This is a genomic window from Rhodococcus sp. PvR099 (genome assembly GCF_017833315.1).
GTDB lineage: Bacteria > Actinomycetota > Actinomycetes > Mycobacteriales > Mycobacteriaceae > Rhodococcus_G > Rhodococcus_G oryzae.
Genome location: NZ_JAFIBV010000001.1, coordinates 1,759,014 through 1,814,377, shown reverse-complemented (window position 1 = coordinate 1,814,377; position 55,364 = coordinate 1,759,014). Strand labels below are relative to the sequence as shown.

At 68.8% G+C, this 55,364-nt stretch carries 57 protein-coding genes, 2 tRNA genes and 1 pseudogene (2 of these 60 cut by a window edge); 35 read left to right on the top strand and 25 right to left on the bottom strand.

Annotated features, from left to right (window positions below):
* Positions 1-95 carry the start of an LLM class flavin-dependent oxidoreductase gene (locus JOE46_RS08320; RefSeq protein ID WP_245220982.1) on the bottom strand. The gene continues 1,108 nt to the left of window position 1, outside the view, so 95 of the gene's 1,203 nt are visible here — the first part of the coding sequence; it begins with the start codon at positions 93-95; its stop codon lies off the left edge, out of view.
* Positions 96-276: 181 nt separating this feature from the next.
* Positions 277-915 carry a TetR/AcrR family transcriptional regulator gene (locus tag JOE46_RS08315; RefSeq protein ID WP_209926837.1) on the bottom strand — a complete coding sequence of 213 codons (639 nt, stop codon included), beginning with the start codon at positions 913-915 and terminating at the stop codon, positions 277-279.
* 113 nt (positions 916-1,028) lie between these two features.
* Here JOE46_RS08315 and JOE46_RS08310 point away from each other — a divergent pair, with 113 nt between their 5' ends.
* On the top strand, positions 1,029-1,352 hold the full coding sequence (locus JOE46_RS08310; protein ID WP_097211542.1) for a hypothetical protein: 324 nt from the start codon (positions 1,029-1,031) through the stop codon (positions 1,350-1,352).
* Here the strand turns inward: JOE46_RS08310 and JOE46_RS08305 are convergent.
* Entirely contained in the window at positions 1,349-2,221 is an 873-nt protein-coding gene (locus JOE46_RS08305) for a M48 family metallopeptidase (RefSeq protein WP_373560245.1), read from the bottom strand. The two genes, JOE46_RS08310 and JOE46_RS08305, sit on opposite strands and share 4 nt — an antisense overlap.
* 62 nt (positions 2,222-2,283) lie before the next feature.
* Here JOE46_RS08305 and JOE46_RS08300 point away from each other — a divergent pair, with 62 nt between their 5' ends.
* On the top strand, positions 2,284-2,757 hold the full coding sequence (locus tag JOE46_RS08300) for a ribose-5-phosphate isomerase (RefSeq protein WP_077042121.1): 474 nt from the start codon (positions 2,284-2,286) through the stop codon (positions 2,755-2,757).
* Positions 2,758-3,555, top strand: coding sequence for an Fpg/Nei family DNA glycosylase (locus tag JOE46_RS08295; protein ID WP_209926835.1), 798 nt, complete (start codon positions 2,758-2,760; stop codon positions 3,553-3,555).
* Here JOE46_RS08295 and JOE46_RS08290 read toward each other — a convergent pair.
* Entirely contained in the window at positions 3,552-4,406 is an 855-nt protein-coding gene (locus JOE46_RS08290) for a DUF1542 domain-containing protein (protein ID WP_209929011.1), read from the bottom strand. The two genes, JOE46_RS08295 and JOE46_RS08290, sit on opposite strands and share 4 nt — an antisense overlap.
* 98 nt (positions 4,407-4,504) lie before the next feature.
* Positions 4,505-4,915, bottom strand: coding sequence for an SRPBCC family protein (locus JOE46_RS08285; protein WP_209926832.1), 411 nt, complete (start codon positions 4,913-4,915; stop codon positions 4,505-4,507).
* An 83-nt stretch (positions 4,916-4,998) separates the two neighbouring features.
* On the opposite strand from JOE46_RS08285, the gene JOE46_RS08280 reads away from it, so the two are divergent.
* From JOE46_RS08280 to dinB, 3 genes are all read left to right on the top strand, one after another.
* Positions 4,999-5,814, top strand: a complete 816-nt coding sequence (locus JOE46_RS08280) for an AraC family transcriptional regulator (RefSeq protein ID WP_209926830.1) — start codon at positions 4,999-5,001, stop codon at positions 5,812-5,814.
* Positions 5,815-5,900: 86 nt separating this feature from the next.
* Positions 5,901-6,482 (top strand): GNAT family N-acetyltransferase, encoded by a 582-nt coding sequence (locus tag JOE46_RS08275; protein WP_097211539.1) that lies wholly within the window; start codon positions 5,901-5,903, stop codon positions 6,480-6,482.
* A 27-nt stretch (positions 6,483-6,509) separates the two neighbouring features.
* Positions 6,510-7,760, top strand: a complete 1,251-nt coding sequence (gene dinB / locus JOE46_RS08270) for a DNA polymerase IV (RefSeq protein ID WP_209926828.1) — start codon at positions 6,510-6,512, stop codon at positions 7,758-7,760.
* 63 nt (positions 7,761-7,823) lie between these two features.
* Here the strand turns inward: dinB and JOE46_RS08265 are convergent.
* Positions 7,824-7,897: transfer RNA gene (locus JOE46_RS08265), tRNA-Gly, on the bottom strand.
* 200 nt (positions 7,898-8,097) lie between these two features.
* Between JOE46_RS08265 and JOE46_RS08260 the strand changes: the two genes are divergently transcribed.
* The 6 genes from JOE46_RS08260 to aroQ all read left to right on the top strand — a co-directional run bounded on the left by JOE46_RS08260 (position 8,098) and on the right by aroQ (position 13,204).
* Positions 8,098-8,174, top strand: a tRNA-Pro gene (locus JOE46_RS08260).
* Between the two features lie 78 nt (positions 8,175-8,252).
* The gene (tig, locus tag JOE46_RS08255; RefSeq protein WP_097211538.1) at positions 8,253-9,608 is read left to right on the top strand and encodes a trigger factor; all 1,356 of its coding nucleotides are present in this window, start codon (positions 8,253-8,255) and stop codon (positions 9,606-9,608) included.
* A gap of 91 nt (positions 9,609-9,699) precedes the next feature.
* The gene (locus JOE46_RS08250; protein WP_257017433.1) at positions 9,700-10,344 is read left to right on the top strand and encodes an ATP-dependent Clp protease proteolytic subunit; all 645 of its coding nucleotides are present in this window, start codon (positions 9,700-9,702) and stop codon (positions 10,342-10,344) included.
* Positions 10,345-10,390: 46 nt separating this feature from the next.
* Entirely contained in the window at positions 10,391-11,053 is a 663-nt protein-coding gene (locus tag JOE46_RS08245; protein WP_027499880.1) for an ATP-dependent Clp protease proteolytic subunit, read from the top strand.
* A 310-nt stretch (positions 11,054-11,363) separates the two neighbouring features.
* On the top strand, positions 11,364-12,644 hold the full coding sequence (gene clpX / locus JOE46_RS08240) for an ATP-dependent Clp protease ATP-binding subunit ClpX (RefSeq protein ID WP_077042099.1): 1,281 nt from the start codon (positions 11,364-11,366) through the stop codon (positions 12,642-12,644).
* A gap of 95 nt (positions 12,645-12,739) precedes the next feature.
* Positions 12,740-13,204 (top strand): type II 3-dehydroquinate dehydratase, encoded by a 465-nt coding sequence (gene aroQ, locus JOE46_RS08235; protein ID WP_097211431.1) that lies wholly within the window; start codon positions 12,740-12,742, stop codon positions 13,202-13,204.
* Here aroQ and JOE46_RS08230 read toward each other — a convergent pair.
* The 5 genes from JOE46_RS08230 to JOE46_RS08210 form a co-directional block, all read right to left on the bottom strand.
* Complete coding sequence (locus JOE46_RS08230) at positions 13,184-13,588, bottom strand: DUF302 domain-containing protein (RefSeq protein ID WP_097211430.1); 405 nt, start codon at positions 13,586-13,588, stop codon at positions 13,184-13,186. The two genes, aroQ and JOE46_RS08230, sit on opposite strands and share 21 nt — an antisense overlap.
* A 28-nt stretch (positions 13,589-13,616) precedes the next feature.
* The gene (locus tag JOE46_RS08225) at positions 13,617-13,847 is read right to left on the bottom strand and encodes a DUF2892 domain-containing protein (RefSeq protein ID WP_209926823.1); all 231 of its coding nucleotides are present in this window, start codon (positions 13,845-13,847) and stop codon (positions 13,617-13,619) included.
* Between the two features lie 21 nt (positions 13,848-13,868).
* Complete coding sequence (locus JOE46_RS08220; protein WP_374102885.1) at positions 13,869-16,052, bottom strand: MMPL family transporter; 2,184 nt, start codon at positions 16,050-16,052, stop codon at positions 13,869-13,871.
* 120 nt (positions 16,053-16,172) lie between these two features.
* On the bottom strand, positions 16,173-16,997 hold the full coding sequence (gene fdhD / locus JOE46_RS08215) for a formate dehydrogenase accessory sulfurtransferase FdhD (RefSeq protein WP_209926820.1): 825 nt from the start codon (positions 16,995-16,997) through the stop codon (positions 16,173-16,175).
* Complete coding sequence (locus tag JOE46_RS08210) at positions 16,997-19,309, bottom strand: FdhF/YdeP family oxidoreductase (protein WP_209926818.1); 2,313 nt, start codon at positions 19,307-19,309, stop codon at positions 16,997-16,999. Before JOE46_RS08210 ends, fdhD begins: the two co-directional genes overlap by 1 nt.
* 105 nt (positions 19,310-19,414) lie before the next feature.
* Here JOE46_RS08210 and JOE46_RS08205 point away from each other — a divergent pair, with 105 nt between their 5' ends.
* Positions 19,415-20,419 (top strand): iron-siderophore ABC transporter substrate-binding protein, encoded by a 1,005-nt coding sequence (locus JOE46_RS08205; protein ID WP_097211426.1) that lies wholly within the window; start codon positions 19,415-19,417, stop codon positions 20,417-20,419.
* 25 nt (positions 20,420-20,444) lie between these two features.
* Here the strand turns inward: JOE46_RS08205 and JOE46_RS08200 are convergent, their stop codons facing one another.
* From JOE46_RS08200 to JOE46_RS27095, 3 genes and pseudogenes are all read right to left on the bottom strand, one after another.
* Positions 20,445-21,446, bottom strand: a complete 1,002-nt coding sequence (locus JOE46_RS08200; RefSeq protein WP_209926816.1) for a zinc-binding dehydrogenase — start codon at positions 21,444-21,446, stop codon at positions 20,445-20,447.
* A gap of 9 nt (positions 21,447-21,455) precedes the next feature.
* Positions 21,456-22,076, bottom strand: a complete 621-nt coding sequence (locus JOE46_RS26335) for a nucleotidyltransferase family protein (protein ID WP_097211424.1) — start codon at positions 22,074-22,076, stop codon at positions 21,456-21,458.
* A gap of 279 nt (positions 22,077-22,355) precedes the next feature.
* A pseudogene (locus JOE46_RS27095) lies at positions 22,356-22,589 on the bottom strand (VOC family protein); the annotation flags it as partial.
* A gap of 147 nt (positions 22,590-22,736) precedes the next feature.
* Between JOE46_RS27095 and JOE46_RS08190 the strand changes: the two are divergent.
* Positions 22,737-24,428, top strand: coding sequence for an HNH endonuclease signature motif containing protein (locus tag JOE46_RS08190; protein ID WP_209926812.1), 1,692 nt, complete (start codon positions 22,737-22,739; stop codon positions 24,426-24,428).
* Here JOE46_RS08190 and JOE46_RS08185 read toward each other — a convergent pair.
* Both JOE46_RS08185 and JOE46_RS08180 read right to left on the bottom strand, forming a co-directional pair.
* Positions 24,337-24,720, bottom strand: a complete 384-nt coding sequence (locus tag JOE46_RS08185; RefSeq protein WP_097211421.1) for a multidrug efflux SMR transporter — start codon at positions 24,718-24,720, stop codon at positions 24,337-24,339. The genes JOE46_RS08190 and JOE46_RS08185 overlap by 92 nt on opposite strands.
* On the bottom strand, positions 24,717-25,043 hold the full coding sequence (locus JOE46_RS08180) for a multidrug efflux SMR transporter (RefSeq protein WP_245220978.1): 327 nt from the start codon (positions 25,041-25,043) through the stop codon (positions 24,717-24,719). The genes JOE46_RS08185 and JOE46_RS08180 overlap by 4 nt, the downstream gene beginning before the upstream one ends.
* Before the next feature lie 34 nt (positions 25,044-25,077).
* On the opposite strand from JOE46_RS08180, the gene JOE46_RS08175 reads away from it, so the two are divergent.
* From JOE46_RS08175 to JOE46_RS08125, 11 genes are all read left to right on the top strand, one after another.
* The gene (locus JOE46_RS08175; protein WP_097211420.1) at positions 25,078-25,689 is read left to right on the top strand and encodes a GNAT family N-acetyltransferase; all 612 of its coding nucleotides are present in this window, start codon (positions 25,078-25,080) and stop codon (positions 25,687-25,689) included.
* Positions 25,690-25,763: 74 nt separating this feature from the next.
* Entirely contained in the window at positions 25,764-28,415 is a 2,652-nt protein-coding gene (locus JOE46_RS08170) for a valine--tRNA ligase (RefSeq protein WP_245221520.1), read from the top strand.
* On the top strand, positions 28,412-29,848 hold the full coding sequence (locus JOE46_RS08165; protein WP_097211418.1) for a folylpolyglutamate synthase/dihydrofolate synthase family protein: 1,437 nt from the start codon (positions 28,412-28,414) through the stop codon (positions 29,846-29,848). Before JOE46_RS08170 ends, JOE46_RS08165 begins: the two co-directional genes overlap by 4 nt.
* Complete coding sequence (locus tag JOE46_RS08160) at positions 29,845-30,279, top strand: DUF4233 domain-containing protein (RefSeq protein WP_097211417.1); 435 nt, start codon at positions 29,845-29,847, stop codon at positions 30,277-30,279. The genes JOE46_RS08165 and JOE46_RS08160 overlap by 4 nt, the downstream gene beginning before the upstream one ends.
* 18 nt (positions 30,280-30,297) lie before the next feature.
* Complete coding sequence (gene ndk / locus JOE46_RS08155) at positions 30,298-30,717, top strand: nucleoside-diphosphate kinase (protein ID WP_209926807.1); 420 nt, start codon at positions 30,298-30,300, stop codon at positions 30,715-30,717.
* A 426-nt stretch (positions 30,718-31,143) separates the two neighbouring features.
* A complete protein-coding gene (locus JOE46_RS08150) occupies positions 31,144-34,206 on the top strand; it encodes a translation initiation factor IF-2 N-terminal domain-containing protein (RefSeq protein ID WP_097211415.1) in 3,063 nt (1,020 codons plus the stop codon).
* 241 nt (positions 34,207-34,447) lie between these two features.
* On the top strand, positions 34,448-34,759 hold the full coding sequence (rplU, locus tag JOE46_RS08145) for a 50S ribosomal protein L21 (RefSeq protein WP_077042085.1): 312 nt from the start codon (positions 34,448-34,450) through the stop codon (positions 34,757-34,759).
* A gap of 28 nt (positions 34,760-34,787) precedes the next feature.
* A complete protein-coding gene (gene rpmA, locus JOE46_RS08140) occupies positions 34,788-35,051 on the top strand; it encodes a 50S ribosomal protein L27 (protein WP_031938324.1) in 264 nt (87 codons plus the stop codon).
* 131 nt (positions 35,052-35,182) lie between these two features.
* Complete coding sequence (gene obgE, locus JOE46_RS08135; RefSeq protein WP_097211414.1) at positions 35,183-36,643, top strand: GTPase ObgE; 1,461 nt, start codon at positions 35,183-35,185, stop codon at positions 36,641-36,643.
* Positions 36,643-37,764 carry a glutamate 5-kinase gene (proB, locus tag JOE46_RS08130; RefSeq protein WP_097211413.1) on the top strand — a complete coding sequence of 374 codons (1,122 nt, stop codon included), beginning with the start codon at positions 36,643-36,645 and terminating at the stop codon, positions 37,762-37,764. The genes obgE and proB overlap by 1 nt, the downstream gene beginning before the upstream one ends.
* A 61-nt stretch (positions 37,765-37,825) precedes the next feature.
* Positions 37,826-38,158: a hypothetical protein gene (locus tag JOE46_RS08125; RefSeq protein WP_143548432.1), complete on the top strand. Its 333-nt coding sequence runs from the start codon at positions 37,826-37,828 to the stop codon at positions 38,156-38,158.
* 4 nt (positions 38,159-38,162) lie between these two features.
* Here the strand turns inward: JOE46_RS08125 and JOE46_RS08120 are convergent, their stop codons facing one another.
* Together JOE46_RS08120 and JOE46_RS08115 are read right to left on the bottom strand one after the other, a co-directional pair.
* Complete coding sequence (locus tag JOE46_RS08120) at positions 38,163-38,330, bottom strand: hypothetical protein (RefSeq protein WP_179800518.1); 168 nt, start codon at positions 38,328-38,330, stop codon at positions 38,163-38,165.
* A 9-nt stretch (positions 38,331-38,339) separates the two neighbouring features.
* The gene (locus tag JOE46_RS08115; protein WP_097211411.1) at positions 38,340-39,191 is read right to left on the bottom strand and encodes a Sir2 family NAD-dependent protein deacetylase; all 852 of its coding nucleotides are present in this window, start codon (positions 39,189-39,191) and stop codon (positions 38,340-38,342) included.
* Between the two features lie 103 nt (positions 39,192-39,294).
* On the opposite strand from JOE46_RS08115, the gene JOE46_RS08110 reads away from it, so the two are divergent.
* From JOE46_RS08110 to JOE46_RS08100, 3 genes are all read left to right on the top strand, one after another.
* Positions 39,295-40,839, top strand: a complete 1,545-nt coding sequence (locus tag JOE46_RS08110; RefSeq protein WP_097211410.1) for an alkaline phosphatase family protein — start codon at positions 39,295-39,297, stop codon at positions 40,837-40,839.
* Positions 40,840-40,898: 59 nt separating this feature from the next.
* Complete coding sequence (locus JOE46_RS08105) at positions 40,899-41,390, top strand: VOC family protein (RefSeq protein ID WP_209926804.1); 492 nt, start codon at positions 40,899-40,901, stop codon at positions 41,388-41,390.
* A gap of 103 nt (positions 41,391-41,493) precedes the next feature.
* Positions 41,494-41,667, top strand: coding sequence for a hypothetical protein (locus JOE46_RS08100; RefSeq protein WP_179800517.1), 174 nt, complete (start codon positions 41,494-41,496; stop codon positions 41,665-41,667).
* Here JOE46_RS08100 and JOE46_RS08095 read toward each other — a convergent pair.
* Complete coding sequence (locus JOE46_RS08095; protein ID WP_209926802.1) at positions 41,661-42,584, bottom strand: D-isomer specific 2-hydroxyacid dehydrogenase family protein; 924 nt, start codon at positions 42,582-42,584, stop codon at positions 41,661-41,663. The genes JOE46_RS08100 and JOE46_RS08095 overlap by 7 nt on opposite strands.
* Before the next feature lie 159 nt (positions 42,585-42,743).
* On the opposite strand from JOE46_RS08095, the gene JOE46_RS08090 reads away from it, so the two are divergent.
* Positions 42,744-43,376, top strand: a complete 633-nt coding sequence (locus JOE46_RS08090) for a hypothetical protein (protein ID WP_143548431.1) — start codon at positions 42,744-42,746, stop codon at positions 43,374-43,376.
* A 128-nt stretch (positions 43,377-43,504) separates the two neighbouring features.
* The gene (locus JOE46_RS08085) at positions 43,505-43,933 is read left to right on the top strand and encodes a nuclear transport factor 2 family protein (RefSeq protein WP_097211408.1); all 429 of its coding nucleotides are present in this window, start codon (positions 43,505-43,507) and stop codon (positions 43,931-43,933) included.
* A 73-nt stretch (positions 43,934-44,006) separates the two neighbouring features.
* Here the strand turns inward: JOE46_RS08085 and JOE46_RS08080 are convergent, their stop codons facing one another.
* The 6 genes from JOE46_RS08080 to JOE46_RS08055 all read right to left on the bottom strand — a co-directional run bounded on the left by JOE46_RS08080 (position 44,007) and on the right by JOE46_RS08055 (position 50,769).
* The gene (locus JOE46_RS08080) at positions 44,007-44,405 is read right to left on the bottom strand and encodes an ectoine synthase (protein WP_097211533.1); all 399 of its coding nucleotides are present in this window, start codon (positions 44,403-44,405) and stop codon (positions 44,007-44,009) included.
* 13 nt (positions 44,406-44,418) lie between these two features.
* On the bottom strand, positions 44,419-45,681 hold the full coding sequence (gene ectB / locus JOE46_RS08075; RefSeq protein ID WP_097211407.1) for a diaminobutyrate--2-oxoglutarate transaminase: 1,263 nt from the start codon (positions 45,679-45,681) through the stop codon (positions 44,419-44,421).
* Complete coding sequence (gene ectA, locus JOE46_RS08070; protein ID WP_209926799.1) at positions 45,678-46,214, bottom strand: diaminobutyrate acetyltransferase; 537 nt, start codon at positions 46,212-46,214, stop codon at positions 45,678-45,680. Before ectA ends, ectB begins: the two co-directional genes overlap by 4 nt.
* A 120-nt stretch (positions 46,215-46,334) precedes the next feature.
* Positions 46,335-48,443, bottom strand: a complete 2,109-nt coding sequence (locus JOE46_RS08065) for a DEAD/DEAH box helicase (RefSeq protein WP_097211532.1) — start codon at positions 48,441-48,443, stop codon at positions 46,335-46,337.
* A gap of 34 nt (positions 48,444-48,477) precedes the next feature.
* Positions 48,478-49,344 (bottom strand): ribokinase, encoded by an 867-nt coding sequence (locus JOE46_RS08060; protein WP_097211405.1) that lies wholly within the window; start codon positions 49,342-49,344, stop codon positions 48,478-48,480.
* 30 nt (positions 49,345-49,374) lie between these two features.
* Entirely contained in the window at positions 49,375-50,769 is a 1,395-nt protein-coding gene (locus tag JOE46_RS08055; protein WP_097211404.1) for an amino acid permease, read from the bottom strand.
* A gap of 72 nt (positions 50,770-50,841) precedes the next feature.
* Here JOE46_RS08055 and JOE46_RS08050 point away from each other — a divergent pair, with 72 nt between their 5' ends.
* The 5 genes from JOE46_RS08050 to rsfS form a co-directional block, all read left to right on the top strand.
* Positions 50,842-52,149, top strand: a complete 1,308-nt coding sequence (locus tag JOE46_RS08050) for a glutamate-5-semialdehyde dehydrogenase (RefSeq protein WP_097211403.1) — start codon at positions 50,842-50,844, stop codon at positions 52,147-52,149.
* 49 nt (positions 52,150-52,198) lie between these two features.
* A complete protein-coding gene (locus tag JOE46_RS08045; protein WP_209926797.1) occupies positions 52,199-53,077 on the top strand; it encodes a MoxR family ATPase in 879 nt (292 codons plus the stop codon).
* A gap of 29 nt (positions 53,078-53,106) precedes the next feature.
* Complete coding sequence (locus tag JOE46_RS08040; protein WP_097211402.1) at positions 53,107-54,549, top strand: VWA domain-containing protein; 1,443 nt, start codon at positions 53,107-53,109, stop codon at positions 54,547-54,549.
* Positions 54,550-54,650: 101 nt separating this feature from the next.
* Entirely contained in the window at positions 54,651-55,325 is a 675-nt protein-coding gene (gene nadD / locus JOE46_RS08035) for a nicotinate-nucleotide adenylyltransferase (protein ID WP_027499922.1), read from the top strand.
* A protein-coding gene (rsfS, locus tag JOE46_RS08030; RefSeq protein WP_097211400.1) for a ribosome silencing factor crosses the window boundary here: on the top strand, positions 55,325-55,364 show its beginning. 395 nt of this gene lie beyond the right edge of the window; the window shows 40 of its 435 coding nt (coding positions 1-40); the start codon lies at positions 55,325-55,327; the stop codon falls past the right edge of the window. Before nadD ends, rsfS begins: the two co-directional genes overlap by 1 nt.

Below are 55,364 nucleotides of genomic sequence, written 5' to 3'. Positions count from 1 at the left end.
CGGCGCAGCTGCAGCGCGGGATCGGCGTTCAGCGGGTGGTACGGCGCGAGGAAGGCGCCGAAGTTGATCGAATCGGTGGTCCACACGAGCGTCATCTCCTTGCAGGTGGGTGCCGGCCTCCGGGGGAGGAGTCGAGGGCGGCCGGCCGTTCAGAGTGAGCGGCATCACATCCGCCTGACCGCAGTTCTATCACCGAACTGGATCAACTGATCCAAAAATCTCCCGCTGAGTGGACACTCGTGCGGAGGTGCGGATTTCCGGTTCCCTGTCGGTGGGTCAGGAGCCGAGCAGTCGGTCGGCGCCGCCGACGACGAAGACGACGAGGTCCTCGTAGAAGCTCGTCAGGTCCTCGGGGGAGAGACGGCCGGCGCCGTGGCTCCACTCGTCGGCCCGGCCCAGAGCCTGGAGGAAACCCATCACGGAGATCGCCCAGCGGAGCGGGAGGCGGTCCGGGTCGGAGTGTGGATATGCGCGGCGGACCTGATCGAGCAGGCTCTCGTCGACCTGTTGGCCCGCGGCCTCGAGGGCCGGGTGGCCCTCCTGGGAGATCTGCGCGATGATCTTGACCCACCGCATGCCCCGGACGCGTTGTCGCAGTACGAGTTCGAGGTAGGGCTCGGTGACGGCCCGAACCAGGTCGTCCGCGGTCGGGGGGACGGGCGATGCGGCGAGTCGGTCTACGTTGATCCGGATCTGGTCGCGGACCGCGCCGCCGAGATCGAGGAGGACCGCCGCCAGCAGGTCGTCCTTCGAGCCGAAGTGGTAGTGCACCGAGGCAGGCCCGAGCCCGGCGGCCGAGTTGACGGCCCGGATCGACACGGCGTCCACACCCTGGGCGGCGAAGAGCTTTTCGGCCGTCTTCACCAGGCGCATTCGGGTGGCGTTGCCCTGACGGTTCTGGTTCGGGGTGGACATGTCGAGAGTTTCGCACACCCTTGACATGGGTGGGGGCATGGCATCAAATGGGCTCAACGATTCAATCAACTGATCCAATTGTGTGGTCGGTCCTGGGTAGAGGCGGGTACGAGATGCAGCTCGAGGTGGACCTTCGCGAGGCCGAGGCGACGGTGGAACTGACGGGGGTCGACGAGTTCACCAGTCTGGCGGTCACCGTGCTGGGCGATCGCGACCGGGAACGGGCCGCCGCCGCGCTGGGCGCATGGGGCACCGTGGACGGCGACCACGTCTGGCTCGACATCGGCGTCCTCGAGGGGGCGGTGCGCAGTCACCCCCTGCGCGGCGAGGGCTGGCTGCCCCGGTTCGTGGCGATGATCGACTATGCGGAGTCCAAGGGCTGGGTGGATCCGGACCACCGCGCGGTCCGCGCACACTGCGAGCAGGTCGCCGGCTAGAACACCCGGCCGTGCCGCGAGCGGTCCCGCAGGGCGGCGGCGCGCCAGGTCAGCACCGGGTGTCCGGACAGGATGTTCACCAGCCAGGGGAAGAACCCGCGCTCGGTGCGGGCCCGGTCGGCCATCTCGTCGAACCCGACCAGGCTCATCAGGTACTTGCCCGCGGCGAGCACGCCGATCGCCCCCGGTGCGCCGTGTGGACGGTTACAGATCCCGTGGTTGTCGGCGGTGTACTCCTGCGCGCGGGAGAGCGAGGACCCGATCACCGGGATGTAGTTGGAGGCGAACATGCCCAGCTGGCGCCAGTAGGAGGTGTGGCCCGCGGCGATGTGCCCGACCTCGTGTCCGATGATGAACGCCAGCGCGTCGGGATTGCGTGCCTGGCCGCCGATCTCGAACAGGTCGCTGTAGACCACCACGTACCGCCGGAAGCCGTGACCGGACGCGAACGCGTTGATCTGACCGTTGCCGAGGACGACATAGCCGTCGGGAACCTGTGGCATGCCGAACCGCGCGGCCGCCTCGACCAGCATCCGGTACCCGTCGGGGAACTGGGTCGGCGTCATCTTCACGCCGTTGACGCGCTGCGCGGCGTACATCTGCCCGCGGGCGAAGAAGAGCAGGATCGGTGCGAGCAGCACGATGATGACCCACGGCTCCAGCGCGCCCGAGGCGATCAGCGCGATCGACACCAGGTAGGCCGCCACGGTGGTCGCGATCGCCAGGATCAGCAGCGGGATCTCGAGGTGGTGCCGGATCGGCATACCCCACGGGGAGAGCCCTCGCGGCGGGAGCATCTGCGGCGGCGCGTACCCGGGCGCGGGGTGGACGGGCGAGTGATGCGTGATCGTGGGTGGGAACTGCTCCATGTGGACAAACCCTATTCGTGGTCGGGTCGGGGGTCGCCGCGCCGACCTGTCAGAATCGACACATGCGCGTATACCTAGGTGCCGACCACGCAGGCTTCGAGCTCAAGAACCAGATCAAGGACCATCTCACCGCGAACGGCCACGAGGCCGTGGACTGCGGCGCCCACGTGTACGACGCCGTGGACGACTACCCGGCGTTCTGCGTCGAGGCCGCGCGCCGCGTGGTCGAGGACGAGGGCAGCCTGGGCATCGTGCTCGGCGGCAGCGGCAACGGCGAGCAGATCGCCGCGAACAAGGTGCCCGGCGCCCGCTGCGCCCTGGCCTGGAGCGTGGAGACCGCCCAGCTCGCGCGCCAGCACAACAAGGCGCAGCTGATCGGCATCGGCGGCCGGATGCACTCGCTCGAGGAGGCCCTTGCCATCGTCGACGCGTTCCTCGAGACCCCGTGGTCGGGCGAGGAGCGGCACCAGCGGCGCATCGACATCCTGTCGGAGTACGAGCGCACCGGCGTGCCGCCGGCCCTGCCCGAGGCCTGAGTGCCCGAGGGTCACACTCTCCACCGCCTCGCACGGGAGCACCAGCGACACTTCGCCGGTGCTCCCGTTCGTGTGTCCAGCCCGCAGGGCAGGTTCGAGTCCGGCGCGGCGAGCGTCGACGGCCGGGTCCTGGTCCGGGCCGAGGCGTGGGGCAAGCACCTGCTGCACCACTACGAGTCGGGCCAGATCGTGCACGTGCACCTCGGGCTGTACGGCAAGTTCACCGATCTCCCGCTGCCCATGGGCACGCCGGTGGGCCAGGTCCGCATGCGGATGGTCGGGGCCGAGATCGGCACCGACCTGCGCGGGCCGACCGCCTGCGAGATCTATGACGAGCCCCAGCTACGCGCGCTGGAGGACCGGCTGGGCCCCGACCCGTTGCGTCCCGACGCCGACCCCGCGCGGGCGTGGCGCCGTATCTCCAAGTCGCAGACCGCGATCGGCGCACTGCTGATGGATCAGCAGGTGATCGCCGGGGTGGGCAATGTCTATCGGGCCGAGTTGCTGTTCCGGCATGGGATCAACCCGAACCGCCCCGGCGCGCGGCTGGGCGCGACCGAATGGGATGCCATGTGGACCGACCTCGTCGCACTGATGAAGGTCGGTGTCCGGCGGGGGAAGATGCACGTGGTGCGCCCCGAGCACGACAACGGCGAGCCGGCGTACGCCAAGGACCGCCCGCGTACCTACGTGTACCGCCGAACGGAATCGGCGTGCCGCGTGTGTGGCACACCGATCGCTCACTCGGTCATGAAGGCGCGCAACCTGTTCTGGTGCCCGACCTGCCAGTCGGTCTAGAAGCCACCGAAGTCGCCGCCGCCGAAATCGCCACCGCCCCAGTCGCCGCCACCGCCCCAGTCGCCGCCACCGGCGTCGCCACCCCAGTCGCCGCCGCCCGTGTCACCGCCGGCGTCGGCGCCGGCGTCTCCACCGGCGTCGCCGCCCGCGTCTCCGCCCGCGTCGCCGCCCGCGTCTCCACCGGCGTCTCCGCCCGCGTCGCTCCCGTCGCCGGCGCCGCTCTCGAAGGCCTGCGCGTCATAGGGCACACCGGCCATGCCGCCGAACATCGCGGAGAACAGGAACATCGAGCCGACGCCCCACGCGCCTGCGACGAGCGCCGGCTTCCACCACGGCTCGGAGTACCAGCCGGCAGGGACGGGCCGACCCGCGACGCGACCGCCCGGGTAGTAGTTGGGGGTGCGCGGGGACGGGTTCGGGGAAGCCGAGACCTGACGGCCCTCGAACTCGATGTCGCGGTTCTCGGTCACCTCGCCCGCGGCGCGCTGGCCGTCGATGCTCGGGACCTCGGGTCCCGGGTCCAAACCCATCGCGGTTCGCGCGGCCCGGATGTAGTACAAGCCTTCCAGCGCAGTCTGCTTCGCGAGGCGGGCCTGCGCCGGGCTGTTGGCCTGGTCGATCTGCGAGCCGGCCGCGATGTGGCGCTCGGACGCGTCGGCGAGGGCCTGCTTCGAGGCCATGTCGGTGCCGGTCAGGTTGTAGACCTGGCCGCCGAGCCGCTCGATTGCCTGGCGCGCGTCCGCTTTGGCGTCCTCGAGTTGGGTGGCGGTGTGGCCGACGGAGCGCTTCTGGCTTTTCATGACCAGGAACACGACGACACCGATGACGGCGAGGATCAGGAGGAGTTCCACTGGGGGCCTTCCCATGGGGACAAATCGGACGAGTCCCAGCCTACCGGCGATCCAGCGGGGCCCGCCGTCCGCGGAACTGCCGCCCTCGAGTCCGTCGGCTATCCGCCGCGCACCCGGTCTCCCTCGAGGGTTCGGCGAATTGCGCTGGTGCCGAGCTCCATCATGGCCGTGGTGCGGTCCGCCAGTGCATCCGGCAACACGTCCGCGATCCAGACGAATCGGGTGCGGCCATCGCTCTCGGCGAACACCTGGGCCGACCCGTTGTGATGCTCGTAGGGCCCGTCGACGATCGACCACGACAGGCGGCGGGCCGACTCGTCCAGCGCGACCAGGCGTTCGCGGACAACCGAGCCGTCGCCGAACGTGATCATCCGGTCGCCCCCGTCGATGGTGGTGTCGGTGACGAACCCGGCGGCCAGGCGCTCGTGCAGCGCGCCCCAGTCGCGAAGCGCATCCCATGCGCGCTCGGGGGAGGTGTCGACGAGTGTTTCGGTGCGTATGTATGCCATGACCTGAGGGTGCCCTCCGCCGGTCCGATCGTCTTGAACATTTTTGCGGTTCCGTGTCGGTGGCCGCGCGTAGCGTTTTCCTCATGCAATCGGCGGCGCGGATCGCGGAGTCGCCCCAGTTCAGTGCCTGGGCGGTCACCTGTGCCGGCGAGCACGCCGGGTGGTCGGGCCCGGAGTGCCACGACGATCACCGGCTGGTGCTCGTGCGAGCGGGACGGTTCCTGCGACGGGCCGACGGAGCCGAATCGGTGCTGGACCGGACCACCGCCTACCTCGGCCGACCGGGCCAGGAAGAGCGGTTCGCGCATCCCGTCGGCGGCGACCTCTGCACCTCGATCGACATCGGCGCCGAGCTGTGGCACTCGATCGCGGGCGACCAAGGGGCGGCGCCCGCCGCGGACCTCTACGTCGACGCCAGGGTGGAGCTGTGGCATCGGCGGCTGCTCAGGGCGGCGGCGAGCGGCGACGTCGGGTTCGCGGTCGCCGAGGAACTGGTGGGGCTCGTCGGGGAGGTGGTTCAGCGCGTGGCGGACGACGACGCTGGACCGGCGCGGATCCGGTCCGGCCCGCGCGGCCGGGCGCTGGTCGCGACGGCCAGGGAGGCGATCCTCGACGAAGCCCCCGGATCCGACGGGCTGATCCCGCTGGCGGGCGCGCTGGGGGTGTCGCCGTTCCTGCTGAGTCGACACTTCACCGCAGTCACCGGCGTCTCCGTCACCCGGTATCGCAACCGGGTCAGTGTGGGCCGGGCGCTGGCTCGGCTCGAGGCAGGGGAGCGGGACCTCGCCGGGCTCGCCGCGGACCTCGGGTTCGCCGATCAGGCCCACCTGACCAGGACGATGCGCGCCCACCTGGGCCGAACCCCGGGCGCGGTGCGAGCGCTGCTGTCGCCTGTCTAAGCGCTCGCCGAGCGTCGCCCCGTCACATCGGGTCCATGTCCGAATAATCACTTTCGTCGGGACTGTGAATCGTGATGAAGTGCGGTATGGAAATCTCGATTCGGCCGTTGGTGGCAGAAGATCTGGACCGCGCAGCGTCTGTTCTCGGGGAGGCTTTCGCCGACTATCCCTGGACGACGTGGTGCGTCCAAGCCGATTCGCACGAGGAGCGGGTGACCGAGCTTCAACGGTTGTATCTCGAACACATGGCCCTGCCGCACGGCCTCGGGTATATCGACGCCGACCGGAACGGCGTGGTCGCTTTCATTCCTCCCGACGTGTCGCCTCCTGACGAATCGGTTCTCGCGTCCATTGCCGAGCTGCACGGGGACCGGTTCGTCCGAATGATGGACGCGGAGGAGCGGATGTCGACAATGGGCTCCTGGGATGACGCTTGGCTTCTGGCGACGATCGGGGTGGCCCGTGGCGCGCAGGGGCGTGGGCTGGGCGGCGATCTGCTCGCCGCCGGGCTCGCGGAGATGGACCGCGAGGGCCACGCAGTGTGGCTGGATACGGCGACCCGCCGAAACCTGCCTCTGTACCAGCGTCACGGGTTCTCGATCGCGGGGCACATCACGATCGACCATGGACCCGAGGTGTGGCGAATGCATCGGGGGCCGCGGGGGTAGCGGACTGTCGGTGCCCGATGCGAACATATGTTCGTGTCCGATCGTGCAGCGTTTCCGCCCTCGCCCGCCGGCCCGGGCTCCGAGCCTGCCCGGACCGAGGCCACGATCCTGCATGCCGATCTCGATGCCTTTTACGCCTCGGTCGAGCAGCGAGACGACCCGTCGCTGCGGGGCAGGCCGGTCATCGTCGGCGGGGGAGTCGTCCTCGCCGCCAGCTACGAAGCCAAGGCCTACGGGGTCCGCACGGCGGGCAGTGGGGCGCAGGCGCTGCGACTGTGTCCGCAGGCGGTGGTCGTCCGGCCGCGGATGTCCGCGTACGCGCAAGCGAGCCGTGCCGTGTTCGAGGTCTTCCGGCAGACCACTCCGCTGGTCGAGGGTGTGTCGATCGACGAGGCGTTCCTCGACGTCGGGGGATTGCGGCGGGTCTCAGGGACCCCCGTCGAGATCGCGGCCCGGCTCCGGGCGGAGGTGCGCGAGCGGGTCGGGCTGCCGATCACGGTGGGCGTCGCGAGGACCAAGTTCCTTGCCAAGGTGGCCAGTGCGGTGGGCAAGCCGGACGGGCTGCTGCTCGTGCCGCCCGATCGCGAGCTGGCGTTCCTGCATCCGCTGCCGGTCGAGCGACTGTGGGGAGTCGGCGCCGTCACCTCACGCAAGCTGCGTGACTACGGGATCGGCACCGTCGGGCAGATCGCGGAGATCTCCGAACGCGAACTGATGTCGGTGGTCGGGCAGGCGGCGGGCAGGCACCTCCACGCGCTTGCCTGGGCACGTGACCCGCGGCGCGTCCAGGTCGGGCGTCGCAGGCGGTCGATCGGAGCGCAGCATGCGCTGGGGCGGAGGCCGAAGTCGCCGGAGGACATCGAGGCGGCACTCGTCGCGCTGGTCGATCGGGTGGCAAAGCGACTGCGGGCGGCGGACCGGGTCTGCCGGACGGTGGTGCTGCGGCTGCGTTTCGACGATTTCACCCGGGTCACCCGCTCGCACACCCTCGGGCAGGCCACCTCGCAGACAGCGGTACTGCTGGCCGAGGCGCGCGGCCTGCTGGCCGCGGCGATGCCCACGATCCACGATCGCGGCCTGAGCCTGGTCGGGGTGGCGCTCGCGAACCTGGAGAACGGCGGGGCGGAACAACTCACGCTGCCGTTCGGTGAGCCCTCGAGCAGCTCTCTCGACACCACACTGGACAGCCTGCGGGACCGGTTCGGCTCGGCCGCCGTCACGAGGGCGGTGCTGCTCGGCCGCGATCAGGGTGTCACGGTGCCGATCCTGCCCGACTAGCGCACACCTGCACTCGGGCACGAAAAAGCCCACCCGGCGAAGGCCTGGTGGGCTGGTACATCGTGGAGGGGATGACGGGAATCGAACCCGCATCATCTGCTTGGAAGGCAGAGGCTTTACCACTAAGCTACATCCCCGTGCACACGACAACTTGGGATCGCCATCGATGTCGTCTGCGTTGAGAGACTGTACCCAACCCAGTTCAGGATTCGCCAATCGGGTGGCCGGAGATCCGCCAAATCGGGTGGCCGGGAATTTCACGAACTGGTGACCCGTAGGATTCACCACGGCGGCAGCCACACGGATCTTCCGCGTGGTCGTCGTGTCGCGGACCTAACGGGGTGTAGCGCAGCTTGGTAGCGCATCCGCTTTGGGAGCGGAGGGTCGCAGGTTCAAATCCTGTCACCCCGACCAGGGACAACGTCATAACAGCGCGGAACTGAAGATCAGGGCCGCGACGCAACGAGCAAGACCACACGAAGGAGCATGTCCGTGAAGAGCACCGTCGAGCAGCTGAGCCCGACGCGGGTCCGTATCAACGTTGAGGTGCCCTTCGAGGAGCTCAAGCCCGATTTCGACAAGGCGTACAAGGCCCTCGCGCAGCAGATCCGTCTCCCCGGCTTCCGTCCGGGCAAGGCCCCGGCCAAGCTCCTCGAGGCCCGCGTCGGCCGCGGCGCCGTGCTCGAGCAGGTCGTCAACGACACCCTTCCCGGGCGCTACTCGGAGGCCGTGACCACCGCAGGCGTCAAGGCGATCGGCCAGCCGGAGATCGACATCACCAAGATCGAAGACGGTGAGCTGCTCGCGTTCACCGCCGAGGTGGACGTCCGCCCCGAGATCGACCTGCCCGACTACAGCACCCTCGCCGTCACCGTCGAGCCCGTCGAGATCACCGACGAGGCCGTGGACGAGCAGCTGCTGTCGCTGCGTCAGCGTTTCGGCACCCTCACCGGTGTCGAGCGCGCCGTCCAGGACGGCGACTTCGTGTCGATCGACCTGTCGGCCGCCATCGACGGCGAGGCCGTCCCGGAGGCGACCGCGTCCGGCCTGTCCCACGAGGTCGGCTCGGGCCAGCTGATCGAGGGTCTCGACGAGGCGATCGTCGGGCTCAAGGCCGGCGAGTCGAAGGACTTCACCACCAAGCTCGTCGCCGGTGAGCACGCCGACAAGGAGGCCGTCGTGACGGTCACCGTCGGCACCGTCAAGGAGCGCGAGCTGCCCGAGGCCGACGACGAGTTCGCCCAGCTGGCGAGCGAGTTCGACACCCTCGACGCACTCAAGGACGACCTGCGCGAGCGGGTCGGCCGGGTCGCCAAGGTCGAGCAGGCCGGCCAGATCCGCGACAAGGTCCTCGAGACGCTGCTCGAGACCATCGAGGTCCCGCTGCCCGAGACCGTGGTCAAGGCCGAGGTCGACGCGCAGCTGCACGAGGCCGTGCACGGCCTCGACCACGACGAGGAGCAGCTCAACGCTCTCCTCGAGGCGCAGGGCACCAGCCGCGAGCAGTTCGACAAGGATGCCACCGAGGCCGCCGAGAAGTCGGTGAAGACCCAGCTGCTGCTCGACGCGATCGCGGACGAGGCGGGCACCGAGGTCGGCCAGCAGGAGCTGACCGAGCGGATCATCTTCCAGGCCCAGCGGTACGGCATCTCGCCGGATCAGTTCATCCAGCAGGTCCAGCAGGCCGGTCAGCTCGGCGCCGTGTTCGCCGACGTCCGACGCGGCAAGGCGCTCGCGACCGTCGTCGACCAGGTGACCGTCACGGACACCTCCGGCGCGGCCGTCGACACGAAGGAGCTGTTCGGCAGCCCGGAGTCGGACGAGGCCGAGGCCGCGGACGAGAGCTAGATTTCACGCCAATAGCGAACAGGGACGGCACCGGGACTCCGGGGCCGTCCCTGTTCGTTAGTGTCAGTGTCAAGAATCATCGAATTCAGTTATGGAGAAGGCAGGTACCGTGACTTCACAGAACCCGGGGGCTTCGTTGGGCCCCGCCATGACTTCAGCCACCTCTGGTCTGAATCTCAGCGACTCGGTGTTCGAGCGCCTGCTTCGGGAACGCATCATCTTCCTCGGTACCCAGGTCGACGACGACATCGCGAACAAGCTGTGCGCGCAGATCCTGTTGCTCTCGGCCGAGGATCCGACCAGGGACATCTCCCTCTACATCAACTCGCCCGGCGGCTCGGTCACCGCGGGCATGGCGATCTTCGACACCATGCAGTTCGCCGAGTGTGACATCGCGACGTTCGGCATGGGTCTGGCCGCCTCGATGGGCCAGTTCCTGCTCTCGGCGGGAACCAAGGGCAAGCGTTACGCCCTGCCGCACGCGCGGATCATGATGCACCAGCCGTCCGCAGGCATCGGCGGAACCGCGTCCGACATCGCGATCATGGCCGAGCAGTTCGCGCACACCAAGCGTGAGATGGCTCAGCTCATCGCCGAGCACACGGGCCAGACGGTCGAGCAGATCACCGCGGACTCCGACCGGGACCGCTGGTTCACGGCGACCGAGGCGCTCGAGTACGGCTTCGTCGACCACGTCGTCTCCCGCGCACGGCAGGCCGGCGGCGCGGGCAACTGACCCGCCACCGCCCCCGACCTCCCGTCCACACCATCTTGGAGAACTGATGACCAACCTCTTCGATCCCCGTGCACTCGGCGGCCAGGCACCGGCCGGCGCTCAGTCGCGCTACATCCTGCCTTCCTTCATCGAGCACTCCAGCTACGGCGTCAAGGAGTCGAACCCGTACAACAAGCTCTTCGAGGAGCGCATCATCTTCCTCGGCGTGCAGGTCGACGACGCCTCGGCGAACGACGTGATGGCGCAGCTGCTGGTGCTCGAGTCGCTCGATCCCGATCGCGACATCACCATGTACATCAACTCGCCCGGTGGCTCGTTCACCTCGCTGATGGCGATCTACGACACCATGCAGTACGTCCGGGCCGACATCACCACCGTGTGCCTCGGGCAGGCGGCGTCGGCGGCGGCGGTGCTGCTCGCGGCTGGCACCCCCGGCAAGCGTCTGGCACTGCCGAACGCGCGCGTGCTGATCCACCAGCCGTCCACGGGCGGCATCCAGGGCCAGGTTTCCGACCTGGAGATCCAGGCCGCCGAGATCGAGCGGATGCGCCGGCTCATGGAGTCGACGCTGAGCAAGCACACCGGCAAGGACGCCGAGGTGATCCGCAAGGACACCGATCGCGACAAGATCCTCACGGCCGCGGAGGCCAAGGAGTACGGGATCATCGACGACGTGCTGGAGTACCGGAAGCTCTCCGCCCAGAAGTAGCGGTCGTCGGCCTCCGGGTCGACAGAAGACGGTCGGGCTCCGCGACACGCCGCGTTCGTTCGGATGTTGCGTGTCGGGGAGCCGACCGGTCAGGCTGGGACCCCCGGTCGGAATCGGGGTGGCACCGGTCGTCGGAGTTTCACCTCGGCTGCGCCGAGTTGAATCATCGGCAACTGGTCGACCTCGTTCCGAAACTACGGGTACGGTCACATCAGGGGCTTTTGTCCGCCCAGGGATGTGGGTCGCGACGACTCACACGCTCGGGCGGGGGATGGTCACCACGCTGAGAAGGAAGTAGGGACCTGACGAGATGGCACGCATCGGTGACGGCGGCGACCTGCTGAAGTGCTCTTTCTGCGGCAAGAGTCAGAAGCAGGTGAAGAAGCTCATCGCGGGACCAGGGGTCTACATCTGCGATGAGTGCATCGACCTGTGCAACGAGATCATCGAGGAAGAGCTGGCCGAGTCGAGCGAGGTCAAGCTCGACGAGCTGCCCAAGCCGGCCGAGATCCGTGACTTCCTCGAGAACTACGTGATCGGTCAGGACGCGGCCAAGCGCACGCTCGCGGTCGCGGTCTACAACCACTACAAGCGCATCCAGGCCGGTGACAAGGGTCGCGACGCCCGCGGCGAGACCGTGGAACTGGCCAAGTCGAACATCTTGATGCTCGGCCCGACAGGCTGTGGCAAGACCTACCTCGCGCAGACGCTGGCGAAGATGCTGAACGTTCCGTTCGCCATCGCCGACGCGACAGCACTCACCGAGGCGGGCTATGTCGGCGAGGATGTCGAGAACATCCTGCTCAAGCTGATCCAGGCCGCGGACTACGACGTCAAGCGCGCCGAGACCGGCATCATCTATATCGACGAGGTCGACAAGATCGCCCGCAAGAGCGAGAACCCGTCGATCACCAGGGACGTGTCCGGCGAGGGTGTGCAGCAGGCTCTGCTGAAGATCCTCGAGGGCACCCAGGCGAGCGTGCCCCCGCAGGGTGGGCGCAAGCATCCGCATCAGGAATTCATCCAGATCGACACCACCAACGTGCTGTTCATCGTTGCGGGCGCGTTCGCGGGTCTCGAGCGGATCGTCTCCGATCGGGTCGGCAAGCGCGGCATCGGTTTCGGGGCGGAGGTGCGTTCCAAGGCCGAGCTGGACACCCAGGATCACTTCGCCGAGGTGATGCCCGAGGACCTGATCAAGTTCGGCCTGATCCCGGAGTTCATCGGCCGTCTCCCGGTCGTGGCCTCGGTGACCAGCCTGGACAAGGAATCTCTCGTGCAGATCCTGTCCGAGCCGAAGAACGCTCTGGTCAAGCAGTACACGCGGCTGTTCGACATGGACGGGGTGGAACTCGAGTTCTCCCCGGACGCGCTCGAGGCCGTCGCGGATCAGGCGATCCTGCGCGGCACCGGTGCCCGCGGCCTGCGCGCCATCATGGAAGAGGTCCTGCTGCCGGTGATGTACGACATCCCGAGCCGCGACGACGTCGCCAAGGTGGTCGTGACGGCCGAGACGGTGAACGACAACGTGCTGCCGACCATCGTCCCGCGCAAGCCCGAGCGGCCGGAACGTCGCGACAAGTCGGCGTAATCAGCACAACGACACAGCAGACGGAGAACGGCCGGTGGGATTCCCACCGGCCGTTCTCCGTCTGTCGGGGTCGTTCGCGAGCTAGCGTGACCCGTATGGCGACCGAAGGCTCGATCCTCGTGCTCAACGGACCCAACCTGAATCTGCTCGGGCAGCGCGAGCCCGAGGTGTACGGGTTCGCCACCCTCGACGACGTGGAGGCCATGTGCCGCGTGGTCGCCGCCGAGTACGGCCGTGAGATCGATGCGCGCCAGTCCAATCATGAAGGCGTACTGATTGATTGGATCCACGAGGCCCGCGATTGGGCCTCGGGTGTGGTGATCAATCCGGGTGGCTATACGCACACCTCCGTGGCGCTGCGCGACGCCATCGCCACGCTCGGGGTGCCGGTGGTCGAGGTGCACATCAGCAACATCCACGGTCGCGAGGAGTTCCGGCACCGGTCCCTCGTGTCGTCGGTCGTCGACGGCGTGGTGTGCGGCCTCGGGCCGGAGGGCTACCGCGTTGCCGTCGACTGGATCTGTCGACGGCAACGGCGGTCAGGAGGCGTCGCCGACTGAGGCGATCGCGGCCCGCAGGCGGGCGCCCGCCTCCTCGGCCACGGCCTCGAGCGCGGGTTCGCCCGTGACCTGCACCATCAGTTCGGGATTCATCGCCTCCACGATGACGGTGCCGTCGGTATCGGGATCGGAGCGAACGATCACGTTGCACGGCAACAGCAATCCGATCTGCCGGTCGATGGTGACCGCGCGGTGCGCCAGCGGCGGGTTACACGCACCGAGGATCAGATAGTCCTCCATGTCCACGTCGAGCTTCGCCTTGAGCGTCGCGCGCATGTCGATCTCGGTGAGCACGCCGAAGCCCTGTTCCTGTAGGGCCTTTCGGGTCCTTTCGACCGCATCGGCGAAGGAGGCTTGCAGTGTCGTCGAGAGTGCCAGGTTCATGAGTTGTCTCCGTTCTGGATCGGGGTGTTCACGCGGGTTCGTCGAGTCGTCTGATGCCGAGCCGCTGCATCAGCAGGCTGGCCGGGCACCATCCGACGGTCGCATAGAAGAGCAGGTTCGCGGCGACGAATCCGGTGAGGATCAGCCACCACGACGAGAACGCGAGGGTGAGTGCGACGCTGAGCAGCACCATGGTGCCTGCGAGGAGCGGAACCAGCCGCTCGACCGTCCATCCGTGGTGGCGGGGAAATGTAGCCATGGGGGGAGCTCCTTTCTGGGGTCAGCCGTGCGAGAAGCTGATGTCGGGCAGCACCCTGCGCAGCCAGGCGGGCGACCACCAGGCGGCGTGCCCGGTCAGTCGCAGCAGCACCGGCAGCAGGACCAGGCGGATGAGGACCGCGTCGAGCAGGACGGCGACGCCCAGGATGATGCCCATCTCCTTCGGCGGAAGCGGATCCGCGAGCGCGAAGGTGAAGAACACCGCGACCATCACCGCTGCCGCAGCGGCGATCACCCGGCCCGAGTGTGCGAGGCCGTCCACGTGCGCGACCTTCGGATCGCCGGATCGCTCGTAGTGTTCCTTCGCGGTGGACAGCAGAAACACTGTGTAGTCCATCGCGATGGCGAAGATCATCGCGAAGAAGAACACCGGCCCCCATCCGTCGAGGAAGCCCTGCGGGGTGAAGCCGAGCAGGCCCGCCCCGTGTCCGTCCTGGAAGATCAGCTTGGCGACGCCGAACGCGGCGGCGGTCGAGAGCAGGCTCACCACGGTGCCAAGGATGGCGATCAGCGGGGCCTGCAGCGCGACCAGCAGCAGCAGGAACCCGAGTACCAGGATGATGCCGACGATAAGCGGCAGGTAGTCGTTGAGCGCCTGCTGCAGATCGAGGTTCTCGGCGGGTGCGCCGCCGACCATTGCCTGCTCGGGCAGCTCGGACCGCAGCTGGGTGAGGATCGAACCCATCGACTCGTCGGAGGGGTCGACGCCCGGTATCGCCTGCAGCATCACGTGGTCGGAGCCGTCGATCGCCGGCTGCGGCGGGGTGACCATCGCGATTCCGTCGACGGCGGCCGTGGCGCCGGCCGTGGCCTCGGCCTCCGATGCAGGGGCGATGATCTGCAGCATTCCTGGCGCGCCCTCACCCAGCTGTTCCTGGACGAGTTCGTAGCCCTGCCGGACCGGCGCGTCGGAGGGGACCACCTCGATCGACGGCATCGCGACCTTCAGACCGAGCACCGGGAGGGACAGCGCGATCAGGATCAGGAGCGAGCCGATCGCGAACGGCCACGGGCGGCGGTGCAGGAGGTTGCCCCACGCGGCGAAGCGGGGGGAGCGGTGCTGCTGCCGCTTGGCGTACGGGAGCGCGCCTGCGTTGACCTTGGTGCCGAGCTTGCCGAGCACGGCGGGGAGCAGGGTCAGCGTGGCCGCGAGAACGAAGGTGACGGCGAGCATGATGCCGACGGCCATCGTCCGGACCGCGGGCGCCGGGACCAGCAGTACCGCGGACAGGCTCACGAGCACGGTCAGTCCCGAGAGGACGACGGCCTTGCCCGCGGTGTCCATCGTCTCGGCGACCGCCGCGCGCGGGTCGCCGCTCTTGCTCAGCGCATCCCGGAATCGCGACACGATGAACAACGCGTAGTCGATGCCGAGCGCGAGGGCGAACATCATTGCGAAGTTCATGGCCCACACGGAGATCGGCGTGACCGTGTTGAGCAGGACCAGCCCGCCCGCGGAGGCGATCAGGCCCGCCATGGTCAGCAACAGCGGCAGTCCCGCCGCAACCAGCGACCCGAATGCCAGCACCATGATCGCGAGCGTGACCGGCCAGGAGAGCATCTCCGCCTGGATCATCGCGTCGTGATTGGCCTTGTTGAAATCGCTCCACAGCGCGGACGCGCCGGTGGGGTAGACCTCGATCTCATTCGTGGACAGTGCGCCCAGTTCGCCCTTGAGCTCGTCGACGGCCTTGACCATGTCGTCGGTGCCCGCGTTCGCCCCCGCGATCAGGATGCCGGTGTGCCCGTCCGGGCTGATCGACATGCCGGGCTGCGGGGCGATGACCTCGCCGAACCGCTGATCGTCGGCGAACACCGCGGTGGCGTCGGCGAGGACCTGCTGCACCTGCGGATCGGCGACCGCGAGCGTGTCCGAGTGCACGACGACCTGCACCGCGGCGGAGGAGTTCCCACCGAAGTGCTCCTGCGCGAGCTCGCGGACCTGCACGGATTCCGAGCCGTTGGCCTGCCAGCCGGCGCCGGCAAGCGAGGTGAACACCGACGGCGCGGCGGCGCCGAGCGCCACCAGGGCGATCAGCCAGATGCCGAACACCCACCGGGCGCGTCCGACCATCGCCGCGCCCAGTCGGCCGAGGAGTCCCCCAGTCGATGCGATCGGCGGCGGGCCGTCGCCGCCCGCTCTCACCGCCCGGGTTTTGTCCACCTCGGCCGTGTTGCTGGTCATGCGAATCTCCTCGATATGCCCTGGGGGGTATCTGCTCGGTATGAGTCGACCATACCCTAGGGGGTATCTAGGTAGGATGCGAGAAGCGCCACAGGGGTGGGCGGGTGGTCGGGTGCGGCGTCAGGCCGGCTTGATCCGGGCCTCGCCGCTGTAGACATTCATGGTCTCGCCGCGCAGGAACCCGACCAGGCTCAGACCGGACTCGGTGGCGAGATCGACGGCGAGCGACGACGGGGCGGAGACGGCGGCCAGCACCGGGACGCCTGCGACCACGGCCTTCTGCACGAGTTCGAAGGAAGCGCGCCCGCTGACCACGAGGATCGCCTCGCGCAGCGGCACCCGGTCGGCGGTCAACGCCCAGCCGAGCACCTTGTCGACGGCGTTGTGTCTGCCCACATCTTCGCGAATCGCGAGCAGGGCGCCGTCGGCGGTGAACAGTCCGGCGGCATGCAGGCCGCCGGTCGAGTCGAAGACCCGTTGCCGCGCGCGCAGGGTCACAGGCATGGACGCCAGGGTCGACGGCGTCACCACGGGGTCGGGAGCGGTGAGGTCGTAGCGCGAGCGCACCCGGACCTCCTCGAGCGAGGCCTTGCCACAGACGCCGCATGCCGAGGTGGTCAGGAACTGGCGATCGGCGCCGGTCGGCGGCGGGACCCCGGGAGCGAGCGCCACGTCGAGCACGTTGTAGGTGTTGGCGCCATCGGCATCGACACCGTCGCAGTACCGGATGACCGAGACGTCGGACGCCGATCCGATGATGCCCTCGCCCAGCAGGAACCCGTGCACCAGGTCGATGTCGTCCCCTGGGGTTCGCATGGTCACCGAGAGCGATCGGCCGCCGATCCGGATCTCCAGCGGTTCCTCCACGGCCAGGCTGTCCGGTCTGCGCACCGTGGCGCCACCGGTGATCCGTAGCACCGGGCGGCGCGCGGTGACCCGACCCATCAGTGCGCCCCCGCCGGTTCGAGCCGTACCAGCACCGCCTTGGACACCGGCGTATTCGACTTCGCGGCAACGTGATCGAGCGGAATGAGGGGGTTGGTCTCCGGGTAGTAGGCGGCGGCATTGCCCTTGGGGGTGCTGTACCGGACGGCCCGGAAGTCGCGCACCCGGCGCTCCTGCAGCACGCCGTCGGGGCCGGTCCACTCGGAGACGATGTCCACGGCGGCGCCGTCGGCGATGCCGAGTTCCGCGAGGTCGGCCGCGGACACGAAGATCACCTTGCGGCCGCCCTTCACACCGCGATAACGGTCGTCGAGCCCGTAGATGGTGGTGTTGTACTGGTCGTGACTGCGCAGGGTCTGCAGGATCAGCCGGCCGGGGGGAGTGGGCAACCACTGCAGCGGACTCGCGGTGAAATTGGCCTTGCCGGTGCTGGTGGGGAACTCGCGCCGGTCGCGCGGCGGGTGCGGCAGCTGGAACCCGTCGGGCCGCCGGACCCGCTCGTTGTAGTTCTCGCAGCCGGGTACCACCCGCGAGATCGAATCGCGGATGCGGTCGTAGTCACCCTTGAACTGTGCCCACGGCACCGAGTGGTCGGCGCCGAGCAGGTGCTCGGCGAGTTCGCAGACGATTGCGACCTCGCTGCGCAGCTGATCGCTGACGGGTGTCAGGTTGCCCCGCGAGAGGTGCACCATGGACATCGAATCCTCCACGGACACCATCTGTTTCCCGCCGGCCTGGATGTCCTTGTCGGTGCGGCCGAGCGTCGGCAGGATGAGCGCGGTGCGCCCGGTCACCACGTGCGAGCGGTTGAGCTTGGTCGAGACCTGGACGGTCAGCGCGCACGAACGCAGTGCGGCCTCGGTGGCCTCGGTGTCCGGGGTGGCCCGGATGAAGTTCCCGCCCATCGCCATGAAGACGGAGCCCTTGCCGTCACGCATGCCGCGGATGGCGGCGACGGTGTCCCAGCCGTGCTTTCGGGGGCTGACGATCGAGAACTCGCGGTCCAGCGCGTCGAGGAACGAGTCCGGCATCTTCTCCCAGATACCCATCGTGCGGTCGCCCTGGACGTTCGAGTGCCCACGCACCGGGCAGACGCCCGCGCCGGGCTTGCCCATCATGCCGCGCATCAGCAGCAGGTTGGTGATCTCCTGAATGGTCGCGACCCCGTGCGTCTGTTGGGTCAGGCCCATCGCCCAGCATGCGATCGTCCGTTCGGAAGAGGCCATCGCGTCGGCGGTCTCGCGCAACTGCGTCATCGTGAGTCCGGTGGCCTCGAGGACGACGTCGAGATCGACTGCGCGGACGTTCTTCTCGTACTCGGCGAAACCCGCGCAGTGCTGCTCGACGAAGGCACGGTCCACCACCGAACCGGGGTCCGCGTCGTCGGCCTCGAGCAGCAGTCGCCCGAGCCCCTGGAACAGGGCCATGTCACCGCCGAGGCGTATCTGCAGGAACTCGTCGGCGATGTCGACGCCGCGCCCGATCACGCCGCCCACCTTCTGTGGGTCCTTGAACCGGCGCAGCCCCGCCTCGGGCAGCGGATTGACCGCGATGATCTTGGCGCCGTTCCCCTTTGCCTTCTCCAGCGTGGAGAGCATCCGGGGATGGTTGGTGCCGGGGTTCTGGCCTGCGATGAGGATGAGGTCGGCGTACTCGAGGTCCGGCACTGTCACCGAACCCTTGCCGATGCCGATCGATTCGGTCAGCGCGCTGCCGGACGATTCGTGGCACATGTTGGAGCAGTCGGGCAGGTTGTTGGTGCCGAAGCTGCGGATCATCAGCTGGTAGAGGAACGCGGCCTCGTTGCTGGTGCGGCCGGACGTGTAGAACACGCCGCCGTCGGGGTCGGGCAGCGCGCGCAGGTGGTCGGCGATCAGCCGGTAGGCCTCGTCCCATTCGATCGGCGCGTAGTGGGTCGCGCCCTCGCGGAGCACCATCGGGTGCGCGAGGCGCCCCTGCTGTCCGAGCCAGTAGTCGGTCTTCTCGGCCAGCTCCGCCACAGAGTGCTCGGCGAAGAACTCGGGACCGACTGTGCGCAGCGTCGCCTCCTCGGCGACGGCCTTGGCGCCGTTCTCACAGAACTCCGCGGGCTTGCGGTGCCCCGGCGTCTCGGGCCAGGCGCAGCCGGGGCAATCGAACCCGTGTCGCTGATTGAGCCTGGCCAGGGTCCGGGCGGTGCGGACGGCGCCCATCTGCTCGAGGCCGCGTTGCAGGGACACCAGGACCGCTGGCACTCCCGCCGCGTGGTCCTTGCTGTGCGTGACGACCAGCTCGGATTCGTCTATGTCGCGTTCGGGTCCCTTGCGAGTCATGCCTACATAGTGGCCCCGTCACGGGCCCGCCGAAAGCGAGGTGACCCACTCTGCCTACTATTTCGGCTAGCCTTACCTAGCTTTGGTGACGATGGAGGAGAGTCGATGGCAGACGTCGGTAGATTGACGCGGCGGGGATTTCTGATCGGAACGTCGGGCGCGCTGCTCGCGTTCGCCGCTGCCTGCAGCAGCGACGGTGACGGAGGTTCGGCCTCCTCGGGCACCGGCGCGACCATCGGCAACAAGTACGGCGAGACCCAGGTCCCGCTCGACCCGCAGCGCGTGGTCAGCGTGGGATACAACGACCAGGACGCGATCCTGGCGCTCGGCTCCACCCCGGTCGGCGTCTTCGACTGGTACGGCAACTACCCGAACGCAGTGTGGCCCTGGGCGCAGGATCTGCTCGCCGGGGCGACGCCCGCGATCATCGGCAGCGCGAACACCGGGATCGACGTCGAGAAGGTGGCCGCCACCAACCCCGACCTGATCATCGGCACCTACTCGGGCCTGACCAAGGACCAGTACAACAAGCTCAGCGCGCTCGCGCCGACGGTCGCGCAGCCGAAGGAGTTCGCCGACTACGGCGTGCCGTGGCAGGACCAGACCCGGATCATCGGCGAGGCGCTCGGTAAGCAGGACAAGGCGAAGGAGTTGGTGACCTCCGTCGAGAAGCAGTTCACCGATGTCGCGGCCGCCAACCCGGCGTTCGCGGGCAAGACGGTGATCGTGGGTGCGCTCAAGGGTCCGGGCCAGTTCGGCGTCTATGGCCCGGAGGACCCGAAGGTCCGCTTCTTCACCGAACTCGGCTTCGTGAATCCGCCTGTCACGCAGCAGATCACGACCACGAACTTCGCCCCGATCAGCACGGAGCAGCTCTCGCTCGCCGACGCCGACCTGCTGGTCTGGTACGCGGGTGGCGGCTACGGCGACAAGCTGCGGGCCGAGCTCGACAAGACGCCGGTCTATCAGGAGCTGAACGTCGTCAAGGACGGTCGCACGATCATCCTCGAGGACGAGGCCGCCGAGGCGATGACCTGGAGCACCGTGCTGTCGCTGCCGTACGCGCTGGAGAACATCCCGCCGCGGATCGCTCCGCTGCTCACGAAGTAGTCCTGGCGAGAGTTCGCCCGACGCGCTAGGGGACCAGGACGACCTTTCCGACGTTGCGACGCTCGGTCAGGATTCGATGGGCCTCTGGCGCGTCGGCGAACGGGACGGCGTCGGACACCACGGGTGCCACGACGCCGTTCTCGATCAGCTCGCGCAGCGGGGTGATCCACGGCTCCAGCGTGCCGCGGTCGTCCCACAGTCGCAGCATGTTGAGGCCGATCACCGTCTTGGACTCGCTCATCTGGTCGATGAGATTGAAGCCCCGCATCATGCGCAGGGCCTGCGGTGCCGCCCGTAACAGGTTTCGCTTGTCGCCCGCGACCACCGAGCTGGCCCCGAAGGCGACGAGCCTGCCGCCGGGACGCAATTGGCCGTAGCTCCGCCGCAATGACTCCCCGCCGATCGCGTCCATGATCACGTCCATCGGCGGAAGCTCGCTGTCCCACCCTCGTTTCCGGTAATCCAGCGCCACGTCGACGCCGAAGCCACGGATGGCGTCGTGCTTGCCTGGCGAGGCGGTTCCGTAGACCTCGGCGCCGACGTGCTTGGCGATCTGCGTCGCCGCGATCCCGACGCCACCCGCCGCGGCCTGGATCAGGACCCGCTCTCCCGCACGGAGATTCGCGTAGCCGACCAGGCCTGCCCAGGCGGTCGCGTAGTTGACGGGAATGGCGGCGCCCTGCTCGAAGCTCAAGGAGTCCGGCAGCGCGATCACGTCTCGGGCGTCGGCACACACCTGCTCGGCGTAGCCGCCGAACCGCGTGCCCGCGACCACCCGGTCACCCACGGCGAGGCCGACGACATCCGCGGCGACCTCGCTGATCGTGCCCGCGACCTCGTAGCCGACGACGCTCGGCAGCGGCGGGGCGTCGGCGTACAGGCCGAGTCGGGCCATCACGTCGGCGAAGTTGACGCCCGCGGCCCGGACGTCGATGCGGACCGCGCCGGGGCGGAGCGCCGGCGATGGACGTTCCTGGACCTCGAGGACGTCGGCGTCCCCGTGCTTGGTGATCACGACTGCGCGCATGTGGGAAGGCTAGTCCCGATCGGCTCCGCACAGGCGGGATGCGGGTCCGCCCGGCCAGGGAACGACCGTCAGCCCTGGCCATTCCCGCCGCCATCGGGCCGCCTTCGCCTCGTAGACCTCCCGCGGGGCCAGGATCGGGTTGGGGCGCAGCACCATGCTGAAGAGATCATCGAGGCCGTGGGGTGCGTAGACCTGGAACTCCCCGGTGGGGGAGCGCGTGATCCCCACGCAGCAGGTGGTGGATGCGAAGTGGTCGATCGCGTCCGCGCAGCTCGTGAAGGGGACGCCAGGGACACCGAATCGATCCTCGTACCACAGGTGTACCCGCGCCTCGTTGCGCAGCTCGACCGCCGCCTCGACGTCGCCGTACAGGGTCTCCGCCTGCCTGATCATTCGGTCCTCGGCCGCGTAACCGAGGTCCGCCCGGTCGAAATAGAAGAGGTCGTAGTCCTTGATGCCTGCCAGGAGATCGCGGCCGTCGAGGTGGTTCCAGACCGTCTGGAAGACCCCACCGGCCGTGAGATACCAGTCGCTCATCCCGAGATCGGGTGCACGATCGAGGATCGTTCGGGCCACGGGATTTGCGAGCACGATCCCGAGGAGTCGCTCCTTGTCGGTGGACGAGCCCATGGCCTCACTCTCGCATGATCGTTCTCTAGGGTCACTCTGACCCAGTCCACGAGGTAGCTGACGAACGCTATTCGCCGCGTTCTGTTCATGTGCCAACCGTTTCCCTGGGGTGCCTTGGACGTTTGCGAACCCGGCACTCGGCGCGGGGTGTGTCGCTCTAGTTGTAGTACTGGACGGCGCAGAACTCATTCCGCTCGGGATCCGTGAGCGCCACGCAACGCCCTCCGGGTATTCGTGGCGTTCACCGGTGTCGCGGCCGCCGAGGGCGATGACGCGTTCGACCGCGGCGTGGAAGTCGTCGACGGCGACATCCAGATGGATGCGGACCTTCCCGGACTTGGGTTCGGGGACCGGCTGCAAATTGATGCGTGGCTCGTGTTCATGCCGTGGGGTGAGCTCGATCCATCCGGGCAGGCCCGGCAGCGCCTCACGATCAAGTAAGGCTCCCCGGAATCCGGCCAATCGGATCGGGTCCGTGCAGTCGATCGTCAGGCCGCTCCATCGAATCCACATTCCTTGATTCGACCGCACAGTCGATGGCGATGGGTCCGTTTGTTCTCGAGTTCCTCAAACCCCTTGCGTGCAGGCCATTCCCGAGTAAACTCGAACATATGATCGAATAGAGTCTCCTGGGGGGTGATTGGAGTGTCAGCTTCGGCAGTGACCGATCGTGAGCGGATTCTTCTCGACGCGATCTCCGAGACCTCCCGCGCCGAGAACGCGGCGGCGGCCCGGTTGATCGCGCAGATCATGGACTACACCAGCTCTCGTGGCACCTTCGACCATCGTGCTCCCGGTGCCGGGTTCGACACCGAGCAGGCGGAGCGGTCTGCGCTCGCGGAGGTCGCGCTGGCGTTGTCGAGCACCTTCAGGTCGGTGTCGTCGCTGATGCGGCTCGGGTTCACCCTCGAACGGATGCCCGAGATTCGGGGCGCTTTCGCTGCTGGCGAGGTGTCTCTGGCGAAGATCCGGGTGATCGATGAGCACACCCGCAAGGCCACCGCTGCTGCGGTGCTGCGCCTGGACTCGGACATCCTGTCCGCCGCGCGACGACTCGCACCGACCCCACTCGGAATCGAGATCGCCCGGATGCTGATCGAGGACGACGCCGCATGGGCGCAACGCGCCCGCGAGGAGGCCGAAGCCAAGCGCAAGGTTCGCTCCCGCCGTCTGCCCCACGGGATGGGCGTGCTGTCGGTGACGCTGACGGCGACTCAGTTGACGGCGGTCACGGGGCTGATTGTGAAGGTCGCCAAGACGGCGTGCCGGGCCGATCCGCGTCCCCTCGACGTCCGGTGTGCGGACGCATTCATGGTCTTGATGCACGGTGGGAGGGCCCTGACCTGCGAGTGTGGCGACCAGGACTGCGCGGCCACCCGCAACTGTGAACCTGCCGCCCCACAGGTGAATCTGACGATCTCGTGCGGGCTGGAGACGCTGCTCGGGTTGGCCGACAACCCGGCCTATCTGGAGGGCTACGGCTATCTGGATGCCGGCCAGGCCCGTGCCATCGCCGAGGATGCGACCTGGCAGGCGATCATCGACTGCGCCAGGCAGGCGCTCGACCGCCTGCAGTGCGACAACATCGTCGGCGGTGACGGTACCGATGGCGTGACCGAATCGACCGAGGAACGTGCCACGGCGGAACCGGACCACCTGCCACCCGGCATCGGGGCGGAACCCGAAGCGCGCGAACCCGACCCGCCAGATCCATCCGACCCGCCAGATCCGTGCCGCGCGGCCGTGGCCGAGCCCGACGAGCAGCACGAGTCGACCGCCGGATCCGGCCTGCTCGTGTTCAGGAGTCGGATCCTGCCCGCGGGGGCGGCCGCGCTTCCGGTCCGCAAGCTCCCGCATCCCGGTGTCATCTCACCGGCCGACGCCATCGACGGCCTGTTCCGCACCATCCTGAACGACCCTGCGGATCTCGTTACCGCGTTCCCGGACGGCCACGGCGGATTCACAAAGCCGCCACCGGGCGCGCTGACCTACCGGCCGAGCGACCTACTCGCCGCCGCCGTTCGGCTCCGCGATGGCACCTGCCGACACCCGGACTGCCTGATCGCCGCCGCGGACTGCCAGATCGATCACGTCGTCGCGTTCAACAGAGCTGATCCGATCCTTGGTGGCTGGACCGTTTTCGCCAACCTCCAATGCCTGTGCACGCTGCACCATCAACTCAAAACCGCGGGCCTCTGGCGTCACGACATGCTCGCCGGCGCGATCATGCACATCTACAACACGATCGGGCAGCACGCCCTCACTCTTCCCGTGAGGCGACAGGGGCTCCGGATTCCGCCCCCAGCTCGGGCGCCGGCTGCCGCAGGTTCAGGATCACCACGCCCGCGATGATCAGCGCGAGCCCGAGGAACTTCGCAGCGGATGCCTGTTCGCCGAGGAACGCGATGCCGATCACCGCGACCGTCGCGGTCCCGATCCCGGACCAGAGCGCGTACGCCAGGCTCACCGGCAGCGACCGCAGTGCCTGGGCCAGGCAGGCGAACGAGGTGGCGTAGCCGAGCAGAACGGCGATCGTGGGCAGCGGTCGACTGAACTGTTCGGTGCTGCCGAGGAACACCGTGGCCAGGATCTCGCAGGTGATCGCGGCGGCGAGGAAGGCCCACGCCCGTACGCGGTCGCTCATCCGACACCGCCGAGATTCAGCGCGACCACGCCCGCCACCACCAGGGTGATGCCGAGGATTCGGCCGGCCGACCGGGGTTCGCGCAGGACCAGCATCCCGATGGCGGCGATCGCGGCGGTGCCCACCCCCGCCCAGACCGCGTACGCCACACCGACATCGAGGGTGCGCAGGGTCTGCGACAGGCAGTACAGCGCCACGCAGTAGAGGCCGAGGACCACCGCGGTCGGGCCGGGCCGCCGGAAGCCCTCCGTCCGGGTCAGCAGGCTCGTCGCGAGTACCTCCGCGCAGATGGCCACCGAGAGAAACACCCATGCCATCGTCATGGCTACAACGTATCGGGGGCGGTAGCGTCGCGGCATGGCCGCCGTCACGGTTCGACCCGCCGCCCCCTCCGACGTCCCCGCCGCCGGACGCGTGCTGGCCGCGGCCTTCGATGACGACCCGGTCACGGAATGGCTGTGGCCGGATGTCGGCTCGCGCCGCGCGGGGCTGCCGCACATGTTCGGGACGCTCATCCGGCACCATCACTTTCCGCTCGGCGGCGTCGAGGTGGCGCTCGCGTCGGACGGGTCGGTGGCCGGGGCAACCCTGTGGGACCCGCCGGGACGCTGGCGGCAGTCGGCGCTGAGCCAGCTGCGCGCGCTGCCCGGACTGATCCGCGCCTTCGGTGGCCGGATCATGGCGGGGGCGGAGTTCGCCGGGACGATCGAGAAGGCGCACCCGGAAGAGCCGCACTGGTATCTCAGCACCATCGGCACCGACCCCTCGGCGCGTGGCGCTGGTCACGGCACAGCGTTGATGAACTCCCGGTTGGCCCGGTGCGACGCCGAGCACGCGCCCGCTTATCTGGAGTCGAGCAAGGAGTCGAACGTCCCCTATTACGAGCGATTCGGCTTCGAGGTGACGGGCGAGATCGTCATCCCGAACGGCGGCCCGACGCTGTGGGCGATGTGGCGGGCGCCTCGCTGACCGGACGGCGGTGTCGGGGGACCCCGCGGGTTCTCTAGAATCACCGGGTGACCAGTGCCGTGCCGCAGGACCCCATGAACCCCGCCGACGCCCTCCCGAAGAGCTGGGACCCCAGCGCGGTAGAGCAGGAATTGTACGAGGGTTGGGTGGACGCCGGCTACTTCACGGCGGACCCGACCAGTGACAAGCCCGGCTACTCGATCGTGCTGCCGCCGCCGAACGTGACCGGCAGCCTCCACATGGGCCATGCCCTCGACCACACCCTGATGGACGTGCTCTCGCGACGTAAGCGCATGCAGGGCTACGAGGTGCTCTGGCTGCCCGGCATGGACCACGCGGGCATCGCCACCCAGAACGTGGTGGAGAAGCAACTCGCGGCGGACGGCAAGAAGAAGGAAGACTTCGGCCGCGAGCTGTTCATCGACAAGGTCTGGGACTGGAAGCGCGAGTCCGGCGGCACCATCGGCGGCCAGATGCGCAGACTCGGCGACGGCGTCGACTGGAGCCGCGACAGGTTCACCATGGACGAGGGCCTCTCGCGCGCCGTCCAGACCATCTTCAAGCGGATGTACGACGCGGGACTGATCTACCGGGCCGAGCGCCTGGTCAACTGGTCGCCGGTGCTGCAGACCGCCATCTCCGACATCGAGGTCAAGTTCGAGGACGTCGAGGGCGAGCTGGTCTCGCTGCGCTACGGCTCCCTGAACGACGACGAGCCGCACGTCATCGTCGCCACCACGCGTGTGGAGACGATGCTCGGCGACACCGCGGTCGCCGTGCACCCCGACGACGAGCGCTACCAGCACCTGCTCGGCACCACCCTCGAGCACCCCATCACGGGCCGGCAGATCCCGATCATCGCCGACGACTACGTTGACCCGGAGTTCGGCACCGGCGCGGTGAAGATCACCCCCGCGCACGACCCCAACGACTTCGAGATGGGCCTGCGGCACAACCTGCCGATGCCCACGATCATGGACAAGACCGGCAAGATCGCCGATACCGGAACGCAGTTCGACGGCATGGACCGGTTCGAGGCCCGCGTGAAGGTGCGCGAGGCGCTCGCCGAGCAGGGTCGTGTGGTCGCCGAGAAGCGTCCCTACCTGCACAGCGTCGGCCACTCCGAGCGCAGCGGTGAGTCCATCGAGCCGCGGCTCTCGCTGCAGTGGTGGGTCAAGGTCGAGGAGCTCGCCAAGGCCGCGGGCGACGCGGTCCGTAACGGCGACACCACGATCCACCCCGCCAGCCTGGAGCCGCGCTGGTTCGGCTGGGTCGACAACATGCACGATTGGTGCATCTCGCGCCAGCTGTGGTGGGGTCACCGCATCCCGATCTGGTACGGCCCTGAGGGAGAGGTCCGCTGCGTCGGACCCGACGAGACCGCGCCCGAGGGCTGGGAGCAGGACCCCGATGTCCTCGACACCTGGTTCTCGTCCGGACTCTGGCCGTTCTCCACGATGGGCTGGCCGGAGCAGACCCCGGAGCTCGAGAAGTTCTACCCCACAAGCGTTCTCGTTACCGGCTACGACATCCTGTTCTTCTGGGTGGCCCGGATGATGATGTTCGGCACCTTCGTCTCCGAGGACGACGCGATCACCGCGGGCGAGGGCAAGACCGGTCCGCAGGTGCCGTTCACGGACGTCTTCCTGCACGGTCTGGTCCGCGACGAGCACGGCAAGAAGATGTCGAAGTCGAAGGGCAACGGCATCGACCCGCTGGACTGGGTGCGCGAGTTCGGCGCCGACGCGCTGCGCTTCACGCTGGCCCGCGGCGCGAACCCCGGCAGCGACCTCTCCGTCGGTGAGGATCACGCGAAGGCCTCCCGCAGCTTCGCCACGAAGCTGTTCAACGCCACGAAGTTCGCCCTGATGAACGGCGCGGCGCCCGCGCCGTTGCCCGCCGAGCTCAGCGACGCCGACCGCTGGATCCTGGACCGGCTCGAGCAGGTCCAGGCCGAGGTCGACGCCGCGTTCGACCGCTACGACTTCGGCAAGGCCTGCGACGCGCTCTACCACTTCGCCTGGGACGAGGTGTGTGACTGGTACCTCGAGCTCGCCAAGGTGCAGTTCGCAGGCTCCGAGGCCGAGGGCACCAAGGCCGTGCTCGGCAATGTCCTCGATGCGCTGCTGCGCATGCTGCACCCGGTGATGCCGTTCGTCACCGAGACCCTCTGGAAGGTGCTGACCGGCGGGGAGTCGGTGGTGATCTCCGAGTGGCCGACCGCGACCGGTGAGGCCGCCGATGCCGTTGCCGCGCAGCGCATCGCGGACGTCCAGCGGCTCGTCACCGAGATCCGCAGGTTCCGCAGCGATCAGGGTCTGAACCCCGGCCAGAAGGTGGCGGCGAGGCTCAGCGGGATCGCCGAGGCCGACCTGGACGGCAAACAGGCCGCGGTCGCCTCGCTGGTCAAGCTGACGGATCCGGTCGACGACTTCAGCGCGACGGCCTCGCTGGAGGTGCGGCTCAGCCGCGGCACCGTCACCGTCGAGCTGGACACCTCGGGCACCGTGGACCTGGTCGCCGAGCGCAAGCGCCTCGAGAAGGACCTGGCGGCGGCCGAGAAGGAGCTCGCGGGCACCGCGGCCAAGCTGTCCAACGAGGCGTTCCTCGGCAAGGCGCCGGACAACGTGGTCGACAAGATCCGTGCCCGGCAGACCCTGGCCGCGGAGGAGGTCGAGCGGATCACCGCCCGGCTCGCGGCGATGGATCTGAAGGGTCAGGCGTGAACGCCGAGACGCCCGAGAAGTGGGACGGGGGATCGCAGCCCACGCCCGTCGATCTGGCCGAGCTGGCGCTCGTCGAGGCCGAACTCGACCAGCGCTGGCCCGAGACCAAGATCGAGCCCTCCACCGCCCGCATCGCGGCCCTGATGGACCTGCTCGGCTCGCCGCAGCACAGCTATCCGGCCATCCACGTCGCGGGCACCAACGGGAAGACCTCGGTCACCCGGATGATCGACGCGCTGATGACGCGCCTGCACCGTCGGGTCGGGCGGACCACCAGCCCGCATCTGCAGCTGGCGACCGAGCGGATCAGCATCGACGGCAAGCCGATCTCGCCTCGCCTGTACGTGGACACCTACCGTGAGCTGCTGCCGTACGTCGAGATGATCGACGCCCAGTCCCAGGCGGCGGGTGGCCCCGCGATGAGCAAGTTCGAGGTGCTCACCGCTATGGCGTTCGCGGCCTTCGCCGAGGCGCCGGTGGATGTCGCGGTCGTGGAGACCGGGCTCGGCGGCCGTTGGGACGCAACGAATGTCATCGACGGTCAGGTGGCGGTGATCACCCCCATCGGGCTCGATCACGTCGAGTTCCTCGGCAGTGACATCGCCGGGATCGCCGCCGAGAAGGCCGGGATCATCAAGAAGGCGCCCGAGTCGCTGGTGCCGCGCGACACCGTCGCGATCCTCGCGGAGCAGACGCCGGAGGTGACCGAGGTGCTGCTGCGCCGGGCCGTCGAGGCCGACGCCGCGGTGGCCCGCGAGGGATCCGAGTTCAAGGTCCTCGCCCGCCGGATCGCGATCGGCGGACAGCAACTGGAACTGCAAGGCCTGTCCGGGGTCTACAGCGACATCTTCCTGCCCCTGCACGGCGAACATCAGGCCCGCAACGCCTCGCTCGCGCTCGCCGCGGTGGAAGCGTTCTTCGGGGCGGGGGCGGACCGCCAGCTCGACGTCGACGCGATCCGGGAGGGCTTCGCCTCGATGACCAACCCGGGGCGCCTCGAGCGGGTGCGCAGCGCGCCCACCGTCTTCCTCGACGCCGCGCACAACCCGCACGGGGCCAAGGCTCTGGCCGCCGCGCTCGTCGCGGAGTTCGACTTCCGCAAGCTGGTCGGCGTCGTCGCGGTGATGGCGGACAAGGACGTGGCCGGGATCCTGACCGCGCTGGAGCCGGTGTTCGACGAGATCGTCGTGACGCACAACGGATCTCCGCGCGGCATGGACGTCGAGGAACTCGCCAACCTGGCGGTGGCCCGGTTCGGCGACGAACGCGTGGTGGTGGCACAGACGCTCCCGGACGCGCTCGAGACAGCCATCGGGCTGGCCGAGGAGGTCGCCGAGCCCGGTGAGGCTGTATCGGGGGCGGGCGTCGTGGTCACCGGTTCGGTGGTCACCGCTGGCGTGGCCCGCACCCTGTTCGGAAAGGACCCGGCGTGAGTACTCCCGAGGGATCGAGCACACCCGAAGGTGACGCGGAGGGTGGCGCTCCGCGCTTCCGTCCGCCGGTGAACGACCCGTGGAAGGGCTTCCGCGGGGTCTGCGCGGGCACCCTGATCCTGGAGGCGATCGTGGTGCTGCTGGCGCTGCCGGTGGTGGCGACCGTTGGCGGCGGCATCACCTGGCTGTCCGGCGTCTACCTGGTCGGACTCGCGCTGCTGATGATTCTCGGCGGCGGTGTCCAGGGCAGGCCGTGGGCGATGGGGTACAACTTCGCGCTGCAGGCGGCGTTGATCGCCGGTTTCGCGGTGCACCCCGCCATCGGCGCGGTGGGACTGCTGTTCGGTGCGGTGTGGGCCTACCTGCTGTATCTCAAGCGGGACCTCACCGAGCGGATCGAACAGGGTCTGCTTCCTGGCCAGCGGGACTGACCCCTTAAGCTGTCCGCCGTGACTGAGCGCACCCTGGTACTGATCAAGCCCGATGGCGTCGCCCGCCGATTCGTAGGAGAAATCCTTTCCCGTGTCGAGCGGAAGGGGCTGTCCATCACGGCCCTCGAGATGAAGACCGCGGACGAGGCGCTGGCGGGCCAGCATTACGCCGAGCACCTGGGCAGGCCCTTCTATCCGGGGCTGATCGAGTTCATCACGTCCGGACCCCTCGTCGCCGCAGTGCTCGAGGGCCCGCGCGCGATCGCGGCTTTCCGACAGCTCGCGGGCGGCACCGACCCGGTCGAGAAGGCCGTCCCCGGTTCCATCCGCGCCGACCTGGCACTGGACGGCCAGCAGAACCTGGTGCACGGGTCCGACTCCGTCGAGTCGGCCGAGCGGGAGATCACGCTCTGGTTCCCGGAGCTCGCCCGCGGCTAGTCCGCATCACCCCCGACCACCTGTAAGAGGTCCGAACACGCCGCGCCGGATCGGCGCCGGTGCGCCGTTGGCGTGGTCGGGCCCGACGGTGTGGGATACTGATGGCGGTCGACCCGCGATGTGTTCCATACGGGCCCGATCGGATGACACCACGGTTCGATGCCCGATCATCGCTGCCACGGCGCGCAGGAAATCCCTCGCGGTCCCAGGCATGCTGGATGATCAGGCGCACGGATCAGGGAGTACGGCCATCCAGCCAGGCGCCGTGCGAGCTGGCAGTGATTTAACGGGTCACTGCGAGACGTGCGGGGCGAGACCAGACAATCTCATGCCCACCGGTATGAGTACACAATGAGCGCCCTCGCGTGGCCGCTTCACACCCAGTACGACTCTGGGTGGACGCGCCCGGGGGTCCGAGGAGACTACGTGGCCGATCAAGCGCCGCCCGAAAATTCACAGACTTCAGCCGCAGCGAATGCGGTGCCGACCTTCCCGGAGAAGATCCGGGTGCACGCGCTCGCCAAGCTGCTGGGACTGACCAGCAAGCAGGTGCTCGCCCAGGTCGCCGAGTTCGGCGCCGAGGTGCGCAGCGCGCAGTCCAGCGTGGACCGCGCTCTCGCCGAGCGGGTGCACGCTGCGTTCAACCCGCAGGCAGAGGCGCACCAGGAGGTCGCAGCGGCCGAGCCGGCTGCCGCGCCCGAGGTGGCGAGGCCGGAAGCCGCGTCCGCGCCCGGCGTGGAGACCGCGGGGCTGTTCACCAACATCGCCGAGCCCGAGGTGCACGTCGTTCCCGACGTCACCCCCGTGTTCCAGGCCCCGCTGTTCCTGCAGCCCGACGCGGCCGCCGCGGAGGCCGCACCGCGGCGTCGCCGCGCCCGCCGCGTGGCAGCGGCGCCGAGCGAGGACGCGCCCATCGAGGTGACCACCGTCGTCGAGCACGAGGAACGTCACGAAGAGCGCCACGAGGAGCGTGCGGTCGAGGAGGCCGACACCTCGGTGACCGAGGAGTCCACCGCGGCCGAGGTCGAGTCCGACGAGGACGGCGGCGAGTCGCAGAGCCGTCGCAGGCGTCGCGGTCGTCGCGGTCGCGGTCGCGGCCGGGGCGAGCAGGCGTCCGAGGACGAGCAGAACGAGACCGAAGGTGCGGCCGAGCCCGCCGCCGAGGGCACTGAGCAGGCCGAGCCCACCGAGCAGGCGGCCGAGGCGGAAGCGGCCGAGTCGGAGGAGTCGGAGGAGGCAGGCGAGGCCGGGGATGGATCGAGCCGTCGTCGTCGTCGCCGCCGCCGCCGCAAGGGCAGTGGCGATGGTGCGGACGCAGGTACCGAGGAAGACGGCGTCACCACCGTGGTGCACGAGCGTGAGCCGCGCACCAAGGCCAAGGTCAAGGACGAGGTCCAGGGGATCTCGGGCTCGACCCGACTCGAGGCCAAGCGTCAGCGACGCCGCGACGGGCGCGACGCCGGTCGCCGCCGCCCGCCGATCCTCACCGAATCGGAGTTCCTGGCGCGCCGCGAGGCCGTCGACCGCGTCATGGTGGTCCGCGAGAAGACCGGTGCGCATGCGGAGGGCCTGACGCAGGTCGCGGTGCTCGAGGACGGCATCCTCGTCGAGCACTTCGTCACCAGCTCGGCGTCCGCATCGATGGTCGGCAACGTCTACCTCGGTCGCGTTCAGAACGTGCTGCCCTCGATGGAGGCCGCGTTCATCGACATCGGCCGTGGCCGCAACGGCGTGCTCTATGCAGGCGAGGTCAACTGGGAGGCCGCGGGACTCGGCGGCAACAGCCGCAAGATCGAGCAGGCCCTCAAGCCGGGTGACCAGGTCCTGGTCCAGGTCAGCAAGGATCCGGTCGGGCACAAGGGTGCCCGCCTGACCACGCAGATCTCCCTGGCCGGGCGATTCCTGGTGTACGTGCCCGGCGGTAGCTCCACCGGCATCAGCCGTAAGCTGCCCGACACCGAGCGCAAGCGACTCAAGGAGATCCTGCGCGAGATCGTGCCGCCGGAGGCCGGTGTCATCATTCGCACCGCGTCGGAGGGCGTGAGCGAGGAAGAGCTGGCCCGCGACGTCAAGCGTCTGCAGACCCAGTGGGACGAGATCGAGAAGCAGGCCGCGGCCGCGGACAAGGGCAAGGGGAGCAACCCGAAGGCCCTGTACGAGGAGCCGGATCTGCTGGTCAAGGTCGTCCGCGATCTGTTCAACGAGGACTTCGCCAAGATCGTGATCGAGGGCGAGAAGTCCTGGTCGACGGTGGAGAACTACATCAAGACCGTCGCACCCGACCTGCTGCCGCGGGTCGAGAAGTACGAGGGCAACGGCGGCCCCGATGTGTTCGAGGCCAAGCGGATCGACGAGCAGCTCGCCAAGGCGCTCGACCGCAAGGTGTGGCTGCCCTCGGGCGGCACCCTGGTGATCGACCGCACCGAGGCGATGACCGTCGTCGACGTCAACACCGGCAAGTTCACCGGTGCGGGCGGCAACCTCGAGGAGACGGTCACCAGGAACAACCTGGAGGCGGCCGAGGAGATCGTGCGCCAGATGCGGCTGCGCGACATCGGCGGCATGATCGTCGTCGACTTCATCGACATGGTGCTCGAGTCGAACCGGGACCTGGTCCTGCGTCGACTCACCGAGGCGCTCGGCCGCGACCGGACCCGCCATCAGGTCTCCGAGGTGACCTCGCTGGGCCTGGTCCAGATGACCCGCAAGAAGCTGGGCACCGGACTGGTCGAGGCGTTCTCCACCAACTGTGAGCATTGCCACGGCCGCGGCATCATCGTGCACGCCGAGCCGGTCGAGGTGCGGTCCTCCGAGGACGCCGGGCGATCGGGCGCGCCGAAGGGCGAGTCCGGCGGCCGCAAGAAGCGTGGACGCGACAAGTCCGGCGCCGCCGAGACCGCCGCGCCCAAGAACGGGCAGGCGCCCGCGGTCGAGGTCGACGCGACGGTCAAGCGTGCCCACCCGGTGGCGCTCGCGATGGCCGCGCATCACCACGACGATGACGCCGCCGAGCATCAGCCGGAGACCGGCGAGGCCGCGGCCGCCACGCAGGAGCCGACGGTGGCCGAGGTCGCCGCTGAGCCGGTCGTGGAGGTTGCTGTGGAGGTCGTCGCGGAACCGGAGGCCCCGGCCGCGCCGGAGCCCGCAGAGGCCCCCGCGAAGGGCAGGCGTCGTTCCCGACGTGCGTCCCGTGCCACCGCGGCCCCCGCGACCGAGACCCCGGAGGCGGCAGAGGCCGGCGCCGTGGTCGTGATCGAGGCGGCGCCCGAACCGGCCGAGCCGAAGGTCGTCGAGAAGAAGGCCGTTCGGAAAAAGGTCGTCGAGAAGAAGGTCGTCGAACCCAAGGTTGTCGAGCCGGTGAAGGCCGCGGAGACCACCGCGGCGGCTGAACCGGTCGAGGGGGACGGCGCACCCGCGGCACCGGCCCGTCGGCCCCGTCGAAGGGCCGCGGCCAGGCCCGCGGGACCGCCGGCGGACGTCGACGCCTGACCGACGGCCGGTCGAGGGGGAGTCGGAGACTGTCAGTTTGACACCGGCGCGGAGCCTGCGGAGTGCCAGTTTGACCCTGCGGTTCTCCATCCCGTAACCTTGACCGGTCGCTACCCGGCGATATGGCTCAGCTGCGCCCGCGAGGGCGGCGGCGGGCCTGCCCGAGGTAGCAAGCACACCAGACCAGTCGCGCGGCTCAAGCCGTGCGAGCACGTTCGAAGAAGCAAGGGGTAGCCCTCCGATGGCAACGTACGCGATCGTCAAGACCGGCGGAAAGCAGTACAAGGTCGCTGTCGGCGACCTCGTCAAGGTCGAGAAGATCGAGGGTGAGCCCGGCACTGCTGTCTCGCTGGTCCCGGTTCTCGTCGTCGACGGTTCCGAGCTGACCACCGACGCCGCCAAGCTGGCCAAGGTCTCGGTCACCGGTGAGGTCGTCGAGCACACCAAGGGCCCGAAGATCCGCATCCACAAGTTCAAGAACAAGACCGGGTACCACAAGCGCCAGGGCCACCGTCAGAAGCTGACGGTGCTCAAGGTCACCGGCATCAAGTAACCAGCTTTAGTACCCAGGAGGGTTCGACATGGCACATAAGAAGGGTGCATCCAGCTCCCGTAACGGTCGCGATTCGAACGCACAGCGCCTCGGCGTGAAGCGCTTCGGCGGCCAGTCCGTCAGCGCCGGTGAGATCCTGGTGCGTCAGCGCGGAACCCACTTCCACCCCGGCGTGAACGTCGGACGTGGCGGCGACGACACGCTGTTCGCTCTCTCCGCTGGTGCGGTCGAGTTCGGCACCAAGCGTGGACGTAAGACTGTCAACATCGTTCCGGTCGCCGCAGAGGCCTGATTCTGCTGCGTCGCTCGTGTCACCATCACGGTGACTGATGACAGTTCTAAGCTCCCAGTAGGGGCGGGCCAGGGTCTCATACCCTGCTCGCCCCTATTTGCTTTTCACCCTGAGGAAGGGATCCGGCAGTCATGTCCCGATTCATTGACCGCGTGGTGCTGCATGTCAGCGCCGGAAAAGGCGGCAATGGTTGCGCCTCCGTTCACCGCGAGAAGTTCAAGCCGCTCGGCGGTCCCGACGGTGGCAACGGCGGGCGCGGAGGTGACGTGGTGCTCGTCGTCGACGAGAACGTGCACACCCTGCTGGACTTCCACTTCCACCCGAACGCCAAGGCGAGCAACGGCACGCAGGGCGCAGGCAGCAACCGCGAGGGCGCAAACGGCCAGGATCTGATCCTCAAGGTGCCCGACGGCACCGTCGTGCTCGACTCGGACGGCAATGTCCTCGCCGACATGATCGGCACGGGAACCCGATTCGACGCCGCCCCCGGTGGCCGCGGTGGACTGGGTAACGCCGCGCTGGCCTCGAAGGCCCGTAAGGCGCCGGGCTTCGCCCTGCTCGGCGAGGAGGGCGTTCAACGCGACCTCGTCCTCGAGCTCAAGTCGGTGGCCGACGTCGGACTGGTCGGCTTCCCCTCCGCGGGTAAGTCCTCCCTGGTCTCGGTGCTCTCGGCGGCCAAGCCGAAGATCGCCGACTACCCGTTCACCACGCTGGTGCCGAACCTCGGTGTGGTCTCGAGCGGCGACACCACGTTCACCGTCGCCGACGTGCCTGGCCTGATCCCCGGCGCGAGCCAGGGGCGCGGTCTCGGACTGGACTTCCTTCGCCACATCGAACGCACGGCGGTGCTGGCACACGTGGTGGACTGCGCGACCCTGGAGCCGGGCCGTGACCCGGTCTCCGACGTCGACGCGCTCGAGGCCGAGTTGGCCGCCTACAAGCCGGCACTCTCCGGCGACGCGAGCCTCGGTGACCTGGCCGACCGGCCCCGCATCGTGGTTCTCAACAAGGCGGATGTCCCCGACGCGGCCGAGCTCGCCGAGATGGTCACCCCGGAGTTCGAGGCGCGCGGCTGGCCCGTGTTCACCATCTCGGCCGTGAGCCGGGAAGGGCTGCGGCCGTTGACCTTCGCGCTCGCCAAGCTCGTCGAGGAGTACCGCGAGGCACATCCGAAGGCGGAGCCGAAGCGTCAGGTGATCCGTCCCATCGCCTCCAATGCGAGCGACTTCACCGTCGTCGCCGATCCCGAGACCCCCGGCGGCTTCATCGTTCGCGGCGTCCGGCCCGAGCGGTGGATCCGTCAGACGGCCTTCGACAACGACGAGGCCGTCGGCTACCTCGCGGACCGTCTCGCCCGGCTCGGTGTCGAGGACGCGTTGGTCAAGCAGGGCGCCGAGCCCGGCTGCTACGTCACCATCGGCGATGTCAGCTTCGAGTGGGAGCCGCAGACCCCGGCGGGCATCGACATGACCCGCACCGGTCGCGGTACCGACCCGCGACTCGATCAGGTGGACCGCATCGGTGCCTCCGAGCGCAAGCACGCGCACAGGATCCGGCGTGGCCTCGAGGGCCTGGATCCCGAAGAACAGTGATGGACGACGCGGTCCGTTCACTCTCGGAGACCCGCGCCACCATCGCGACCGCACGCAGCGTGGTCGTGAAGATCGGGTCCTCCGCGCTCACCAGCATGGAGTCCGGCATCGACCTGCGGGCGCTGAACGCCCTGGCCGACGCGATCGAGGCAAGGATGCGTGCCGGCTCCGACGTCGTGGTGGTGTCCTCCGGCGCGGTCGGTGCCGGTATCGCACCGCTCGGGCTGACCAAGCGGCCACGGGATCTCGCCACCAAGCAGGCGGCGGCGAGCGTAGGGCAGCTGGCGCTCGCGCATGCCTGGGGCACCTCGTTCGCGCGGTACGGGCGGACCGTCGGCCAGGTGCTGCTCACCGCCGACGACATCGCCCGGCGCACCCAGCACCGCAACGCGCAGAGCACTCTCGACCGGCTCCGTGCGCTCGGTGCCGTCGCGATCGTCAACGAGAACGACACCGTCGCCACCACGGAGCTGCGGTTCGGGGACAACGATCGGCTGGCCGCGATGGTCGCGCACCTCGTCGGGGCGGATGCGCTTGTCCTGCTCTCCGACGTCGACGGACTGTATGACGGCGACCCCCGCAAGGGCGGCGCGACCCTGATCCCGGAGGTGACCAGCCCCGAGGACCTCGATGGCGTGGTTGCCGGGTCCGGGGGAGCGCTCGGCACCGGTGGGATGGCCTCCAAGCTGTCCGCGGCCCGGCTCGCGGCCGACTCCGGCGTGCCGGTGCTGCTCGCCGCGGCCACCGATGCCGCCGCTGCGCTCACGGGCGCGGGCGTCGGCACCGCCTTCGCCGCCCGGCCGACCCGGCTGTCCGCGCGCAAGTTCTGGGTGCGGCATGCCGCCGACACCCGGGGCGGGCTGCATCTCGACGCGGGCGCGGTGCGCGCCGTGGTGGACCGGCGGCGTTCGCTCTTGCCCGCGGGGATCACCGGCGTCGACGGCCGGTTCTACGGCGGGGACGTGGTGTCGCTGTTCGGGCCCGACGGTTCGCCGGTCGCGCGCGGCGTGGTGGCGTACGACTCGACCGAGCTCGGCGAGATGCTGGGCCGGTCCACGGTCGAGCTGCCGTCAGAGCTGCAGCGGCCCGTGGTGCACGCGGACGACCTGGTCCCGCTGTAACGGTCTTCTCCCCGAAACGGACAAACAGACTGTCCGGTACACAAGTGGGGAGGCGAATCGCATGAAGCGTGGGGTATTGGTGGCCGCGGGGGTCGTGGCGATCGGGTTGGGGACCGTGCTCGCACCGACGGCGGCCGCGGAGGGTGGTCCGGGGGAGTACTCGCGGTGCGAGTCGTTCCGGGCCCCGTGGGATCCGCAGGCGTGGATCCGTGACGGTGCCGGCGACAAGATCGTGCTCAGCCCGTACGGTGCAAGCGAGGTGTACTGCACGTCCTGGCACGGGATGACCGGCGGGTACCAGGTCGACCCGAGGGGCAACAAGCATCGGCTGGATACCCCGTGGCTGGGACCGCTGACGAACAAGATCTATGTCTGGAGCCCCGAGACTTTCTGACGGGTCATGGGGCTTTCGGCTTGTCCTGCGGGTCGCCGATGACCTTGGGTGGTCCTTCGGGGTGCAGAGCGCCGCCCTCGTTCACCCAGTCGGAGATGTCGGCGGCATCCTCCGGGGTGACGGGCTTGCGCCTGCTGAAGAGTGATTTCACCTTGTCGCTGAACTTCGACATGCCCGGAGTCTACCGATGTGGCGTCAGGGCGGTCAGGACCTGCGAGCAGCCCGCATCCAGCTTGAGGGTCGCGAACTCGTCGCCCCGGGTCGGGCCGCGGTTGACGATGACGACCGGGATGCCGTCCTTGGCGGCTCGGCGGACGAAGCGCAGGCCGGACATGACGGTGAGTGAGGATCCGAGTACCAGCAGCAGTTCGCACCCGGCAACCATCATGAACGCCGCCTCGACCCGTGGTTTGGGCACGCTCTCGCCGAAATAGACGATGTCCGGCTTGAGGATCCCGCCGCACTGCTCGCAGTCCACCATCACGAAGTGCGCGGTCTCCTCGATCACCGCGTCGGCATCGGGCGCGATCTCGACTCCGGTTGCCGCGGAGACGGATTCGGCGAATCCGGGATTGGCGGCATCGAGCCGCTGCGCGAGGGTGAACCGAGAGATCAGGGCCTCGCACCCCATGCACCGCACCTGCGCGTAACTGCCGTGCAGGTCGATGACGTTCCTGCTGCCCGCCTTGGTGTGCAGCAGGTCCACGTTCTGGGTGAGCACGCCGTCGACCATGCCCGCCCGTTCCAGCCCTGCGAGCGCGCGGTGTCCGGCATTGGGCCGGGACGCGTCCATGTGTCGCCAGCCGAGGTGGTTGCGGGCCCAGTAGTGCCTGCGGAACGCGGCGTCGCCCATGAACTGCTGGAACGTCATCGGGGTGCGGGGCGGGGAATCGGGGCCCCGGTAGTCCGGGATGCCCGAGTCGGTGGACATCCCCGCACCGGTCAGCGCGACGATGCGGCGGCCGCTCACCAAGCCGGCCAGGCGCTCGTGGTCCTCGTCGGCCGCCGCGGTCTCGAGTGGGGGAGCGGACATGGTTTCCAGGCTAGACGTTCTGGTTCATGATGTCGGTGACTCCACAGGACTCCTGACCGCGGCTCCGGTTGCGGGTCCGGGGTGTCGGTGAAATCATCCCCGCATGGTGCATGGAAACCCGTTCGCTGGTCTGTCCCGCCGAGAGTTTCTCGCCAAGGCGACCGCTGTGGGTTCGGTGGCGATGCTCAATTCGTGGGCGAGTCCCATCATCGCCAGAGCGCACACCATGTCCGACGGGGGCCGAGGATCACTGAACGACATCGAGCACTTCGTGCTGTTGATGCAGGAGAACCGCTCGTACGATCACTACTTCGGAACACTGTCGGGCGGGCGCGGATTCGACGATCCGTCCGCGGCGTGGAAGCAGTTCGGCTACTCGCCCGAGCGTGGTGAGGACCCGACGGGATTCATCAATCCGTTCCGGTTGGATACGACCCTGGGCGCGTCGTTGGACGGTGAGTGCATCAACGATCCGGACCACTCGTGGGCTGGCACGCACGAGGCGTGGAACAACGGGGCCAACGACAAATGGATGCCGATGTCCATCGCCTCGGTCGGAGTCGGCAACGGACCGGCAGCGATGGGCTACTACACCCGAGATGACATCCCGATCCACTACCAGCTCGCCGATGCCTTCACCCTGTGCGACAACTACCACTGCTCCGTGCTCGGCCCGACCGATCCCAATCGGTTGTACTGGATGAGCGGAACCATCGACCCCGACGGGCTGGACGGTGGGCCGCTGGTGGAGACGCCGACGCTGATCCCGAAGTTCCAGTACTCCTGGAAGACCTACCCGGAGAGCCTCGAAGAGGCAGGCGTGAGCTGGAAGATATACAACAACAAGGACTTCGGCCCCATCTCCTCGGTTGCTCTCGACGGGATGATGGGGTGTTTCAAACAGGCTCAAGACCCCAGTTCGGCGCTGGCCCGCAAGGGCATCGATCCCACCTACCCCAATGACTTCCGCAGCGACGTGGCCAACGGAACGCTGCCAGCCGTGTCCTGGGTCATCCCGTCCCTCATCAACTGCGAGCACCCTGCTCTGCCACCGGCATTCGGTGCCGCGGGCTTCGTCGAACTGCTGGACATCCTCACCTCGAATCCCGAGGTCTGGGCCAAGACCGCGCTGATCATCTCGTACGACGAGCACGGTGGTTTCTTCGATCACGTGGCTCCGCCCACCCCGCCGCCGGGAACGCCCGGCGAGTACCTGACCGTTCCGCTGGATTCCGTGTCCTCCGCGAAGGGCATTGCCGGGCCGATCGGACTCGGGTACCGGGTTCCGGCCCTGGTTGTCTCGCCGTACAGTCGCGGTGGTCTGATCGCCTCGGAGGTCTTCGACCACACGTCCCAACTGCGGTTGCTGGAGAAACGATTCGGTGCACCGGTGCCGAACCTCACGCCGTGGCGCCGCGCCACCGTCGGGGACATGACCTCGGCATTCAACTTCGCCGCGCCACCCGACGCACGCAAACCGGCGCTGTCGGACCCGGCGCCCGGAGTGCAGAACGCGGTTCTGCAGTGTGGACCGAACATCGCGGCCGGAACCCTCGGCCAGGGTGCCCCGTACCCGGTGCCACCGAATCGGATGCCGACCCAGGAACCCGGCACACGGGAGTCTCCTTCCGGAGTGGTCGCGCGGTAACGACGCCGTGTCGCGAATCTTCAATCCCAAATCGGGTGCCTCGCTGGACACTGATGGGCATGAACACAGTGAACCCCGTTCCCGCCGGATACCGGACCCTCACGCCCTACCTCGCCGTCAAGGACGGCCAGGCGGCGCTGGACTTCTATCGCCGCGGCCTCGGTGCCGAGGTCGTGGACGCGATGGACGCGCCCGGCGGCGGCCTGATGCACGCCGAGCTGCGGATCGGCGACTCGATGCTGCAACTGTCCGACGACATGCCCGACTACGGACTCAAGGCGCCCGAGCAGGGCTGGGTGCACAGCTCGGTGGTGGTGTACGTCGAGGACTCCGACGCGTTCGTGGACCGCGCGGTTCGCGAGGGCGCCACCCTCATCAGCGCCGTCGCGGACACGTTCTCCGGCGACCGGCACGGGGTGTTCCTCGATCCGTTCGGGCACCGGTGGGCGGTCTGCACGAAGGTCGAGGACGTGCCTGCCGAGGAGGTGGCCCGGCGCGCCCGCGAGCTGTTCTACCCGGCGGCAGGCGTGGAGCCTGCGGAACGACCCTGAAGATCGAGTGGAGCCTGCGGAACGACCCTGAAGATCGAGTGGAGCCCGCGGAACGACCCTGAGGGGCGGGCGGACTCGTCGCGCCGCGAGTACGGTCGATCGCATGGGAGTTATCGGTGAGTTGTTCCCGGGGAAGAAGCTGGAGAACGACGGCAGCCAGGACAGCGACGGGCAGACGCATCAGCCGCGCCTCGAACTCGACCTCGACGCGGGCGTGATCCGGGTGTCGCCCGCGAAGCCCGCCGCCTCTCCGGACACGGAGTCGGGGGCTCAGTAACCCGCGACCGGGTCGATCCGCGCCAGCAGTTCCTCGCCGGCCACGAAGCGTCGAACGTTCGTCGCGACGTGGTCGGCGAACGCGGGCGGCCGGACGGACGGCGGGTTCGAGCAGTGCGGGGTGATGATCGCGTTCGGCAGTGTCCACAGTGGATGGCCGTCCGGCAGTGGCTCGGGGTCGGTGACGTCGAGCCCTGCGCCGCCGATCGCCCTGTCCCGCAACGCGTTCACCAGGGCGTCGGTGTCGACGAGGGAGCCTCGCGCCACGTTGATCACCCAGGAGTGGGCACCGAGGCGGGCGAGTTGCTCGGCGCCGACCAGGTGTCGAGTCCGGGCCGTCGCGGGCGCCGCGACCACGACGTGATCGGTGCGGTCCCAGACCTCGTCGGTTCGGTCGGCGGGCAGGGTCTCCGCGGCGCCGGGAACCTCCCGGCCCGAGCGGTTGACCGCGATCACCGAAGCGCCGACCGAGGTGAGCATCGGGATCAGAGCGCGCCCGATGCCGCCCGCGCCGAGGACCGCCACCGTGCTCTCGCGCAGCGTCCCGACCTTGCCGAAGAACTCCTGCTGCCGCCAGCTGGTGGCAGCGAGTTGCTCGGGCAGTGCCCGGACCCCGGCCAGCAGCAGCGCGAAGGCGTGCTCGGCGACGGTCGCGGAGAACGCGCCAGCGGCCGAGGTGAACACGATCCCTGGGTGGCGAGCGATGATCCCGGCGGTGAACCAGTCCTCGACCCCGGCGGAGTACAGCTGCACCCATCGGATCGACTTCGGCAGCTCGTCGGGAAATCGGTCGGGCTCGGCCGCCCAGACCAGCGCCTGTGCGTCGGCCATCGGTGCCCACTCGCCCCCGCCCGTGGCGATGGCCTCCATCAACTGGGGGTCGGCGTGCGGGCCGAGGGCGATGGGCACGGGCGTCATGTCGGTCTCCTCGGGCGCCGTTCGGGCCGGGACCAGATACGAGGAACCGGGCACCTGTACTTCCTAAATCGTGCATTGCCTGGGCTTGGCAGGACGTCAAGCATGGAACTGACATAGTAGGAGAACCTGCACTGGACTCGGCAGCCGAAGGGCCAAATGATGACGTTCCGGTTCGTCCCCACACTTACCGCAGCAGCCATCGTCACCTCGGCGATACTGATGAGTGCGTGCAGTCCTGAGGCCAATCCGCGGAATGTGATCGCGACCGACGAGGTCCCGCACCAGGGGTACTTCGCTGAGCCACCGGTCGATGTACCAAGGGATCCGTCCGCAACCTGCCTCGACGCAGATCTGGCGAACATGACTGTCGACGACTCTGTTGCATACTGGCAGAACATCTTTGACGACCAACGCAGCCACTACCCTGAGCAGTCCTTTCCCTCGAATCAGGACTTGGAGAGCCAAAAACGGGCCGAGTGGTCGAAGGTCGTGGACGACGCGGTGCCCTCTGGGGGCGACGCCAGATTCGCCCGGGACGTATGCGGCCTGATTCAGCTGGACGGCTCTTTGTACTCAGGGCTTCCCCTGCGTCAGGTTCGTGGTCACGCTGCTGAATTTGGCCGCGGGGCATGCACTGCGATCACGGAGCAGGGAACCCTCGGCCTCTGGCAGTCACTGCAGTCCCAGGAACCCGATCGCGCGAAGGTCGCTTCCTACGAGTACCTAGTCCACTCTGCGATCACCAACGTATGTCCCCAACTCGCCGAACTCATAGAGCCTCGGCGCAGATAGAAATCTGTGCCGATCTGACTCCCGATTCGTCAGCACGGCCTGAAGACGGCGTTTTGTGCCTCAACTAACGGGGTCGACTCGTCTCAATACATTTCAACGAGACAGTTTCTTCGAGCGAGGAGTTATCGATGGCAACCGAGTGCCCGTCCGAGGTGATCCGATCGCTCGTTGCGCGGGTCGCTCATCTGGCCGACGAGGGATCGATCGACGACTACGTCCAGCTCTACACAGAGGACGCGGTCTGGGAGATGGCGAGCGCAGGACCGAGCGTCGCGATCGGACCCCAGATCGTCGAGGGCCGGAAGGCGATCGCTGAGGGTGTCCGCCGTCGACGGGCCGACGGGATCGCCGGTCCGGGCACGGCGACCCGGCATGTGAGCTCCTGCGTGTCCATCGCCTTCGATTCCGAGGATTCCGCCAGCGTGCAGTCGGTCTGGCAGTTCTTCGTCGACACCACCACCGCGCCGAAACTCGCCAGCATGGGGACCTACCGCGATGTTTTCCAGAGGGTCGACGAATGCTGGCTCCTGGCCAAGCGCTCGATCACGACCGGATAGGCGGCTGCGCCGCCCGTGCGCGGTTGACGAGTGCAGGGACTCGTCAACCGCGCACGGGCGGCGCAGCGCCTAACTAGCCGGGGATCTCGACCAACGGATAGACGCCGTTCTCGTCGTGGACTTCGCGACCGGTGACCGGGGGGTTGAACACGCACAGCATGCGCATCTCGGTGACCGGCTCCACGCGGTGCCGCTCGTGGCCGTCCAGCAGGTACATCGAGCCGGGGCCGAGCTGATGGACGACGCCGTTGTCCAGGTCGGTGAGAATGCCCTCGCCCTCGATCAGCCAGACCGCCTCGACGTGATGGGCGTAGTGGAACTCGTTGACGGATCCGGCCCGAATCGTGGTCTCGTGGAACGAGAATCCGACCCGGTCCGCGCCGAGCACGATGCGCTTGCTGCGCCAGTTCCCATCGGCGCTGGTGATGTCGCGCTCGGTGCCGGTGATCTCTTCGGTGGTACGGACGATCATCTTCGGTCCCTCCTCAGGCACAGACCTTGGCGGTGGCCTCGGCGAGAATGCTCAGGCCGTGGTCGAGTTCGGCGTCGGTGATCGTGAGCGGCGGCAGGAGCTTGACCACCTCGTCGGAGGGGCCGGACGTCTCGGCCAGCAGGCCCTCGTCGAACGCGAGCCCGCACACCTTGACCGCCTTGCCCGGATCGTCGAACACCAGGCCCTGGACCATGCCGCGGCCGCGGGTGCTGACCCCGTCGAACTGGTCCGACAGGTTCGCGAAGATCTGCGCGATGCGCTTGCCCTTCGCGGCGGTGGAACGCTCCAGGGTGTCGTCGGTCCAGTACTGCTCGATGGCGGCCGTCGCCGTCACGAAGGCGGGGTTGTTACCGCGGAAGGTGCCGTTGTGTTCGCCGGGCGCCCACACGTCGAGGTCGGGCCGCAGCAGCGTCAGTGCCATCGGCAGGCCGTAGCCGCTGATCGACTTGGACAGCGTGACGATGTCCGGCGTGATCCCCGCGATCTCGAAGGAGAAGAACGGACCGGTTCGCCCGCAGCCCATCTGGACGTCGTCGACGATGAGCAGGATGCCCCGGCTCCGGCAGAGTTCGGCGAGCGCACGCAGCCACTCGGGCCGCGCGACGTTCACCCCGCCCTCGCCCTGCACGGTCTCCACGATGACCGCGGCGGGACGGTTCAGCCCGCTGCCGGAATCGTCCAGCACCCGCTCGAACCAGTGGAAATCCTCGGTGGCACCGTCGAAATAGTTGTCGAAGGGCATCGGGGTGGCGTGTACCAGCGGAATCCCCGCACCCGCACGCTTCATCGAGTTGCCGGTGACCGACAGTGCGCCAAGGGTCATGCCGTGGAAGGCGTTGGTGAAGTTGATGATCGACTCTCGGCCGGTGACCTTCCTGGCCAGCTTGAGTGCCGCCTCGACGGTGTTTGCGCCGGTCGGGCCGGGGAACTGGACCTTGTAGTCGAGTCCGCGCGGTTCGAGGATGTACCGCTGGAAGGTCTCGAGGAACCGCCGCTTCGCGACGGTGGACATGTCGAGGCTGTGCGTGATGCCGTCGCCGAGGATGTAGTCGACGAGGGCCTGCTTGAGCTCGGGGTTGTTGTGGCCGTAGTTCAGCGCGCCTGCGCCCGCGAAGAAGTCCAGGTAGTCGCGGCCGTCCTCGGCGCGAATCCAGGAGCCGGAGGCGGAGCTGAACACGGTCGGCCAGCTGCGGCTGTAGCTGCGGACCTCGGACTCGAGGGTTTCGAAGATGCTGATGTCTTCCAGGGTGGTCATTGCTCTCCTCCTGTGGTGTCATCGCCGATGATGTAGAGCTCTTCGGATTCGTGCTGATCGGGGAAATGACTGTTGGTGAACAGTTCTCGATTGGTGATGTCGACGTACCGCATCCGTGCCACGGACGTGAACAGGGCTCGGGACGCGTCGTTGCCCGGACTGATCGTGGTCTCGAGCCTGGTGACGCCCTGGAGGGCGAGGTGATCGAGCAGGTCGTTCAGCATCGCCGCGGCGACTCCGCGGCCGCGCAGCGATTCGTCGACCGCCACCTGCCAGACGAAGACCGTCCGCGGGTCTTCCGGACGGACGAAACCGGTGACGAAACCGCCCACGCGGCCGTCCAGTTCCGCGACCACGGATGTGTCACGGAAGTCCCTGCACCACAACAGGTATGCATAGCTTGAGTTCAGATCGAGCACCTGCGAATCGCGGGCAATCTCCCACATGCGCACGGCGTCATCGATTTCGGGCTGCCTTGTCGTCACCGCTCCGGGAGCGGTGGTCGGGGTCGCACTCTTTGTAACGGGGCTCATCTGTCGAACGAACGTAACAATGGGGGCAACGGATTTCAGCTACCCCCGGCGATTCCGCATGCCCTGACCCGGCTCCCGCACTGGTGAGCCCGACTGTGTGAGCCTGGTCACACCAGGGGGTCAGCTGACGCTCGCCAGGGCAAACGGCAGGACGGCAGGGGCGCCCGCAGCGCGGAGTTCGCGGGCCGCCATCGTGAGCGTCCAGCCGGTGTCGGCGAGGTCGTCGAGCAGCAGGATCGGGCCGTCGGCGTCGCGGAGATCCGGGGCCAGCCAGGCCCCCGTCAGCCCGGCCACGCGGTAGGCGGAATTGGCAGCGGAGACCGGCGGACGCTCGGGGTTCCTGGTGAGAATGCCCAGGTTGCGGAGCCGCCCGACGGTTGCGAGCCGGTCGGCGAGTGAGGAGATCAACTGCGGGCGGGTCGCCGACTCGAGGGCCACCACCGCCGTCGGTCGCTGCTGCCAGTCCCATGCGGCGAGCACCTTGACGCAGGCGTCGACGATCGCGTCCGGCACCGGGCCGTCGGGCTCGTCGAACAGCGCGCGCAGGCGCTGGCCCCAGCCGAGGTCGGACAGGCGGCCGAGCACCCGGCCCGTCTCGGGTCCGTCGGTGATCTTTCCGGACAGCGGCACGCCCAGCTTGGCGAGGCCGGTCGGCCACTGCTTGCGCGGGGCCAGGTCGACGCCGGGCCGGTCCAGGCGTGCCCGCGCCCGCGCGATGGCCTCGTCGTCCACCTCGGCGGAGTGGGCGGGGCCGGCGCAGTTGTCGCAGCGCCCGCACGGCTGTGGGTCGGCGGACAGGCCGGGGTCGTCGAGTTGGCGGCGCAGGAACTCCATGCGGCACATGGGTGTTCGCTGGTACTCGACCATCGCCTGCTGCTCGGACTCGCGGGCCTGCTCGAGCCTGCCGTATCGCTCCGCGTCGTACTCCCACGGCTGTCCGGTGCTGATCCAACCGCCGCGGACCCGCTTGACGGCGCCGTCCACGTCCAGGACCTTGAGCACCATCTCCAGGCGGTTCCGGCTGAGTTCGACCAGCGGTTCGAGCGCCTGCGTGGACTGCGGGCGTTCGGGGTCGAGCACCTCGATCACCCTGCGCACCAGGTGCTCGCGTGGGAACGCGATGCTGGCGAAATAGCTCCAGATCTGCCGGTCCTCGAATCCGGGCAGCAGGACCACCTCGGCCCGATCCGTGGAGCGGCCGGCGCGGCCGACCTGCTGGTAGTAGGAGATGGGGGAGGAGGGTGCGCCGAGGTGAACGACGAACCCGAGGTCGGGCTTGTCGAATCCCATGCCCAGCGCCGACGTCGCGACCAGGGCCTTGACCCGGTTCTCGAGCAGGTCCGCCTCGAGGCTCTCGCGTTCGGCCGGGTCGGTCTGGCCGGTGTAGGCGGCCACCTCGTGACCCTGCTCGGAGAGCAGCCCGGCCAGGTCGCGGGCGGCCGACACCGTGAGGGTGTAGATGATGCCGGACCCGGGCAGCCGGTTCAGCTGCTGGCCGAGCCAGGCGGCGCGCTTGCTCGCCTCGTCGATGTGCACCACCGACAGCCGCAGCGACTCCCGCTCGAGGCCGCCGCGCAGCACCAGGGTCTCGGAGCCGCCGACGCCGAGCTGTGCGGACACGTCGGCAACCACCCGGTCGTTCGCGGTCGCGGTGGTGGCCAGCACCGGGATGCCCTCGCCCAGCTCACCGATCAGGGTGCGGATCCGTCGGTAGTCGGGACGGAAGTCGTGGCCCCAGTCGGAGACGCAGTGCGCCTCGTCGACCACGACAAGGCCGGCGTCCGCGGCCAGCGAGGGCAGCACCTGGTCGCGGAAGTCGGGATTGTTCAGCCGCTCCGGGCTGACCAGCAGCACGTCGACGGTCCCGTCGGCGATGGCGGCGTGGATCTCGTCCCATTCGGTGACGTTGCCGGAGTTGATCGTCGCGGCACGGACCCCGGCACGCTCGGCGGAGGCCACCTGGTTTCGCATCAGGGCCAGCAGCGGGGAGACGATCACGGTCGGCCCATGGCCCCGCGCCCGCAGCAGCTTGGCGGAGATGAAGTAGACGGCGGACTTGCCCCAGCCGGTCCGCTGCACCACCAGCGCACGCTTGCGCTGCACCACCAGCGCCTCGATCGCCGTCCACTGATCCTCGCGCAGCGTGGCGTCGGGACCGGCGAGTTCGCGCAGCAACCGTTCCGCGTCGGCGCGGAGATCGAGGGTGGCGGGCTCGGTGGCTGTCGTCATGGCTCCCATGGTGCCCGACGACCACGACATCAGGTCATTGCCGCCCGAGCGCGGCGTCGACCTCGGCGCGGGTCGGCGCCGAACCGGCCCCCGCCCTGGTGGTGGCGAGGGCTCCGGCGGCGCAGGCCCGAGCGAGCGCGACCTCCCGCCCGAGGTGCCAGGACGCGGCGAGGGTCCCGGCGAAGGCATCGCCCGCGCCGGTGGTGTCCACCACCTCGACGGCGGGCGGCTCGCTGCGCAGTCGCAGGCCGCCTGCACCGCGCAGGGTGGCGCCCCGTGCGCCGAGAGTCGTGACCACATCGGGCACCCGCGCCAGGGTCGCGGCGCCGAGTTGCGCGGCCTCGGTCTCGTTGACGACGAGCACGTCCACGCACGCCATCAGCTCGTCGGGGAGCTGCGCCGCAGGCGACGGGTTGAGGATCACGGTGGTCCCGTTCGCCCGGGCGTGCCGAGCGCCTGCGGTCACCGCGGCCAGCGGCAGCTCCAGCTGGGACAGCAGGAGGTCGGCGTCGGCGATCGCGCCGAGTTCGGCGTCCGTCGGTTCGCGCAGCGCGGCGTTGGCGCCGCTCACCACGACGATGGAGTTCTCGCCGGAGTCGTCGACCGAGATGACCGCGACCCCGCTCGGGCCCTCGGCCTCGCGCAGCAGGCTGGTGTCCACTCCCGCACCGACCAGCGCGGCCCTCAGCTCCGGCGCGAAGGCGTCGTCGCCGACGGCACCGAGGAAGCGCACCTCGGCACCCGCGCGGGCCGCGGCGATGGCCTGATTGGAGCCCTTGCCGCCCGGTCCGGTCGAGAAGCCGTGGCCGAGGACGGTCTCACCGGGCGCGGGCAGCCGCGGGGCGGTGGTGACCAGGTCCATGTTGATGCTGCCGAGGACGGTGATCCGGGGAGCGGACATGGGCCGAGGCTAGCCGGATTCCGCGGGGTCTCAGTTCGTGTCGGCGGGGACACGCGCGCGCAGCAGGGCGTATCCGCCGCACACGGCGGCCCCGAACACGACGCCGACGACCAGCGCGGTACGTCCCGCGGAGCTGAAGAAGAGCAGCACCACGACCATCGCCAGGAAGGCGAGGGCCAGCCAGTTGGTCACCGGCGCCCCCGGCAGGCGGTACTCCGCGGCAGGCAGCAGGCCCGCCCGGACCGCCGCCCGGAACTTGAGGTGGCAGACCAGGATGGTGCCCCACACGAAAATGATGCCGACCGTGGACACCGAGGTGATGTAGAGGAACGCGCGGTCGGGGGAGACGATGTTGACGATCACGCCGATCACCATCGCGCCCGCGGACAGCGTGATGCCCGCGAACGGGACCGAGCGCTTGCTGAGCGCGCCGAGCGCGGCAGGGGCCTCGTTGCGCTGCGACAGGCTGCGCAGCATCCGGCCGGTGGAATAGATGCCCGAGTTACACGAGGACAGCGCCGCCGTCAGCAGCACGAAGTTCATGATGCCCGCCGCGGCCGGAATGCCGATCTGCTGCAGGACCTCCACGAACGGGCTCACGCCCGCGTGGAAATCGCGCCAGCTCGCCACCGACATGATGACCACCAGCGAGCCGATGTAGAACAGGCCGATCCGGAATGGCAGGGTGTTGATGGCCTTGCGCAGGGTCGGCTTCGGGTCCTTCGCCTCGCCCGCGGTCACGCCGACGAGTTCGACGCCCACGTACGCGAACATCACGATCTGCAGGCTCATCAGCGCCGCGCCGAACCCGTTGGGGAACACCCCGCCGTCCGCCCACAGGTTGGTCACCGTCGGATTGGTGGCGTGCCCGAAGCCAAGGGTGAGCACGCCGATGCCGATCAGGATCATGCCCAGGATCGCGGTGATCTTGATGGCGGAGAACCAGAACTCGGCCTCGCCGAACAGCTTGACCGAGATCAGGTTGGCGCCGAACAGCACGACCAGCACCACCAGCGCCGTCAGCCAGGTCGGCACTGACGGCCACCAGAACTCGACGTACTTGCCTGCCACCGTGATCTCGGCCATGCAGGTGGCCACCCACACCGCCCAGTACGTCCAGCCGGTGACGAACCCGAAGAATCGGCCGAGGAACTCCTCCGCGTACTCGCCGAAGCTCCCCGAGACGGGGCGGTAGCTGAGCAGCTCACCGAGCGCCCGCATGATCACGAAGATCACCAGCCCCGCCGCGAGGTAGGCCAGGATCAGCGACGGTCCGGCTTCCTCGATCGCGCCGCCCGCGCCGTAGAACAGGCCGGTTCCGATGGCGCCGCCGAGGGCGATCATCTGGATGGTCCGGGAACTGAGCCCGCGGCTGTAGCCCTCGGACGGTTCCTCGGTGAGCACCTCGGTGTGGGTCTGGGTCATGAGAGCTCTATTTCCTCTGTTGACGACTTGGGCTGAACGATTATGCGCCGGGCCGGTCGTTACCCTGTACTCATGACCGCGGTGAGCAAGACGGTGGAGACGAACGGTGCTGCCAAGGGCGACGACGACGGGCGCGGGGACGCGGCCCGTGCGGCCGTCCACGAGGCGGCGCGCAACGCCCGTGTGGCGTCGCGGGTGCTGGCCCAGCTGACGACCGCGCAGAAGAACGCGGCCCTGAACGCGGCAGCCGATGCCGTGCTCGCCGCCACCGACGCGGTGCTCGCCGCCAACGCCCTCGACATCGAGGCCGCCAAGGCGACCGGCACCGAGGAGAGCCTGCTCGACCGGCTGCGCCTGACCGCCGACCGCGTCGGCGGAATCGCGGCCGGCCTGCGGCAGGTCGCCGGGCTCGCGGATCCGGTCGGTGAGGTTGTGCTCGGCGCGACCCTGCCCAACGGCCTGGAGATCCGTCAGGTGCGGGTGCCGCTCGGCGTGATCGGCATGGTGTACGAGGCCCGCCCCAACGTCACCGTCGACGCGTTCGGTCTCGCGCTCAAGTCCGGGAACGCGGCGCTGCTGCGCGGCTCCTCCTCCGCCGTGCACTCCAACGCCGCGCTCGTCGAGGTGCTGCGCGCCTCGCTCGCCGCGCAGGACTTGCCCGCCGACGCCGTGCAGTTGCTCTCCAGCGAGGACCGCTCCAGCGTGACCCACCTGATCCAGGCCCGCGGCCTGGTCGACGTCGTGATCCCGCGCGGCGGCGCGGGGCTGATCAACGCTGTCGTCCGTGACGCCACCGTGCCGACGATCGAGACGGGCGTCGGCAACTGCCACGTGTACGTGCACGCCGCGGCCGACCTCCCGATGGCCGTCAAGATCGTGCTGAACTCCAAGACCCGCCGCCCGAGCGTGTGCAACACCGCCGAGACCGTCCTCATCGACAAGGCCATCGCGGAGACCGCGCTGCCCGCGGTGACCCAGGCGCTGCAGTCGCAGGGCGTGATCATCCACGGGGACCTGCCCGGACAGGTGCCCGCCACCGAGGCCGACTGGGCCGAGGAGTACCTCTCGCTCGACGTGGCGCTCAAGGTGGTCGACGGGATCGACGACGCGATCGACCACATCAACCGCTACGGCACCGGTCACACCGAGGCCATCGTGACCGCGGATCTGGCCGCGGCCCGCGAGTTCACCGCCCGGGTCGACGCCGCCGCCGTGATGGTCAACGCCTCCACCGCGTTCACCGACGGCGAGCAGTTCGGGTTCGGCGCGGAGATCGGCATCTCCACACAGAAGCTGCACGCTCGCGGTCCGATGGGCCTGCCCGAGCTGACCTCCACCAAGTGGACCGTCTGGGGCGACGGGCACACCCGACCGGTGTAGTCGCAGGCTCCGCAGGACTGACAGACCCCGACAAGCACAAGGAGCGAGTGTGGACCGCGCACTTCCGACGACGCCGCCGATCTTCGCGAGCGTCGATGAGGTGATCACCGGGCTCGCCGAGACCGGGTACCTCTCCGACAAGGCCACCGCCACGGCGGTGTTCCTCGCCGACCGGCTCGGCAAGCCGCTGCTCATCGAGGGGCCCGCAGGCGTCGGCAAGACCGAGCTGGCCCGGGCCGTCGCGCAGGTCTCGGACGCGGAACTGGTGCGCCTGCAGTGCTACGAGGGGGTCGACGAGTCCCGCGCGCTGTACGAGTGGAACCACGCCAAGCAGATCCTGCGCATCCAGGCGGGCAGCGACAACTGGGACTCGACCAAGCAGGACGTGTTCTCCGAGGAGTTCCTGCTGCCGCGTCCGCTGCTCACCGCGATCCGCCGCGAGGACCCGACGGTGCTGCTCATCGACGAGGTCGACAAGGCGGACGTCGAGATCGAGGGCCTGCTGCTCGAGGTGCTCAGCGACTTCGCGGTCACCGTCCCCGAGCTGGGCACCATCGTCGCCACCCGCAAGCCGTTCGCGGTGCTGACCTCGAACGCGACCCGCGAGCTGTCGGAGGCGCTCAAGCGCCGCTGCCTGTTCCTGCACCTCGACTTCCCGGACGCGGACCTCGAGCGGCGCATCCTCGCCAGCCGCGTTCCCGAGTTGCCCGAGGCGATGGCCGAGCAGCTCGTGCGGACCATCAGGGTGTTGCGCGGCATGCAGCTCAAGAAGCTGCCCTCGGTCGCCGAGACCATCGACTGGGGCCGCACGCTGCTGGCGCTGGGCATGGACACGCTCGACGACGATGCGGTCCGCGCCACGATGGGCGTCATCCTCAAGCACCAGTCCGATCAGCAGCGGGCGGCGTCCGAGCTCCGGCTGAACTAGCTCGCCGCAACCGAGAGGACGGAACCGATATGGCCGCAACGCCCCACACGCCCGGTGCCCTCGCGTCGCCGCACGGGCTGCCCGGCCACCTCGTGGACTTCGTCGAGGCGCTGCGTAAGCGGGGGATCGCGGTCGGGCCCTCGGAAACCGTCGACGCCGGTCGGGTGATGGCCGTGCTCGACCTGCTGGACCGGGAGTCACTGCGCGAGGGCCTGGCCTGTTCGCTGCTGCGCAGGCCCACCCACCGCGCGACCTTCGACGCGCTGTTCGACCTCTGGTTCCCCGCAGGGGTGGGACTGCGCGCGGACGGCGGCGCCGAGGTGTCGATCCCGCGCACCCCCGAGGGCCTGGTGGACTTCGACGCCCTGCGGGAGCTGATCGCCGGACTGCTCGCCGACGGATCGCCCGAGTCGCTTGCGCTCACCGAGCTGCTCACCGGGCAACTCGTCGAGGAGCTCGGCAAGTACGAGTCCTCCAAGGGACCGTCCTTCTCCGCCTACCAGGCGCTGCGCGATGTGGCACCGGAGACGCTGCTCGCCCGGATCCTCGACGGACTGATCGGCAACAGCGTGGACGGCGAGCACCCGGACGGCGACTACGCCACCGAGGTCGCACGCCGGACCGCCGCGCAGCGGATCGCGGACTTCCGCAAGATGGTCGAGGTGGAGACGCGGCGCCGGTCCGCCGAACAACTCGGCAAGGACCGGGTGGCGACCTACGGTGTGCCCCGGCTCGCCGAGGAGGTCGACTTCCTGCGGGCCTCGGACACCGAGCTCGTGGCGCTGCGACGCAGCGTGAGCCCCCTGGCGCGCAAGCTCGCGAGCCGGCTCGCGGCCAGGCGCAAGCGCAGCAGGGCTGGCGCCATCGACCTGCGCAAGACGCTGCGCAAGTCGATGTCGACCGGCGGGGTGCCGATCGACCTCGTGCAGCGCAAGCCGCGGCCTGCCCGACCGGAGCTGGTGGTGCTGTGCGACGTCTCCGGCTCGGTGGCGGGCTTCAGCAACTTCACCCTGCTGCTCGTGCACGCCCTGCGGGAGCAGTTCTCCCGGGTGCGGGTCTTCGCGTTCATCGACACCACCGACGAGGTGACCCGGTTCTTCGACGCGGGCGCCGACCTCGGCGCGGCGATGTCGCGGATGATCCGCGAGGCGGACCTGATCACCTACGACGGCCACTCCGACTACGGCAATGCGCTCGGTGTCTTCGCCGAACGCTTCGCGCACAGTCTGACCAGTAAGAGCTCGCTGCTGATCCTCGGCGACGCGCGCAACAACTACCGCGACCCGAACATCGCCGCGCTCACCCACCTCGCCGCGGTCGCCAAGCACACACACTGGCTCAACCCGGAGCCGCGCGGGCAGTGGGGTAGTGGCGACTCCGCGGCCTTCGTCTACGCGGACACGGTGACCATGCACGAGTGCCGGTCGGCGCAGCAGCTCGCCGCGGTGGTCGAGGGTCTGCTCCCGGTGTGACGGCGCACGGTCGGGCCGCGCCACGGCAGCCAGTAAGCTCGACAACCGTGCAGCAGGAACCAGGAGCAACCCCCAGGCGGCGACCGCGTCGCCTCGGGGTGATGGGCGGCACCTTCGACCCGATCCACCACGGCCACCTGGTCGCGGCCAGCGAGGTCGCGGACCGGTTCGCGCTCGACGAGGTGATCTTCGTGCCGACCGGGCAGCCGTGGCAGAAGGCCGCGCGCACCGTCAGCCCGGCCGAGGACCGCTACCTGATGACCGTGATCGCGACGGCCTCGAACCCGAGCTTCTCGGTCAGCCGGGTGGACGTGGACCGCGAGAAGGCCACCTACACCGTGGACACCCTCCGCGATCTGCACCGCCAGCATCCCGATGCCGAACTGTTCTTCATCACCGGCGCGGACGCGCTGGAGAGCATCCTGTCCTGGCAGGACTGGGAGGAACTGTTCGAACTCGCGAAGTTCGTCGGCGTGAGCCGCCCGGGCTTCGAGCTCGGCGTCGGGCACCTGGCCGAACACCTCGAGGGCCTGCCGGAGGACGCGGTCACACTGATCGAGGTCCCCGCCCTGGCGATCTCCTCGACCGAGTGCCGGCTCCGGGCCGCCGAAAACCGTCCCGTCTGGTACCTCGTGCCGGACGGCGTCGTGCAGTACATCTCGAAACGCAATCTGTACCGACCGCACGATTCCGAGCGCCTCGACGGCGCCGTCACCGTGTCGCAACCGGCACCGCACAAGATCAGTACCCATCCGCAGAACCGGGAGAACACGTAGTGAGCGCATCCGCCGAAGCCCTTGAAATGTCGCGAATCG

Coding starts and splice junctions, on each gene's coding strand:
- JOE46_RS26335 (WP_097211424.1), bottom strand. CDS start 22,076: ATGGGCTCGTCCACCGACAAGGAGCGACTCCTCGGGATCGTGCTCGCA.
- JOE46_RS08180 (WP_245220978.1), bottom strand. CDS start 25,043: ATGACGATGGCATGGGTGTTTCTCTCGGTGGCCATCTGCGCGGAGGTA.
- JOE46_RS08200 (WP_209926816.1), bottom strand. CDS start 21,446: ATGCGCGCAGTCGTGATCACCAAGCACGGGGACGCCGACGTCCTCGAG.
- JOE46_RS08170 (WP_245221520.1), top strand. CDS start 25,764: ATGAACCCCGCCGACGCCCTCCCGAAGAGCTGGGACCCCAGCGCGGTA.
- JOE46_RS08310 (WP_097211542.1), top strand. CDS start 1,029: ATGCAGCTCGAGGTGGACCTTCGCGAGGCCGAGGCGACGGTGGAACTG.
- JOE46_RS08280 (WP_209926830.1), top strand. CDS start 4,999: ATGCAATCGGCGGCGCGGATCGCGGAGTCGCCCCAGTTCAGTGCCTGG.
- JOE46_RS08095 (WP_209926802.1), bottom strand. CDS start 42,584: ATGACGCCCGTGCCCATCGCCCTCGGCCCGCACGCCGACCCCCAGTTG.
- clpX (WP_077042099.1), top strand. CDS start 11,364: ATGGCACGCATCGGTGACGGCGGCGACCTGCTGAAGTGCTCTTTCTGC.
- JOE46_RS08055 (WP_097211404.1), bottom strand. CDS start 50,769: ATGACCCAGACCCACACCGAGGTGCTCACCGAGGAACCGTCCGAGGGC.
- JOE46_RS08250 (WP_257017433.1), top strand. CDS start 9,700: ATGGAGAAGGCAGGTACCGTGACTTCACAGAACCCGGGGGCTTCGTTG.
- aroQ (WP_097211431.1), top strand. CDS start 12,740: ATGGCGACCGAAGGCTCGATCCTCGTGCTCAACGGACCCAACCTGAAT.
- JOE46_RS08085 (WP_097211408.1), top strand. CDS start 43,505: ATGGCAACCGAGTGCCCGTCCGAGGTGATCCGATCGCTCGTTGCGCGG.
- JOE46_RS08300 (WP_077042121.1), top strand. CDS start 2,284: ATGCGCGTATACCTAGGTGCCGACCACGCAGGCTTCGAGCTCAAGAAC.
- rplU (WP_077042085.1), top strand. CDS start 34,448: ATGGCAACGTACGCGATCGTCAAGACCGGCGGAAAGCAGTACAAGGTC.
- JOE46_RS08060 (WP_097211405.1), bottom strand. CDS start 49,344: ATGTCCGCTCCCCGGATCACCGTCCTCGGCAGCATCAACATGGACCTG.
- JOE46_RS08230 (WP_097211430.1), bottom strand. CDS start 13,588: ATGAACCTGGCACTCTCGACGACACTGCAAGCCTCCTTCGCCGATGCG.
- JOE46_RS08245 (WP_027499880.1), top strand. CDS start 10,391: ATGACCAACCTCTTCGATCCCCGTGCACTCGGCGGCCAGGCACCGGCC.
- JOE46_RS08115 (WP_097211411.1), bottom strand. CDS start 39,191: ATGTCCGCTCCCCCACTCGAGACCGCGGCGGCCGACGAGGACCACGAG.
- JOE46_RS08105 (WP_209926804.1), top strand. CDS start 40,899: ATGAACACAGTGAACCCCGTTCCCGCCGGATACCGGACCCTCACGCCC.
- JOE46_RS08080 (WP_097211533.1), bottom strand. CDS start 44,405: ATGATCGTCCGTACCACCGAAGAGATCACCGGCACCGAGCGCGACATC.
- JOE46_RS08285 (WP_209926832.1), bottom strand. CDS start 4,915: ATGGCATACATACGCACCGAAACACTCGTCGACACCTCCCCCGAGCGC.
- obgE (WP_097211414.1), top strand. CDS start 35,183: ATGTCCCGATTCATTGACCGCGTGGTGCTGCATGTCAGCGCCGGAAAA.
- JOE46_RS08110 (WP_097211410.1), top strand. CDS start 39,295: ATGGTGCATGGAAACCCGTTCGCTGGTCTGTCCCGCCGAGAGTTTCTC.
- JOE46_RS08100 (WP_179800517.1), top strand. CDS start 41,494: ATGGGAGTTATCGGTGAGTTGTTCCCGGGGAAGAAGCTGGAGAACGAC.
- dinB (WP_209926828.1), top strand. CDS start 6,510: ATGTTCGTGTCCGATCGTGCAGCGTTTCCGCCCTCGCCCGCCGGCCCG.
- JOE46_RS08120 (WP_179800518.1), bottom strand. CDS start 38,330: ATGTCGAAGTTCAGCGACAAGGTGAAATCACTCTTCAGCAGGCGCAAG.
- JOE46_RS08210 (WP_209926818.1), bottom strand. CDS start 19,309: ATGACTCGCAAGGGACCCGAACGCGACATAGACGAATCCGAGCTGGTC.
- JOE46_RS08175 (WP_097211420.1), top strand. CDS start 25,078: ATGGCCGCCGTCACGGTTCGACCCGCCGCCCCCTCCGACGTCCCCGCC.
- ectB (WP_097211407.1), bottom strand. CDS start 45,681: ATGACCACCCTGGAAGACATCAGCATCTTCGAAACCCTCGAGTCCGAG.
- JOE46_RS08050 (WP_097211403.1), top strand. CDS start 50,842: ATGACCGCGGTGAGCAAGACGGTGGAGACGAACGGTGCTGCCAAGGGC.
- JOE46_RS08275 (WP_097211539.1), top strand. CDS start 5,901: ATGGAAATCTCGATTCGGCCGTTGGTGGCAGAAGATCTGGACCGCGCA.
- JOE46_RS08040 (WP_097211402.1), top strand. CDS start 53,107: ATGGCCGCAACGCCCCACACGCCCGGTGCCCTCGCGTCGCCGCACGGG.
- JOE46_RS08185 (WP_097211421.1), bottom strand. CDS start 24,720: ATGAGCGACCGCGTACGGGCGTGGGCCTTCCTCGCCGCCGCGATCACC.
- proB (WP_097211413.1), top strand. CDS start 36,643: ATGGACGACGCGGTCCGTTCACTCTCGGAGACCCGCGCCACCATCGCG.
- ectA (WP_209926799.1), bottom strand. CDS start 46,214: ATGAGCCCCGTTACAAAGAGTGCGACCCCGACCACCGCTCCCGGAGCG.
- JOE46_RS08220 (WP_374102885.1), bottom strand. CDS start 16,052: ATGACCAGCAACACGGCCGAGGTGGACAAAACCCGGGCGGTGAGAGCG.
- nadD (WP_027499922.1), top strand. CDS start 54,651: ATGGGCGGCACCTTCGACCCGATCCACCACGGCCACCTGGTCGCGGCC.
- JOE46_RS08315 (WP_209926837.1), bottom strand. CDS start 915: ATGTCCACCCCGAACCAGAACCGTCAGGGCAACGCCACCCGAATGCGC.
- JOE46_RS08305 (WP_373560245.1), bottom strand. CDS start 2,221: ATGGAGCAGTTCCCACCCACGATCACGCATCACTCGCCCGTCCACCCC.
- JOE46_RS08205 (WP_097211426.1), top strand. CDS start 19,415: ATGGCAGACGTCGGTAGATTGACGCGGCGGGGATTTCTGATCGGAACG.
- fdhD (WP_209926820.1), bottom strand. CDS start 16,997: ATGGGTCGGGTCACCGCGCGCCGCCCGGTGCTACGGATCACCGGTGGC.
- JOE46_RS08225 (WP_209926823.1), bottom strand. CDS start 13,847: ATGGCTACATTTCCCCGCCACCACGGATGGACGGTCGAGCGGCTGGTT.
- rpmA (WP_031938324.1), top strand. CDS start 34,788: ATGGCACATAAGAAGGGTGCATCCAGCTCCCGTAACGGTCGCGATTCG.
- JOE46_RS08065 (WP_097211532.1), bottom strand. CDS start 48,443: ATGACGACAGCCACCGAGCCCGCCACCCTCGATCTCCGCGCCGACGCG.
- JOE46_RS08090 (WP_143548431.1), top strand. CDS start 42,744: ATGACGTTCCGGTTCGTCCCCACACTTACCGCAGCAGCCATCGTCACC.
- JOE46_RS08125 (WP_143548432.1), top strand. CDS start 37,826: ATGAAGCGTGGGGTATTGGTGGCCGCGGGGGTCGTGGCGATCGGGTTG.